This is a genomic window from Ruegeria sp. AD11(2025), from assembly GCF_056542405.1.
Genome location: NZ_JBQFZU010000031.1, coordinates 1 through 46,836, shown reverse-complemented (window position 1 = coordinate 46,836; position 46,836 = coordinate 1). Strand labels below are relative to the sequence as shown.

Here is a 46,836-nt window from a genome sequence, read left to right as displayed (position 1 = left end):
GCGACGCATTGAATTTGAAAGGCATCCCAGCATCCCGCAGTCAATTCGAAGGACCAGCTATGCATCGGAAACGATTTGTGCAACACGCTCGTGGAATTCTTAGCTCAATTGGTACCGGCCTTTGCGCAATACACGTCTTTGGTCAAGGTCCATACGGAAGGACGCCAAAACGCATTCGGTATTCTTCGCAACACGATTGCAATGTTTGCAACTCATCCTTCCCTTGCCAACGGTTACAATTACTTGTGATCTATGGAGCAGACCTATGGAAGTTGATTGGCTGGAAGATTTTCTCGCCTTAGCCACGGCGGGTGTTTTCGCAAAGGCCGCCCATAGCCGCAGAGTCAGCCAATCTGCATTTACAAGACGTATCAAAAATCTGGAACACTGGGTTGGCGCTCCGCTTTTTGACCGCAGTGTTCACCCGGTCGTACTGACATCAGCAGGAGAGTCATTTCGTTCGACGGCGTGTCAAACACTCAACGCGTTGCAACAGGCTCGGGCAGAGCTGACTCAGCTTTCAGGCGTTGCCGGAGAAGTGCTGAAGTTTTCGGTTCTGCACACGATCTCTATATCATTTGTTCCTTCTTGGATCAGGAGAATATCCAAGTCCATCGGCCCGGTCAGGACCAATTTCGTCGTCGATAATTTTTCAGACTGTGTTGAGACACTGACCGCAGGCAACGTTGACTTCATGCTGAGCTATGACCATGCCTCAATGGCGGTACTTACCGAGAATTCGTGGTACCCATCCATCACGGTCTCTGATGATTGTCTGGTTGCTGTCTCCCGCGCCGATACAGACGGCACAGCGCTATTTCACTTTGACCAGAAGGGTCGTCTGCCCTTTTTGTCCTACCCCTCGGAGAGTTTTCTCGGCCGTTTAAGCCGAGACGTGATTGAACGGGCCGATTTGGCTGACAGGCTGGACACGCAAAGCGAAAACTCGGTTGCCGAGGCGCAAAAGGCGGCATGCCTTGAGGGGCTAGGCGTTGCCTGGCTTCCCGAGATGGCCATCAAATCCCAGCTTGACGATGGAACTCTTGTGAGGATCAGCCATCCCGATGCAGAGCATCAGATGCCGATCAAGCTGTTTCGTAACATGCAAACAAGCCGCCCTGCTGTCGAGCGCTTTTGGACATTGGCCAAAAACTCAAGTGTCGATTTTGAGATCGCAGAAGTAGCACTATGAGATCGGAGCTACTGTGGCTTTTGGCTGAGCCTCCAGAACCGTTCCAGTTGCGGTCTGGACCGTTCGATTGAACGATAGAGTTTGACGTATATCTCAACTTCGAAACCTGGCATGCTCACCTTCGTCAGTTTGCCTTCAGCCAGTTCGCGTTGCACGGATACTTCTGGGAGAAACGTAACGCCGTGCCCTTCGAAACACGCCGATTTGAGCGCCTCCGCAACAGAGTTTTCATAGGTCGGAGACAGGGTATCCTGTAAGTTGCCCCGATTCAGGCAGACTTGTGATATGCGCCCTAGGAAAGTGTCGGGTGGGTAAGACAGGTAAGGTACTTCGCCCGGTTCATCCAGGCTGAACACAGGTTCGTTTCTGGAATTCACAGCGCTGACAGCGATAATTTTATCCTTGGCAATTGTCGTTGAGGGGTATCGGGCTTCATCCGATATCGTCGGTACAGAAGGATGTGAATAACACAGCATGAAGTCTGCGCTGCCATTGAGTATAGCCTCGGCGCAACCAGAGAAATTCTCGGCAACCAGCCGTGTTTTTACAGGGCCAAGGTAGCCTGTCATCTTGCCCAGCCAAGCCGGAAAGAATGAGATCGCCAGTGTATGCAGGGCCACAAAGTCCAGTGTATCGGCTTCGCGGCGCGACAGGCTGCGGATGTCATCCTTTGTCAGGGTCAGTGCACTTACCGTATCAATTGCGGTCTGTCGGAACGCCTTGCCCGCAGCGGTGAGTTCTACCGGGTGAACGCTTCTGTCAAACAATGGGGTACCAGCCCAGTGCTCTAGGTTCTTGATGCGCCGGGTGAAGGCGGATTGACTGATGTTGCGGGCATCAGCCGCCCTTGCAAAGACACCGGCGGTCGCAAGGGCCAGAAAATCCTCAAGCCAATCAATCTCCATGTCAGGTTCTTTCTGGTGGCATGGTCATAAGACCATATACTGTTGCAAGTTATGCAATGATGATGCGCCAATAGCGTTGGCGCTGCAACAGTTGAAATCTTAGCTTGCGGAGCAACCCCAATCCACATCGGGGATGTGACCGCTCTTTTTCGGGCACATAAGATTTCAAGCGAAAGGCCGTTGGATGACCACAACTCGAACCGAAACGGACAGCCTGGGTGCAATCAGTATTCCGCAGGCTGCTGCATGGGGGTGTCAGACCCAGCGCGCATTGGAGAACTTCCCGATCACGGGGGTTGCGATCAGTCATTATCCCGAACTGATCACAGGGCTGGCGGCGGTCAAAAAGGCCTGCGCGCTTGCCAACAAGCAGCTTGGAGAGCTTGCCGACCAAAAAGCTGATGCCATCGTCGCGGTTTGTGATGAAATCCTGGAGGGTCAGCATCACGAACACTTCGTTGTCGACGTTATGCAAGGAGGCGCAGGCACATCCACTAATATGAATGCCAACGAAGTTATTGCGAATCTTGCCCTACAGAAATTAGGGCTGGAAATTGGTGAATACCGCCACCTTCATCCAAACGATGATGTAAACCGCTCTCAGTCCACAAATGACGTCTACCCGACTGCGATCCGGCTGGCAGCTCTCGCCCGGATCAGCCCGCTCATTGAAGCGATGCATTCTCTTAGTAAATCTCTGATGGCAAAAGCTGCGGAGTTTGACCACATCATGAAGGTCGGACGGACCCAGCTGCAAGATGCTGTTCCAATGTCTCTAGGGGCCGAATTCCGGGGATTTGCGACGACAATAAACGAAGATGTGGATCGCTTAAGCGACTTGTCGCGCCTGCTGACCGAGGTAAACTTGGGCGGTACAGCGATTGGAACGCGTATTAACGCGCCAGTTAAATTTGGTGAAACAGCCGTCGCCCATCTGCGGGATATTTCGGGTGAGCCCCTGTCACTCGCTGCAGATCTTATTGAAGCGTCCTCTGACCTTGGAGCATTTGTTATGTTCTCAGGCACACTCAAGAGAGTCAGCATCAAACTGTCCAAGGTCTGCAACGACCTGCGCCTGATGTCGTCTGGCCCGCGTGCCGGAATTGGTGAGATTATTCTACCGGCGGTGCAGGCCGGGTCGTCGATCATGCCTGGCAAAGTGAACCCCGTGATCCCGGAAGTCGTAAATCAGGTTTGCTATCAGGCGATCGGAAATGACCTCACCGTTACAATGGCCGCCGAGGCGGGGCAGTTTCAGCTGAACGCCATGGAGCCCGTCATAATCCACAAGGTTCTGGAAACGATGGGATCTTTAACGAACGCAATGAACGTCCTTTCAACCCGGTGCGTGGATGGCATCGTTGCAGATGAAGAGCGTTGCCAGGCCCTGCTGGAAAACAGCCTTGTACACGTCACTGCACTGGCGCCGATCATTGGATATGAGGCGGCAACAAAACTTGCAAAACATGCTCAGGCGAACGGTCTGAGCCTGCAAGCAGCAGCTGAGCCAGTGCTACCTAGCGAACAGGCTGTGATCGCGCTGTCGCATCTGAACTTTGGCGAAGCGAGTATTGTCGAGTGAAACAAGCCGGAACTCTACGCCTTGGTATCGTCGGTGGGCTTGGTGCGCTGTCGGGGGCTGATTTGCTTTATCGGATCGTGGAATCGACCCCGGTCAAATCGGAAGGTGACCATCGCGAGCTGATTTTCGAACAGAAACCGATGCGCGAGCCCGTTGCGCCAATGGAAAGCGCCTATAATCCCACGCATCGAAAGCTGTATGTGTTTGACACCCTAGCTAAAATGGAACGCGAGGGATGTCACGCAGCGTTGCTGCCGTGCTTTATCACCCATTGCTTTCTACAGGAATTGGAGGATGAGCTTGAAATCAGGCTGATCAGCATGACCGATGCCATCAAAGAGGCGATTGATGGATTACCTTCTGCACCATCAAGGATTGGAGTGCTGACAACGCCTTTCGTCCGAAAAAGCGGGCTATTCGAAGCGCTGTTTGGCGACCTCGTTTCGGTCATTTACCCGTCCGCTGAATTGGAAATGAGTGTTATGAAGGCGATCTATGGTGTAGGCGGCTTCAAGTCAGGAAACAGGGGGCCAGAGATTATTTCTCCGATTGATCAGGCCCTTGACGGCCTGTCAAAGCAGGGGGCGGAAGTTTTTGTTCCGGGCATGACGGAGTTGCCGCTGCTGTTGGATCAACTCACGATCCCTGAAGGAATGGCCGCTGTCGATACGGCTGCTGCGTATGCACGGCACGCATTGGACGCAACCAAGGTCGACCGGCACCACAAGTTCAAAGTGGGAATCGTCGGCGGCGTCGGGCCGGCTGCAACTGTAGATTTTATGAGTAAGCTTGTGGGGGCAACCGAAGCGTCGCGAGATCAGGACCACATCAAAGTTCTGGTCGAACAAAACCCGCAAATCCCTGATCGTACCGAGAACCTGGTCAGCAATGGTACAGATCCCACAGTGGCTCTCTATTCCACCTGTAAAAAGCTGGAACGGGGCGGCGCTGATATGATCGCCATCCCTTGCAACACTGCCCATGCCTATGTGGATCGCATTCAGCGGCACTTGGATATTCCGATTGTCAGCATTCTTTCCACAACAGCAGACTACATTACCGAACAATCGCCAGAAACACGCCGCGTGGGCATCCTGGCAACAAACGGAACCATCCACAGCTGCCTGTATCAGCAAGCGCTCTCAAACGCTGGCCTGCAGTCGATTTTGCCAGACGAAACCCATCAGGCTTTGGTCATGGACTCCATCTATGGGCCGCAGGGAGTGAAAGCCGGATACACTGACGGGCTTTGTGTCGAGCAGATTGCGCAGGCATTCGGGCATCTGGTCGAAAATGGGGCAGAAGCAATCATTCTGGGATGCACAGAGCTTCCTTTGATTGTCGATGCCAGTGACCCGAGACTGGCCGCATTACCAGTCGATCCTACTGATGTGCTCGCCCGCAAATGCGCGCAATTAGCGAGTACGTAAATTCAAGCGCTTTTGACGGTTTGGAAATGGCGTTGCAAAATTTGCAACGCCATTTCTCCATTTGGGACCTAAGGTCGATCACTAGGCTGTTAAAGAAAACATGATTGCTCGCAGTTCGACATACCGACTGCCCAGTGGAAAGGGAGGTAATCATGGAAACCGCAAATCAAAAAACAGGGTTTCTCGCGCCCTGGAGAAACCTGCTTCTGTGGAAGCAAATCGTTATCGCCCTTGTTCTTGGGGTCATCGTCGGTGTCATTTTAAACACAACCGGCAACGAACAGTTTGCAACAACAATCAAGTACATCGGGACATTGTTCCTTTCGCTGATCAAAATGCTGATCGTACCGTTGATCTTTGTGTCGCTGGTTTGCGGTATGACCTCGGTCAGCGACATGGCGCGCATGGGCAGGATCGGCCTTAAATCGGTCGTCTTCTATCTCTGCACAACTGCGTTCGCGATTGCCATCGGGCTTGTTCTCGGGACACTTTTCCAGCCTGGTGTAGGCATCGACCTAGGCGCCGCCGCTGCGATGGAAGCAAAAACTGCACCACCATTCATTGATCAGCTTATCGCGATCGTGCCCAAAAACCCAATTGCGGCAGCGGCTGATGGTAAAGTGCTGCAGATCATTTTCTTCGCCATCATGTTCGGCCTGTCTATCAACCTTGTTGGGGACGCGGGAAAACCGATCCGGGATTTCTTTGAAGCCCTGAATTCAGTCATCCTCAAGCTGACGGAAATCGTCATATCGTTTGCACCCTACGGTGTTTTCGCCCTGATGGCTTGGGTTGCAGGCACCTACGGTCTGGATCTTCTTCTTCCTTTGGGTACGATCATTGCGGCACTGTACATTGGCTGCATTCTACACGCATTGTTCGTCTATGGTGGTCTGGTTACATTCCTTGGCCGTCTGAACCCGGTACGCTTCTTCCAGGGCATCGTTGAACCTCAGATCGTGGCCTTTACCAGCACGTCTTCCTCGGGAACGCTGCCGGTCACCATGACCGCAGTTCAGAAAAACCTGGGTGTAAATCGTTCGGTTGCCAGCTTCACGCTTCCTCTTGGTGCGACCATCAACATGGACGGCACGGCGATGTATCAAGGTGTTGCTGCACTCTTTGTCGCGCAGGCGTTCGGCGTTGACTTGGGCATGTCAGAATACATCACGATCATCCTGACATCGACTCTTGCCTCGATCGGAACCGCCGGCGTTCCCGGCGCTGGCCTTGTCATGCTGTCGCTGGTTCTGACATCGGTTGGGCTGCCGCTGGAAGGCGTTGCAATCGTTGCGGGTATCGACCGTATCCTCGACATGGCGCGTACATCGCTCAATGTTACAGGGGACGCGGCGTGCACCGTTCTAATCGCCAAGTCCGAAGATCAACTGGACCTCGAAGCATATAATACGCCGCATGTCTTGGCGGCACCTGATCTTTCTAAAGCATAGATCGCAAATCTCCCCCAACTTCAGTCACCCCAAATAGGGGTGGCTGTTTTTTTATTGTTGATTAGCTGCTTCATGTAAGCTTCGTTTCAATAGCTTGGATTGAGAAGCACGGTTCTAATACCTAAACCAGACAAGCCTTACCTTTGAATTGCGTTGGCGACGGTGCAAGTTGCGCCTCAGTAATACGCGCTCTGCAACTTCAAGAGATTTCTGTTCCAACAATAGCCGCTTGAGCGAGATGGCGGTTTTGTCTGTTCCAGTGTTATCGGATCAAGCAACGGCGCATGTACGGTCAGAGTTCAGGCGAGATCGACGCCTACTAATGGCTGGTTTGGCGACTGCGCCGCGTCACAACGAAATACCTGCTGCGCGTGCGAACAGATGCCGCAACAGCAAAGACTCAAAAACCAAGGTCGAGTTTGTCCGCGTTGCGGTCATTCCCTAAGTCCGTCTCGAACGGCTGCTTCGAGTTCAGAGTGGTCAAAATTTTCTGCTATGGTGTGCCCGACGTCTGAAACTTTAGGTATCGGGACAATTGTATGATTTAGTCCCGACAACAAATTACCAATGAAGGTTTTCGATGGCACGCAGGCTTGCAGCAATTCTCGCCGCTGATATGGTCGGATACTCGCGGTTAATGGCAGCCGACGAACCGGGGACAGTCGAACAACTGAGAATCCGCCGTCGGCTGTATTTCGAACCCGAAATAAGTCGCTTTAGTGGTGAAATTGTCAAACTTACAGGTGATGGTCTACTTGTGATTTTCGACAGTGTCGTGAACGCGGTAGAAGCCGCAGTGGCCATACAAAATTCCCTGACTACAGCGAACGCGGACGTGCCTAGTAAAAGTAGAATTGACTTTCGAATTGGTCTTCACGTCGGCGACGTGATCCTTGGCGAGGATGATATCTATGGCGACGGGATAAATGTCGCCTCTCGACTGGAAGCTCTCGCAGAACCAGGTGGCGTAATAGTGTCCGACGACGTATATCGCCACGCGCGGGGAAAGACTGATCTTTCATTTGTTGACTTAGGCGAACTGGAATTGAAGAACATTCCCGAAGCTTTGCGCTGTTACAAGATCAGTCCGTTTGACAAAGCTGAATCCACTCTGTCGCTAACGGGGAAGTTTTCTTCCGACAAACCTTCGATCGCAGTGCTGCCATTTCAGAATATGTCAGCAGACCCGGAGCAGGAGTATTTTTGCGATGGTGTCGGCGAGGACGTAATTACCGAGCTTTCCAGGTTTCCCGAACTATTCGTGATCGCGCGAAACTCATCTTTTTCGTTTAAGAATAAAACGATAACTCATAACGATATCGCGCGCGAACTTTCGGTCCGCTACATGTTGGAGGGAAGCCTCCGACGTGCTGCGAACCGTGTGCGCATCACAGCTCAGTTAATCGAGTGCGAGACAGGCACACACATTTGGGCAGAACGCTACGACCGTAGCGTTGAAGATATATTTGAATTGCAGGATGAGATCACCAGCAGCGTGGTTGGCGCTATTGCACCGCAAATAACTCAGGCCGAGCTCGAACGGGCCAGTAGAGAGCGAAACATTCAGTTCAGTTCCTACGATCTTGCGCTTAGAGCAATGGCGCTTTTCCATGAAGGCGGTTTTTCGAGTAACGAGGGATACGAAGCTGTTGTGACCACGGCACAGCGAGCCCTGGATATTGACCCTCGCAATGCGCTGGCGCATTGGATTCAGGCTTACGCACACACGATGCGCTATCTCTTTCAGGTCGATGAGAAACCTGAAGACATGCTGAAACTGGCTCAAAAAGCTGCCGATGCTTTGTTCCAGCGCGATCGATTGGATCCTCGCGCCCTTACAATTCGGGGCATGATCAGGCATTTCCAGCAGGCCTATGATGAGGCGACCGCGGATTTTCAACGTGCGTTCGAACTCAATCCGAATTTCGCGCTGAACATTTTTTTTATGGCCTGGCACGAGTCTCTTGTTGGGCGTACCGATGAAGCAAAAATGCATGCAAAGCTAGCGCTGCGCCTGTCCCCGAGAGACGCAGATGTCTGGGTCGGCGATGCATATCTTGCTTTGGCTCAATCTCATTTCGCAGAAGGAGATTTCGAAAAGGTTCAGGAGTGGGGCAAACTTGCTGTACAATTCACCCCGCGAGCTCCAATTCGGCGGGCTTTGCTAATTGCCAGTGCGGCCCATCTTGGTCGGCCAGATGATGGAATTGTCCATGCCGAGGCATTGGCCAGTTTCGCACCAACTTTTTTGGACAGTATCGTTTCTGGGCGCCTCTCTCTTTACCGCCAACCCAAGCACAATGCCCTTCTGATTGATGGGATTGTGAAGTCGGGTTGCAACCTTACTTAGATTCCGCGTTGGTCGGCGGATAATTCTTGAGTGACCGCTTCTTGTTTCTTTACAGAACCAGAGGTTACCCCGCGCAGCCAATGGCTGCTCTGTCCCGCGTTGCGGTCGCACACGTCAACGGCAGCGAAGGGTCGTTTTCCAAAAATCCTGTACGGAAGATTCCATCCCGCCCTGTTTTGCGCCGAGCCTGAATTTAGCCCTGTTGCATCAATAAATACCTTCTGCTCGGCAATTACAGACTGTGTCCATCATACTCATGGACGTGGGTAGCCTGTTCGCGGGTATGGGCAATCTCTTGCACCACGGCGGCAATCTTGCTGGATGAAACTTGATGCAGCTCACCGACAACGGCCTCGGCGCGCTCGTAGCTGTCCGGAACGCCTTGGCTATTAAAATGGGCGGCAGCGGTGGAAATGTCCGCGTCTCGCCAAGTCGCCGTGGTGCCGACTGAAACGCTGTCATGATCGTTATAGCGGGCCAGGAACTTGTTTCCGTCGAGACCGAAGCTGTTGGCGGTCGCCACAATGTCATCACGCACAGCCAGCCACTTTTCGGCTTCTGTCGGGTCCAAGTTGTCCAACTCGGCCGCATTCATGGATGTGGTGTAACTGTCGTCAGCAACAGTGTACGCCTGCAGGTCGGTGTCGTATGGGCGTAGCTCGGCAACATCGCCCTTCAGCTCTCCGATCTGCACGTCCATTGCGGCACGCAGATGCGGATCTTCGACCTCACGTGCAAGAGCCTCCATGTTCTCGATGGAGTTCACAATGTCCTTGGTCTGCTGTTCGTAGTTCTCGAAACCGGCCTGACCCAGAGCGGATTGCATATACTGAACATAGCGATCACCGGGCGACTGGTAGTCGTCGGAATCCTGAAAACCTTTGTCGCCGGACAGGTCAGCAAGGGACGAATAGTAGGGATGATACAGGTCGTATTCCTGAGCATCGTTCATGTGCTGAGAAACCAAAGCCTGCATATCGTTCAGATCAACCGGCTCCCCCGATCGCTCCGCAGCCTCCAATTCGATTTTCAGTTCTTCGACCAAATCTTGTTGCGCCGTATGTTCGTCAACACGGCGGTTGGCCTGGTCCTCGATGTCGAAGCTCTTTGAAGCGATGGCTGCACGATCATAGCCCATCGCCTGCTGCTCTTTCATGATGATGTCGATCTGCTCTGAAACGCGATCCTCGCGCGGGGCGGATTGATCAAATTTGGAATAGGGTGCGAAGTGTTTGACTTCGTTCAAAAGATAGTCTGTACGCGAAACCATAGTTTTTCCTTTGCGAGTTGATGGAAAACTCTGTGTTGGATCTGCCTGGGGCGTTGGCGCGCTCATTAGGCAGACCGGGTGAAAACCTTATAAGCTGTGTCCGTCATCGTCGCCGCGCCCTTGCAAGAGCGGGTGCGTTGCGTGGGCGTGAACGTCCGAGAGTTCTTCTGAGATTGCGATGATCCTGGAAGAAGCAAGCTGGTGCAGCTCGTCAACAACGACCTCCGCGCGGTCGTGGCTGTCCGACAATCCTTGAGCCTGGAAGTGGGCTGCGGCGGTTGAAATGTCGTCGCTGCGCCATCCCATTGTAGTGCCCAAAGTGACGTTGTGATGGTCGCCAAAGCGGGCAACAAATGCCTCGCCATCGAGGCCGTAGCTGCTGGCCGTGTCGGTGACTTCCTTGCGGATCGCCGCCCACTGTTCGGCCTTTGGATAATCCAAGACATCCATTTCGGCGGTGCCCATTCCCATCATCGTTGAATAGCGGCGGTCCTCGAGGATGAAGGCTTGAAGGTCCGGATCGTTGGTGCGCAGATCCGCAACGTCGCCCTTCAGCTCACCAATCTGAATATCCATTGCGACACGCAGATGAGGGTCGTCAACCTCACGGGCCAGCCCTTCCATCTTGTCGATGGATTGCAGCAATTCTTTGGTCTGAGTCTGGAAGTCCTCATAGGCCCCCTCGCCCAAGGTGTCCTGCATATAGACCTCGTAGCGGCGTGCTGCCGGGGCATAATCTGCGGACGCCTGGAACTCTTTGTCATCGACAATATCAGCAAGGGCAGACAGATACGGATGGCTCTGTTCGTTGTCCCGAACGTCGCTGATATGGGCAACAACCTGCGCCTTCAGCTCGGGTGTAATCGTTTCCTCAGAACCGCCTAATTCGATGTGTCGCCGCAAATTGCTCATGACTTCGGGCGACACATAAGACGGGTCTCCAGGCTCGCCATAGTCATCAAAATGATGGGCCTGATCTAGTAGATGTTCCATTCTCGATACCATAGGTTCCTCACTTTCAACGAGTTGGATGGCAAACTCTTCGATCCGGTCTTTGACGGCGTTGGCGCGCTCATCAAACAGATCCGACATTCTTGCGATGGATAGGGTCATCACATCACCGGCCATGTCGCGGGCCGTAACTTCGACTTCCGGGGTGCTTTCAACAACCGACATTCCGGCCTGAACTTTCCACGTATCGGTCTCAACTTCCTGCCGCAAACCGCGCTCAAGGCGGGTCGTCGCGGTCAGCTCAATACCGTATTCCTCTGCAACCTCGACCTGGATAGAGCGCTGGACGTCGATGTTCATTTCGCTGCTCATACCCATAGCCAACCATTGCCCATGCTCGACGCCTCGGTTGTTCACAACGATGTGGACATGGGGGTTGTCAGTGTCGTTATGGAACACTGTCAGGTAGTCCCAGGTATCGCCAAAATCACCGCTGCCAAATAGCCGATCTGCGAACTCTAAACCGGCCTCATGAGCGGCATCCGGATAGGTGCCTTCGGGAAAAGAAACGATCATGTGACGGGTGTAACCGTAGTTGGTTTTCCCATTGAAATCCTCGGCCCAAGTCTCGATCAAATCACTGACCTGATCCGCATCGAGCGGGGTCACGCCATTGTCTCGGATGTCCAACACACCCTCTGCCCGGACGGTCAGATAGTTGATCTGGCGGCGCAGCTCATGCGCGTTTTTTACTCCACCTTTGCGGACGTGTTTCACAACCGCCTCGGGCTTTCCAACCACGGCACCAAGCCGCGCCTTGATGGATGAGGACCGCGAAACCATGAACTTCATGCGCTTTGCGATCTGCAGCTGCTGATTGATCCGCTTGGAACGATCGACACCCTTCTGAGCCTCACGGAAGGCAAGTTCCAGGAAGTCTCCGGCTGTCAGATCACGGGCTGCGGCGTTCATTTTTCTGGTGTCCAATCGTCGTCGCGCAAGATCCGGCGAATGGCGGATTCAGGCTCTCGGCTTCGGCGGGCGGCAGTGATCATCGCCTTCAAGTCTTGCCGGTGCTGGATGATCGCACGATGGAGATTTTCGACGTCGCGGCGGTCGTCATCCGTCCAGATGACCGTGCCGCGCTTGGCCGATTTCGCAAGCTGATTGAGGTTGGTGTATCCACCCTGAACCTGCCGCAAGTGCTTCTGCCAGAGATCCACAACAGCAGGGTCGGGATCGAGATAACCGATCAACCGATAGATCAGACGCTGGATGATCTGATTGCGGCTCTTGGCTCCCAGCACACTTACAGCTGCCTCCAAACGCTCCAGCGCATCCACTGGCAAGCGTACGGAAAAGACAGTGGTATCGGCGGGCTTGCTCAATGCATACCTCTGGTTGTATTTTCAGTTTGTAACACAACTACCTTATCCTGTCATACTCTCCAAGAGGAAACCGGGGGTGATTTTAGAAATCCGCATTTTCTAAAATTGCCCTCGGAACAGTTTTGCTCTTGGAGGCAATCTCCACGCCGGGAAAAGGGTCCCGCCCCTTTTCCAGCCAGCAGGCGTGGGTGCCGGTGGACTGGCGCAGGGCAATCATGCACCGCATGGGCTGCCCGAACGGCGCCCGTCACATACCGGCACGTTCAAGGTCAGTATGGCATTATTCGCGCGCCTCAGCGCGCTCTGTTTCCCGCCGCTCGCGCGGCGGGTGTAGCAGGGGTGCGAACTGCCGCGTTAAGGCAGGGCAGAGTCCCTGCCCGGTCTTTGGACCGCGCGCCACGCATGGCGCATATGTGCTCCGGCCTCTGGCCGGAGCAGAAGAAAGGGCGGCTTGCGCCGCCCTGCCCTCTCGTCATTCGGTGACGGGCTCGTCATCGGTGCGCTTCGGGAAGGCCACCATCTCAACGCCGGGGAACATGCTGTGCTTGACCTGGATCGAGGTGATGTTGCCTGTCTCATCGGTGTTGACGAAGAGAACCCCGCACCGATCCCAGAAAGTCTTGCCTTCTTTTTCACCGGTCTTGACGTTCAGTTTCAGAGTTTGAGTTGCCATTGTTTGATCCTCGCTATGGCGTGTTTCGATGAACATGGGAAAAGCGGGCATCAAGGGGACGTCAGCAGGGAATTTGGTCCGCGCGGAATGCGCCGCAGGCGCAGGGGAAATTCCTTGTTGAAGCGCGGTGCCCGGTCCGGGCACCGCGCGTCTTCCCCGACTACCCGCTTATGTTCATCCCTTCAGAAACACGGCAGCCGAGGATCATCTCCAGCAACGAGGTTGAACCTGTCGGGCCAAGTGAATAGGCAAGACTTTCTGGGATCGCTGCGCGCGGACCATCTGAACAATGCGATGTGGTTTATGGCGGCAACATCGCCTCGGTCCGACACGGGCGCAGTGCTCAATTTGGAGTGCGGGTGGCCTTTGCGGATCGGTATGACCTTCGTGGCAAAAGACGGACGATCACCGGTGGCAAAAGTCGCGCTTTTCAACGGGCGGAGGCCAAAGACAGGACGGTCCGGCCCTGATCCGCGCTTGCGTGGATCAGGTTAACAGACGGACTCAATTTAGCGGGGCGGGTTGGGCAAAAGACGGCAGCAAACACTTGAGTTTGAGCCTCACAGCCCAAGAAGAACCGCCCGAACCTAGGCTTTCGACGCGGTCGAAAGGAACAGCCAACGATCACGAAATATTTCACTTAGCATTCAGCGGCCAAATCTACTATCCGCCGATTCATGGCTTACAATTACGACAAACTCTATGGTGAACAACCAAACGCACTTGGCGAACCCACACAGGTATTCGTCGACTTTTTTGATCAGTTTGATCAAACCGGCGCGCGTGTTCTCGACATTGGCTGCGGTCAAGGCAGAGACGCGCTGTTCATCGCCCGGCTTGGTCACCATGTCGTTGGCGTGGATATTTCTCCAAACGGCATCCAGCAACTGATCAGCGCGGCCAAATCAGAAAAACTTGTGGTGGAGGGCACTGTGGCTGACGTCACCGCATACGTGCCAAAAGGCAAATTTGATGTGGTTTTGATAGACCGAACCTTACATATGCTCTCCGAGGCATTGCAGAAGACCGTATTGGAACGGTTGCTCAATCATGTCGAAGATGGCGGCTGGCTTCTGATCGCTGACGAGGCATCCAACATCAAAGGGTTCAAAGACGTAATCCAGTCTCACCAATCAAACTGGAGTACGGAGCTTTCCCAAAAGGGATACTTGTTCATCCGAAAATCTTGAGCGCACCCGGATTTACAACAATGGCTGGCTAATTGGACGCAATGCTTGTTCACGCATCCAAACACAAGATCATTCCGTATTTCGAACCCCTGCTCCTATCAGAACAGGCATGACCTGCTCCTCAGATTTGAACTCAAATATCTGTTCGACCCGAATTGAACCAAGCGTTGCCGCCTCCAGCGCGGCCTTCATTTGATTCGGCGTCAACCCAAATCCGTCATCATCTGACGCATGCCAATCCCACTGAACGAAATGTCCCCCCTTGTTGAGCAAACCCGCCAGCACCGCCACAGCGCCACTGTAGTCTGGGAGAAAGGCGCACACGGAAGACGCGCAGATCAAATCGAAATCTGAAAACCCGTTCTCGAGCCCCGAAACATCTCCAGCCAGAATATCTCCATGAACTGCTCTAACATTGTGCAGCTGCTTTTCCTGCAGGACGGCAATCATATTCTCCGAGGTATCAACTGCGACAACTTCCTCCACAAAAGGCGCAATTTTTTCCGCCAGCAATCCGGTGCCACATCCAAAGTCGAGCACGCGCTTTGATCGCCAGTACTTCCCGCGAATATCCAAGTGCTCGTCCAGCGTGGTGAAAGCGCGACTCGCGTAGCGTCTGACGTCGTCATTGTCGTCCCAACCATCGGCATAGTCGTTCCAGTCATCGGTCATGTTGCTTGTGTTTCCTTGATGGTTTGCACCGGCTCCAACACATGTGCGCTGGGGCAGACGCATCGATACGAACGCGCGACATTGGCTAGGTCGGCGAGAACAGTCAACATGGATTTGGAACGGCATGTGGAGGGAATAGAGGCGACTTCGGCAAGCCTCTGCTGACAGTCTTTCCCGCAAGAAAGAGGCCCACCGAAGCGGGCCGCAAGTTTAACCAAAGGGAAGTCTCGAGGTATTGAAGACAGGCTAACGCTTGCGCGCGCGATCGACAACACCGTCGGCCGTGATTGTGGCAATGCGATCCTCGGTACGGCGGGTCATTTCCACCCCGTCACCTGTCATATGCGCCTCGGCAAATTCGGTGAACTTGAAGATGCTGCCATCGGCTTCGACATGGGTTTCATCTTCCGCCGAGCGGCGCTTCACCGATCCGTCATGGCGGATTTCAATGATCGTGTTGTCGGCCATGCGGACCGTCACGGAATGCTCATCCACCGCCACGCCTTGCCACCACATATCCGCGTCCCGGCGCACAACAATGCGGTTTGGATGCAGCTTAATCTGCACATCCTGTGCGGCTTCCGGATCAGCGGCTTTCACCACAACAATCGCTTCCTGTGCGCTGGGGTCACCATGGATTGACGCGCTCCCGTTTTTGGGCGGCCAGAGCTTAGGCTGTTCGCGCGGCTTGCCTTTCTGATCCGTATGAAACCCGACAAACATCTGCGCGGATTTCCAAACGCGGCGGGCGGCTTTCTCGAGCTTGTTCGATGAGGTATCCATGGGTCTTACCAAATCCGTTCTGATCAAGTGATCGCTTTAGAAAATGAGCCGGGTGACCGACCTCTGATAGCTATGCGCGACGGGGTGTTTGCGCAATGCCACTTTGAGTTTTCATCATTGAGGCTGACACAGCCAGAGATTGATAGGCAGGGCGCAACGCACCCTGCCCCGTTAGGTTCAGAAGCAATCCGGCACCCAAGCATCGATCCGGGCTTTCTGTGCCTCGGTCACAGCCAATGCGGCCTGATGCGCGTTGTCGTTGAACAGCTTGTGCAGCGCGTCGTTCTTCGCGCCCTTCTTGGATTTCGCGAAGGCTTTGAAGGCGTCGGTGTCCACATGCAGGTCCAGCAGGTGTTTGTAGAGATCATCCAGCTGCCAGCCTTTCAAGCGTTTGAAGCAGTTCTCGGCCGACGGGGTCCAGATCGCGCGCATGTCTGCGCCAATCTCAGCCTCGATCTCGGCCATGAACTCCGGGCGTTGGGTCAGGAACCGCCGGGCCAGAAAACCCGTGATCTCTCCATTACGGGTCTTCTTGCCCAGCTCGCGAAACGCTTTGAACGCCTCCGCGCTGCCTTGTGCGGCCATTTCCTGAAACTGGTCATAGGCTGCCTCTGCCGCTTCATCCCGCTCCCCGCCAAGACGCGGGTCGAGGATGAACTGATCATCGATTTCCGGCGTGTTCCGCTCGGCGCCACCATAGCCAAACCCAAACAGGTTGCTGGTCAGACCGGAGGCCGGGGTTGCGGAGAAGGCAAACAGGCTCAGCACATAATCAGGTTTGTCCAGCAAAGCCGTTTGAATTGCCGCCAGACGGATGGCCACCATGTCATCAATGAACTTCTGCGAATAGGCCGGTTTTGGTGCCTCCTTGGTCTTTGTCTCTTTGACCGGGGCCAGAACGCCGACCTCAATGGCGGCCTGCACATGTTCATCCGCGACATAGGCTGAGGATGTTTTGATCTCGCCGTTGTTGCCGACATAGACAAACACACCGGACAGCTTGCGCTGATCGTCGGAATAGAAGGGTGCTGCATAGTCCTCGAGCGCGACCAGCTCCTTTTCACCATCCGCGTCCAGAGCCTCTGCCTCATAGAGTTCGACAAGTTCGTCATACCGCTCGGCCTGTTCTTTGGTGAACTCCCGGCTCACCATCTCCAGACGGTGCATACCTTCGATGCCCGAAAACCCATACGGAATGTAGCTGTCTTCATGGGTGTCCACTCAGTCCCAGCCTTCTGCTTCGCGTAGCTTTGCTGCTTCTGCCGCCAGTTTCTCAGCAAACAGATGATCCAGTAGCGCGCCTTGATTGAACAGGGTTTCATCAGCGAAGAGATCAGCGGTGACCGTGCCGCCTGCTTCAACATAAGCCTCCTGCCCCACAAACACAGCCTTGCGGTTGGTGCTGCTGACAGCCTCAGATGTCAGGGCCTGTTTGACATCATGCTCACTGAACCACCGACACTCTTTAGCCTGTTCCAGAACCTCCAGAATTTTATCTTCTTCGGTGCTGACGGTCATGGCCTTGGCCAGGCCTATACTGATCTCACCCGCCTTAAGCGCATCCAATACAGCGGCGGGCAAACCTGCCAGTGCGAGGCGACGGCGCACATGCGCCTCGGTCACGCCAAACGCATTGCTGATCTTGGCAACAGACAGGGATTTCTCGGCCATCTTGCCATAGGCGCGGACCTCGTCCACCGGGTCCAGTTCTTCCCGGGCGGTGTTTTCCGCATTGGCCCATTGCTCGGCCACAAACGGATTGTCTGTGACTTTCACGGGAACCTGTGCCAGATCGGCGCGCTCGGTCACGGCGATATTCAGAGCCCGCAGGCGGCGACCACCGGCAACGATGGCAACCTTTCCATCTGCATCACGCAGGCCGCTGAGGTTCTGGATCAGGCCACACATGAGCAGACTGTCGGCCAGCAAGGCAATCCCTTCCTCGGCAACGTCCTGACGCGGGTTCAGATCGGACAGGTAGAGATCGGACAGAGCTATGGTTTCAATGGTTTCCGGTGCGGTGAATGTTTCGACTTTGCTCATGGGGCAAATCCTTGTTTGAGTGTTTCGCTTCGTGTTAAGGGTGCCCTACCCCTTCCGGGGTAGAGCGGGGCCGCCTAGGCGGCTGCGTGTTGTTTCAAGAAGGCGAGGCCGATCTTGGCGGAGAGACCTCCCTTCTTGACCAGCTCAACGGCTTCGCGCCGTCGTCGCTGCAAGGTTTTCTGACTTATTTTCATCACCTCCTTTCCGATGTTTGCGGGCATTGGTTCACCCGCTGCCCGGCAGGGCATGCTTGCATGTCCCGAGAGGGACCTTTCCTGCGCGGGTTGCGCATGCAGACCCTGCCCCGTTGGGACAGGGCTGGTCTCAATATTCGCTGGGGCACATGATGGTCAGGACGCGCCGCGTCACTGACGTGTCAAAGGGACGCTCGGACCCGTATTTGTAATCCGCGTCATAAAGATCGATTTTCCAGAACAGCTTTTGGCCGCTGACCGTCACCGTTCCGAAAGTGTGATCGCCATAAGGATCATTGCCCTCGTCGAACTGGTCATCCGACGCCACTGCAGCCAAAGCCGTAGTCTGAAACTCCACCCCTTCGCCTGACACGCCTGGCGTGACAAAAACCTGACCCTGAATGCCCTTGGAGTGCATCTCAATCGCTGCAGTCGGATCGATCAGGGCTTTCCGAAACAGATCATTCTGGACCGCAATCTCTGCAGCCTGAAGGCTCGTGTCATTCTCGATGTCTTTTGTTGCTTCACTGTTCAAAACCGTCTCTCCTTTTGTGTGCGACCTTCGGGGCTGATCCCTTTTGGTGCTGGTTTTGAGCCGGGCCCTGAAAGGGCGTCGTCTCTAAAACCTGCCCCGTGGCGAACGCGGAGAGGGGCGAGACAGGACAAATCGACAAGAGTGGTGCGGCCCGCAGCGCAACGCGCGAGGACACGGTCTTGTCTATTTGTCTTGTCCGAGGGGGGAGGCCGCGCCTTCCCCCTGCCGGAAGGCGGCGTTTGGCTTGTCCAAATCCCGCCTGACCAACAAAAGAAGCCAGAGGATCTTCGATCCTGAGGGAGTGCAAAAGGGATCGTCACCCGGAGGGCAGATCACCACGGCATGGAGCGACCATGACCCAAAGCCCCTGCGCCGGCTCGCAAGAGACGGTTCAGGGGCTACTGGCTCAGGGAGATCATGCTGGGGTGTTCTGGGTGGAAGCCGGCATGCCGGCTGAAACCTAGAGCCCGCTCACGAGCCAGCAGGCTCGGGATTTGCTACGGAAACAGATTACAACCCGAAGTCACTCACCGACCGGAACATACCCTCGACGGCGCTTTTGCTTTTCGAGGTTTTGGAGCGCTTCACCGGCCTGGGCTTCGTCATCATATGTCACCATCATGGCTTGCCCGTTTGTGCCAATACGCCCCCAGGTACGAAGGACGGACACTTCGCCAAACAGCGTCGCCTGCAATTCTATTCCATAGAACCGCGCCATGTTGACGTCCGGGTCCACATGGATCAGGTGGACAGGTGTGGTTGCCGTCAGTTCCATGACGCGATTGTCGGTGAACTCAGCCATCCTGTCCAATGACTTTGCGAGATCAATTGTAAGGTAAGGATTCTTTACCTTTTTGACACCTGGGAAAAGCCCCACCGATCGACAAGAGATTTTACCCTGCTCGACCGCTGATGTGATAACGAGGTTGTTTCGAAATTGATGACCGAATATCGAGACACTTCATCAACGGTAATGCTCTGAAAACAAACACAACAATTCTCTTTTGACTTCGCGTAAAGATTTTTTTCTTTATACCTCTTGAAACGGTGCTGTTTCTTTCCAAAATCCCGCTTGTTAGCACTCTTCAACAGGGAGCGCTAATAGGATGAATCGCCAATTGAGGAGAATTCAGAATGGCCTTCAAACCTCTACATGACCGTGTGCTGGTTCGTCGCGTTGAGAGCGAAGAAAAAACCGCTGGCGGCCTGCTCATTCCAGACAGCGCAAAAGAAAAGCCCAGCGAAGGCGAAGTTGTTGCAGTCGGCGAAGGCGCACGCAAGGACAACGGCGAGCTGATCGCAATGGCCGTTTCCGTAGGTGACCGGATCCTGTTCGGCAAATGGTCGGGCACCGAAGTCAACATCGGCGGTGAAGAACTGTTGATCATGAAAGAAAGCGACATCATGGGGATCATCGAGGATTCTGCCGCGGCAAAAGCCGCCTGACGCCTCAGGTTCACCAGGTAACAACAAACAACATACTAAGGAGCAAGTCACATGGCTGCTAAAGACGTCAAGTTTACGACCGATGCCCGCAATCGCATGTTGCGCGGTGTAAATATTTTGGCTGATGCCGTTAAAGTGACGCTGGGCCCCAAAGGCCGCAACGTGGTTCTGGACAAATCCTTCGGCGCGCCGCGTATCACCAAGGATGGCGTAACCGTTGCCAAAGACATCGAACTGGAAGACAAGTTCGAAAACATGGGCGCGCAGATGGTGAAAGAAGTCGCCAGCCGCACCAATGACGAAGCCGGTGACGGCACCACCACTGCAACCGTTTTGGCTCAAGCCATCGTTCGCGAAGGTCTGAAGCAGGTTGCTGCTGGTCTGAACCCGATGGACCTGAAGCGCGGCATCGACCTGGCAACTGCCAAGGTTGTCGAAGGCATCAAAGACGCTTCGCGTGAAGTTAAAGACAGCGCTGAAGTTGCTCAGGTTGGCACCATCTCGGCCAACGGCGAAGCCGAAATCGGCCAGCAGATCGCAGACGCGATGCAGAAAGTTGGCAACGAAGGCGTTATCACCGTCGAAGAAAACAAAGGTCTGGAAACCGAGACCGATGTTGTCGAAGGTATGCAGTTCGACCGTGGCTACCTGTCGCCTTACTTCGTCACCAACGCAGACAAGATGATTGCAGAACTCGACGACTGCATGATCCTGCTGCACGAAAAGAAACTGTCTTCGCTGCAGCCGATGGTTCCGCTGCTCGAGCAGGTGATCCAGTCGCAAAAGCCGCTGCTGATCATCGCGGAAGACGTTGAAGGCGAAGCGCTGGCAACTCTGGTTGTCAACAAACTGCGCGGCGGCCTGAAAATTGCTGCTGTCAAAGCACCGGGCTTCGGCGATCGCCGCAAAGCCATGCTGCAGGACATCGCAATCCTGACCGGCGGTCAGGTTATCAGCGAAGATCTGGGCATGAAGCTCGAGTCCGTGACCATGGACATGCTGGGCACCGCCAAGAAAATCGAAATCACCAAAGACGAAACCACCATCGTCGACGGTGCTGGCGAGAAGGCCGAGATCGAAGCACGTGTTGCTCAGATCCGCACCCAGATCGAAGAAACCACCAGCGACTACGACCGTGAGAAGCTGCAGGAGCGCGTTGCCAAACTGGCAGGCGGTGTTGCCGTTATCCGCGTTGGCGGCATGACTGAAGTTGAAGTGAAAGAGCGTAAGGACCGTGTCGACGATGCTCTGAACGCAACCCGCGCTGCTGTTCAGGAAGGCGTGGTCGTTGGCGGCGGTGTTGCTCTGGTTCAGGCCGGTAAAGCTCTGGAGACTCTGAAAGGCGCAAACGCTGATCAGGACGCAGGTATCAACATCGTTCGTAAGGCAATCGAAGCGCCTCTGCGTCAGATCGCCGAGAACGCAGGCGTCGACGGCGCGGTTGTTGCTGGCAAGGTTCGTGAAAGCGACGACGCTGCGTTTGGCTTCAACGCGCAGACCGAAGAATATGGCGACATGTTCTCGTTCGGTGTGATCGATCCAGCCAAAGTTGTCCGTACTGCTCTGGAAGACGCGGCATCGGTTGCAGGTCTGCTGGTCACGACCGAAGCGATGGTTGCAGACAAGCCCGCCAAAGAAGGCGCGCCTGCCGGCGGCGGCATGCCCGACATGGGCGGTATGGGTGGCATGATGTAAGCTGCTGAAGCCTTAGTGCATATGGACGGGGTCGCCTTCGGGCGGCCTCGTTTCGTTTATGGCGCTGCAACCACCGACCAACCCGCTGAAATGCTGACCGCCCTGCCAGCATTCTTTTCCAAATTGATGGTCGCAATGCTCCATTCGAAAATCCAGCCCGAGTTCAAGCAATCCCTTCGCTGTAATCAGCGTTGAAAATTGAACGCCAGCGAAGCGGGTTCCCAAAAAGAAAAAACGAAATTCAGTTATGGAATTTTTGTAACTTACACGATTAGCAAAAACGACATCGGGTCGCTGCCAGGAGAGAAAAAATGAGGAAACAGGTTTGACTGATTCCCAGTCCATTGAGCATTTCTCATGCACGAACGCCGAATACCAGAATGGCTTCGCCATGCGCCAGCACCCAGTGTGCGGGGATTCGCCATTCTGGCGGGTACAGAGGCGATTGCCAGGGGTATTTTGATCTCTGTCTTTCCGGTAGCGATATACAACGCGCTGAAGGATGCGCGATTTGTATCCGAAATTTATTTCGCCATTGGCGCAGTTTCACTTTTGATCGGTCTTCTGGTTCCTTACCTGATCCGGTTTGTCCCAAGGAGATGGGTCTATGTGTTCGGCACTCTTTCGTACGTCGCAGGTGCGGTTGTGACGACCGTTGCGACCCCTGCTGCCGTTATTGCGGGGCTCGCACTCACGACTTTCGCCGTTGTGACGACATTTGTGTGCTTCAACGCCTATGTACTCGACCATGTTGCCAGGATTGAACTGGGACGTTTTGAGACATCTCGGCTTTTCTACAGTGCGCTGGGTTGGACGGCTGGCCCTGCGCTTGGCGCGATATTGTACGAATGGTGGCAACCTGCGCCGTTCCTGATTGCGGCCGGTGCTGCGATTGTCATGCTGCTCATCTTTCTTGTTATGCGCCTCGGAAACGGCAGGCTCATCACCAGAAGCCAATGCGCTCCCGCAAATCCGTTCGCCTATTTCGGTAGGTTTTTTGCGCAACCGCGATTGGTCGCCGGATGGGTATTCGCAGTCGTTCGTTCCTGCGGGTGGTGGATATATGTCGTATACCTGCCCATCTATGCGGTTCAGAACGGGCTTGGTAGCCAGCTAGGAGGGATTGCTTTATCGATTTCCAATGCCGCCCTGTTTTGCACCCCACTGATGCTTCGTTTCATGCAGCGCAGTTCGGTGCGCGCAGCAGTCAGAACGGGATTCCTCATGTCAGGGCTGCTATTTCTTTTTGCTGGAGTTCCATTCGGAATCCCTGAAGTCACAATCGCGTTCTTAATGATGGGCTCGATTTTCCTGATCCTGCTTGATGTTTCCGCAGGTTTGCCGTTCCTTCTCGCAGTCAAACCCTCCGAGCGAACTGAGATGTCAGCAATTTACGCGAGCTTTCGCGATGTTTCGGGTATTATTACACCTGGTGCCGCCTGGCTGGTTCTTCTCGTGGTACCGCTCTCTGGCGTGTTCGCCGCAGGTGGCGCAGGTTTGCTTTGGACGTGGGTTCTGGCTCGTAAGCTGCACCCCCGGTTGGGTCAGACACGCATATCTGTCGAAAGTACTTCAAAGGAAGCTGGCAAAGTTGCTTCTGATATGGTGAGCCTGCCAAACTTAGTCCATGAGAAATCAGTCGCCAGTCACTTACCGACGGATACATAATAGAGGCCAGCCACTGAGTGACCAAAACAACTCAGGCGTCAGTACCGTGCGGATTCCAAGATTTAGCAGAGACGTTGGACTACAAGAATTGCCATTTCAGCGAATATGTTAAAGGCAAGCCTAACTCTTTTGACTCTTGTTCCTATACGAAAGGAATCGTTAGCCATGTAGCCTGGGACTCTTAATCAAACGAGTACGGAAATTATCACCGAAACGCCGGGCCATGCGCCCAGACCGTTAACGAATACCGATCACCATTCTCAACCGGTGTCACCTGATGCAACAAGAAGCTGGGAAAGATGGTCGCGCTGCCCTGATGCCGGCTCGCCGTTACCGCATAAGCGCCCGGCATTATCTCCAAGTCTCCGCCGTCGTACATTCCGGGTTTGCTGAGTTGAACGACCAGCGACAGCTTTCTTTTTCGGGCGACTGGCCCGTCGCCGATATCGGAATGCCACGCAAAATGACCACCATCTGATGCTTTATAGCAGACAATCTGCGGGCTTTCGGCGAACTCGCTCAGATCGAAGCCAAACTTGTCGGTGTTGGAGCGACGGACCAGATTGATCAGGCGTGACATCACCCAATCAGAGTCATCGACGTCGTCCAGCCAAGTCACATCCGCTCTGCGCAGATTGTGATCCTTGTTTTGCCCGACAAGCAGAGCCTCGTTCGTCGGGGCTTTTTGTGATGCAGCAATAATCTGCTCACATTCCCGCGCGGTAAATGCACCGGGAATCGAATGAACTTCCAGCATTCTGTACACCATTTTTGATTGGTACTGAATTTTGCCAAAACGCACAGATGGCGCTGCGCTGTTTTCGACCTAAGAGACTGAAAGCGACGTAATTTTTCTGCAATCTCAATTGTTTTGCGTCCAGGAAACTGGATTTGGAATTCACCCTAGACGTTCTCGGATCCCAAACGGTATGCGTTGCGGGATCAGGGGACGCGAGTTTTGAGTCACCTGTGACTGAAATATCCAATGTTTAGGCCTTGGGTTCCCCTCAGCCTCCTTTGAATCGGTGATTGTGCCCGCGCCAAGTAAGTTCGCCGGTTGCTTCCCATTCGTAATCGCTCGGGCGCAAACGTCGTTCCCGGTTTTCTTTTTCCGGGTCGAATTCGGACGGGTCCCGTATCTCGGCGGCATCGTTCCAATCTTGTGGGCTTTGCAAATCCTGCGGTTTTGCTGCCGAATGCTTCACGATCCCGAACCGTTGTGACGCAATGAAACGCCTTATGTGCTCGGTAACGCGATTAATCCAACGCCTATCCATCGAAACCTCCTTTCCCTCTACTTCGATATTTTAGGGGATCAATCTTCGTTTTCGGAGTGCCAAACCTTATGATCTTTTCTCAACTGTGCTATCGATGATCTGAATAGATGTTTGTTTTCAGTATATTGCCTCTTTAAGGGTCAGTCCCCACGATTTGGCAGATTTCTATCCCTCCTTATACTGTTCTGGTCTCGATGGACGACCGTGGAGAGAAAAATGCGTTTGCACAGGTCTTTTGGTTGGAGGTACTGGGCCATCATGGGCAGCGTTTTGATGGTCAGGATTACTGCAGGTCCAATGTTCGAGTCTGGCAAAATGCAACCCGCAGCAACCGAAGCCCTGGAGGCTTCCGAAAACTGACAATTCGCCTTCTACATGGTAAGCCGCGAGTAGTCCGCCATCTCAGGCCGTGACGGGAAACTGTTCTTTTGCAAAGGCACTCAATAGCTGGGCGGCCTTGCAGGGGAGGCTTTCAGGATCATCGTCTGCAAAAACGGCATAGGCGGCATAAGCAAACCGAGGAGCACCCTCAATCACCCTCAACCAACCGGTTTCGACTTCCTGCGCTACTACCCGCCAGGGGAAAAATCCGGCTCCCGGCTGGGCTTTCAAGTAGTTCAGGCCAAGAGTGCCAATTCCAAGCTGCAACATTGGCGTCGGAATTTCCGGAAAGTTCAGCAGGTGATCGGCACGGAACTCCGGCCCCCAGTCGATTAGAACATAGTTTTCTTCAAATGGGCTTCGCGAGGTATCGAAATCGCTGCTCACGAGTACGAAATCATCTTCGAACAACTGCATTGCGGTCAGCCCGACAGTGTTCCGCGGATCATACATCACAGCCAAATCCAGCGCGCCCGCAGTCGTTTGGCTTAGCAGTGTTTCAGTTGAAACCGTAGACCCGTGAACGGCCACATTCGGAAACGCTTGCATAAACTCTGGCATCGCGTCGATCAGGAACCCGTCCCACAAACTGGGCACAGCACCGATTTCCAGAGCAGCTTCCACCGCATCAGGCAGGGAGGCGTCGATCCGGGCCTGTGTCCAGCACCTGACAAGTGCCTGCGCGTGTTTATGAAAGCGGTGCCCGGCCGGAGTAAGTGTAGCACCCGATTTTCCGCGCTCGAATACTGGTCGTCCAAGCTGTTGTTCGAGCGACCGAATGCGCATGCTCACTGTTGATTGTGTAACGTAAACCTTGTTGGCAGCCTCCAGAAAACTGCCCGTTTCGACAATCGCCAGAAATGTTCGCGCGAGTTCAATATCCATGGAGTATCTATTCGATTTTCAAATATAATGCATGAAGCAATTTCGCTATTCAACTAAAACAGTATGTGGCAGATTTGGCTCGTAGCATGAAACTGCTGCCGCTGTTCGGTTGCGACCCCAGGGTCTCAGAGTCCCCCATCTCGAAGTGAGTGTCGAAGAACGGCTCCCGGCAGCGCGAAGCATCTTTCATGCTACACGACCTGCCTCAGCTGATCGGGAACGTATTGGCCTGCGTTCCCGATCCACACAATGTTTAGACCGTACCTAAGCGCAGAGCTGGTACAGTTCTGAGCTATCTCTCTTGACGGTAACAGCCAGCGAGAGTTTCGCCCCAGTGGCTGCTACCGGATTTCCTCCAGAAGCACTTTGAGGTGCGATACAGGAACACCGATGTTGGAGCCGCCAAATTCCGGTAAGATCGCGGCATTGATAGCAACCACCTCGCCGTTTCGGTTCAAGGCGGGCCCGCCGCTTCCACCGGTTGTGGTTTCAGCATCATAAACGACTGCACCGGGACTGGTCTGGGCGACGATCCCCCGGCTGGCCAGAGGTCTGATCTTGTTCTGCTCTGAAAGGTGTTTTGCAATCATCCAGAAATCGACGGCGCCATCGCTCTCCAGCGTTGTCAGAAAATCCGGCCCGGCCTGCACAATCAAGGCCTTTAGGCCAGTTGGAAATCCAAGCAGGAAAACTTCTTCACCTGCACGCGGCGGGTCAGGTGCCAGTGTAAGCCCAAGCCCTTGAACACGGTTCGCATCAACGGACAGAAGCGCCAGATCGGCCGTTTTGCTTGCCCTAAGCAATACCGCTTCCATTGGCTCGAATTGTTCTGGCAGATAAGCCAGCAGACTAAGTATCTCAGCTTCAAGCCCCGCTGCCTTCAGGGCCTGTGCCCGATCCCCGGTCGTCCAGGGCAAGGCGACATGACGGTTGGTCACCAACAGAGAGGTGTCCTGCAAAAGAAACCCGGTCCCGGTGAACTGAAACTCTGCCGGCGCGCCTGCCGCATCTGGCTCAATCCACGGTTTCCCGAATGGAGTTTTTAGGTTCTCCCCGTCCGGGCCAAGCACATGCCGCAGCAATTTGCCGCTTTCTGTTTGTCGCAATCCATAGGCCCCTTGGATAAAGGCAATGGATCGCGTCGAGCCCGTTATTACCCGCCTGGACGCACCAACGCGCTCTTCCAATGTCCCAAGGCGCTGCTCGGTGGAAATCACCCGGTTGTCAAACGCTTCTCTGAGCGCGACCAGATCATCCGCCGTCAGTGCATCTTCTCGCGTCTGCGTAAGCATGACAGCAACCGCCTCGATCTTGAGAGATTCCTGTTTAAGGCTGTCCGCCAGCTTCCGGTCGTTCTGAAAAAGCAAATAGCCAAAGGCAAAGATTAGAAGAAGCACACCAATAACAGTAACCCGGAACAAAACCGTGGTTTGTGAGGCCAGCCGACGTCCGCCTTCGCGCAGCGCACTGGACATTTTGCTGGCGAAGGGTCGTCGGCTGGAGCGCGCATACACATAAGCGTCACTTATTATGTCTTCGACCGTGTGATGTGCAGGGAATGAGACGTCACATACCCGATAGCGCGACATGGGACCCTTTTCACCGAACTCGATCATGTCGCCATTTCTAAGAGTTACCGAAGCAGTCTTTTGACCATTGACCCAGATTTCCCGGCCTGGCAGCGCCTTTAGCGTGTAACCGCCTTGCGACCATTGAAAGGTCGCCACATCTTCGTCATGTGGGGGTACATCCTCTTTCCGCCCTATCTTCAGGATACGGTCTTGACCTAATGAAGCCGACAAAGCGGTGCCGACAAGCCAGGTCACGGTTCCGCGAGACGGACCGGTCAAGCTTTCCAGAAATGCCCGGACATTGCCCGATCCATATTCCGTATCGCTTTCATCCGGTAACCGCATGGTTCATCTCTGATCTTATGCGTGGCAAGCAGTTTATCACGCGCGGCTATGAAGCCGCCACAGCTACTCTGGTAATCACATGGATCGCGTGACCAGATCGTCAAGTTGTAGATCACAATCTCATTTGTCCGGCTCAACTCCGGCTTGATAGACGTTCCTTCTGCACGAGCAGCAGTGACCATACTTAACGTTTGCAACACTTCTGGTACTGCGGCTGCACCAAGCGAGAAATTCGAATTCACAGGCTAGGCTCACAGTAGACCTCGAGTGCAACACAGTTTCAGCGACAGGGCCAGCAGACGGCCCATACCGGACCTTCGTGGCTTAGTGAGGCGCTGCAGCGCAGCTTCCCCGAACCGGACATTCGCTGCGCCAGCGATATCGACGCGTTTCCAGAGGTCTGAACAGCGGACAAACCGGACTTGTGCAATTGCGGCTATTGCTGACGCAGAAAGCCGGCGCCCGTTTGGCGCGATTTGTTCTGCGGCGTAGCAGGCTTCACCGAACCGGCCATTCACCGGTGTTGACCTCGCCGGGCTCTAAACTGAACTGTACAGATTCACATGATGCGGTTGATGTAAATCCAAGGTTATGTGGGAAGGCAGCAGCTTTGCCATACAGCTTCCGGATATCGATGATGTCGTGCCCTGTAGCTGGGGACATACGCTGCGAGTCACGTATCTACCCTCGATTTTGCAGAAACTACTGAAAGAAGGTTGGCAAAGACCTCATCGACGCTGTCAGCACCATCCAGTGTACTAACTGCGCCTTTCGGCACGTAATACGAAAGCACAGGAAGTGTTTGCTCGTAGTACTCGCTTAGCCTTGTGCGAACTGTCTCGGCGGTGTCGTCTGCCCTGCGCTTGAATCTTGTACCTCCGCAAACATCACACACCCCTTCCAATTTAGGCCTCTTAAAGCGGATATGATACCCTTCACCGCAGTCTGCACATGTGTGCCTTCCTGTGATCCTCTCGACAAGTTCGTCGTCGTTGACTTTGAGTTCGACTACTTTCTCGACTCGCTGGCCTGACTGCTTAAGCAAAAGGTCGAGTGCCTTGGCTTGAGCGACTGTGCGAGGGTACCCGTCGAAGATCACACCCGCTTGAGTGTCTGGCTCCGACAACCTCTCTTTCAACAATGCAAGTACAATGTCATCACTTACCAGCCCACCGGCCTCCATCGTCGCCTTTGCAATCAAACCCAATGTAGATTGTGCTTCTACCGCCGAACGCAGCAGATCTCCTGTTGAAATTTGGATGTATCCCAATTCATCGGCCAGGCGTCGGGCTTGAGTACCTTTGCCGGATCCGGGCGGGCCAAACATGACCACAATCTTGGTTGGCTGATCCGAATCTACTAGCGCCATTACTTGGTCCTTTCATCTTCCGCGCCGTTCGTTTCTTCCTCGAACCAGACGCAATGTGTTGGAGCCGCGTTGTGAGTTACCTGACAACATGGACCGCGCATTTGGCATGCCGAACGACCCTTGCCGCAGTCGATCCAAGCAAATAATCCTGCAGACCCGGCCGATGACTGGCAACGATAATGCAGTCCACATCGTGCGAAGCTGCATAGTCCAGAATGGTACGTCCGGAATGACCCTCCACAATGTCCAGCGATGCCCTCTGGATACCTTCAAGCATTGGATCGAGCTTTTCCGCGATCGCCTGCTTGGCGGCTTCGAAATGGTCTTTTGGAAGCAGATCCTCTGAGTATTGAGGGAGATGCTCCACTACATGCAAGACGGAGATCGTGCCGTCCCCACCACATAGCGTTTGGGCGACATTTAGAGCAGAATTTGCATCTCTGTCGGTGTCAAGTGAGACTGGCACAAGGATATTGCGATACATGGAAACTTCTCCGTTGGCAGACTTGGGGCAACCCCGAACTGAACCGAGGGCTTTAGGAAATTGACCCGCGACGCCAAATTGCAGCGCCACGGGCCCGGGGAGGAAGGTTAGGCTGGCATGAACAAGTCTTTGTATTGTTCACGAAGCTCTTTTTTCTGAACTTTCCCCATGGTGTTTCGGGGCAATTCTGGGAGGACCACCAGCTTTTGGGGATGCTTGAACCGCGCCAACGATCCACCAATGTTCTTTTTAATGGCGTCCAGGTCCAGATCGCCCTGACCCTCTGCGACGAGCACCCCGACAACCGTTTCTCCAAAATCCGGATGTGGAACACCGATGACAGCGCTTTCCAATACGCCTGTTTCCTCGTCGAGGAGAAGTTCAATTTCCTTTGGATAGATGTTGTAGCCGCCTGAGATAATCAGGTCCTTGTTGCGACCAACAATGTGTAGATAGCCGTCTTCATCGATCTGGCCGAGATCACCAGTGATAAAGAAGCCATTTTCACGTAGTTCTTCGGCAGTTTTTTCAGGCATCTGCCAGTAACCTTTGAACACATTCGGCCCACGGACTTCGATCTCACCAATTTCCCCCTGCGGCAGTGTTTCACCGGTATTGCTGTCGGTGATCTTGATCTCTATTCCCGGCAAGGGGAATCCCACAGTGCCAGCGCGACGCTCACCGTCATACGGGTTCGAGGTGTTCATGTTTGTTTCGGTCATGCCATATCGTTCCAAGATACGGTGGCCGGTCCGTTCTTCGAATTGTAGGTGTGTTTCTGCCAGCAATGGTGCACTTCCTGACACAAATAGGCGCATATGCTGCGCCGCCTCGCGTGTGAACCGGTTGTCATCCAAGAGTCTGGTGTAGAAAGTCGGTACACCCATCATTGTTGTTGCCTGCGGCATCAGATCGAGCATGATATCGAGGTCAAACTTCGGCAGAAACAAGATCTTTCCACCCGCCAAGAGCGAGATGTTGGTCGCAACAAAGAGACCATGCGTGTGAAATATGGGTAACGCATGCAAAAGGGAATCTTCCGCCGTGAACCGCCATTCGCTGGCCAAAGCCTGACAGTTCGACAAAAGGTTGCCTTGCGTCAGCATGGCCCCTTTCGAGCGACCAGTGGTACCTGATGTGTACAAGAAGGCAGCAAGATCGTCTTCAGAGCGTTCGACCGTCTGAAAACCGACTGGCATTGTCTCTGCCTGAATTGCAAAGCTACCGCTTCCATCGGCATTCATTGTCTCAAGAATAGCACCACAGGCACTGGTCACAAGTTCAAGTGCCTGAGATGCCTTGCCATCGCTTAGCATTAATCTTGCACCACTGTTTTCGAGGAAATACGCTACTTCGGCAGCAGTATACGCAGTATTCAAAGGCAAGAAGACAACTCCGGCCTGAACACATGCGGCATAGACCGCCAAGGCTTGCGGTGACTTTACAATCTGCGCAGCCAAGCGGTCTCCTGGTTGCAAACCAAGTTGGGTTAGCAAGTTGGCATACTGAGACGCGAGTTGCAGAAAGTCGCTATGGGTCACGACCGAGCCGTCGGCCATCTGTAAAAAGGTGGTGTTCTTGCCTTGGTGCTGCCCAAAAAGCGTGTCGTAGAGAGGATTTGCCATCTTCAATCTCCTAGTCTCTTGGTGTCACCGAAGCGCTCAGTGCTTTTACTGCGTCCGAGGCAACGACTGTCTTTTCGCCCACGAAATGCTCGTGGTTCTGGGAAATCTGATTGAGGTCATACAAGTAGTTGACCATTGTCCCGTTGGATTGCCGCAGCCCGTTCTCCGAAACGTCTGCATCCGCATGAACGGCGTGGACCAAGGCGCCATTTCCGAGATGAAAACGCGCAACCGGGTCAAAGGGCATGCCGTCAGGTCGCTTTGCTTCCAGCAGGTAGTGAGCTGCAAGAGCCTGATTGTCGGCGGACTTCAACGCTTCCAAATCTGAGCCTCCAAGCCAACGATTTAGGCCCGGAATTGGCGAGAGCGTTACGAAGGTTTTGAGCTCAGGCAGCTCCTTCGACAGATCCGATACAACCTGCTTGATTAGTGAATTGCCAAATGAAATGCCTGCCAGCCCGGCTTGGCAGTTCGATATCGAGTAGAAGACCGCCGTGTCAGCATCTTCGGCCTCAATTTCCTCGCGTTCATCTGCCAGAAGGCGCTGAACTGAGTTTGGTATGCCCTTGGTCAAAGCCACCTCGACGAAGATCAAGGGCTCGTCGGCCATCGCCGGATGAAAGAAACCAAAGCACCGCCGGTCACTTGGCTTTAAGCGCCTTCTCAGATCATCCCAACTGTCTATGGCGTGTACCGCTTCATAAGCGATGATCTTCTCAAGTATCTCGGCGGGGCTTTCCCAATTGATCGGGCGAAGGACCAGGAACCCGCGATTGAACCATGACGAAAACAAGTGTTTGAAGTCGACATCTAGCGGTTCAAGATCCGGACGTTCCCTCATCATGCCTAAAAGGTCTTTGCGCATCGCTACGAGCTGACCAGTGGCGCCAGGAACTTGGTTCAGTCGGCGGGCCAGTTCTTGTCGCCTGGGTTCGCAGGCTGCGGCAAAGGCTCGATACGAGCCTTTGCCTGGTTTTTCACCATATGCTTTAAGAGAACTGATCACGGCGTCCGGATCGATTTCCAGCTCATGCATCATGAACGAGAAGAAATCGGATTTCTCTTTCGGATTCATACTCCCATAGCGATCCAGGAGGTTGCGTGCCAAAGTGACCCCCGAGACTTCTCCATGGCTGCTCAGAAGCGCTTCGCAGAGATCGGACGTGGTCCGTCTGTCAACTTCATCCGATCTCACCTTCCGATAGCGACGGTCGAAAACCGTGGATATCAGATCACCAAAGTAGCTCATATCGCCTCTCCCATGATCGCGTCAGGCAACCAAGTTGCCAGACCTGGGAAGAAGCACAGCAGGATGATCGCGATGACCATGCAGGCCACAAAGGGCAGCGATCCCTTTAGGATGGTCTTTAGCGAAATGTCCGGCGCGATGCCATTGATCACATACAAGTTGAGACCCACAGGCGGCGAGATTAGGCCGATCTCCATATTGATAGTCAGCACAACCGCAAACCAGATTGGATCAAAACCGGCTGTCGTGATGATCGGAAGCAAGATTGGCGCCGCCATCAGGATCACCGCAACGGGTGGGAGGAAGAAACCGGCCACCAACAGGAACAACATGACAAATGTCATGAGCACCCAACGGTTCACGTCCAGCGTGCCGATCCATTCCGCAATGGCTTGCGTGATGAAGAGGCTCGACAGCATGTATGAAAAGACACCGGCAGCTGCGATGATGAACATGATCATCACGCTTTCTTTGGTGCTGTCTCGAAGCACGACCCAAAGATCGCCTGGGTTCCACAACTTGTAGATGACCATTGCAATTAGCAGACAAAGCAGAGCGCCCACGGCGGCCGTTTCAGAGGGTGTCGCGATGCCGCCATACATGGCGTAGAGCACACCGATGATGATTGCGAGGAAAGGCAGAACCCGAGGTAGAATCTCGAACTTTTCTTTCCAAGTGTAGTTGCCAGCGTTCAACAGCGCTTTGTCACCCGAGCGCCAAGTCGAATAGAGCGACCAGAGCATAAACAACAGCACCAGCATCAGGCCTGGGATCACACCTGCAAGGAACAAGCGGCCAATCGAGGTCTCGGTCGCGATGCCGTAAACGATCATTGTTACAGATGGCGGTATTAGGATGCCGAGTGTTCCGCCTGCGGCAATCGACCCGGCGGCAACACCGTCAGGGTAGCCTCGCTTGCGCATTTCTGGGATGCCCATCTTGCCAATTGCGGCGCAAGTTGCCGGACTGGAACCCGACATCGCAGCGAACAGGGCGCAAGCGCCGAGGTTGGAGACAACCAGTCCTCCGGGAACTTTGGTCAGCCAGCGTTCCAAGGCTTCATAGAGGTCGGCACCCGCGCGGGTGGACGCAATGGAAGACCCCATGATGATGAACATCGGAATAGAAAGTAGTGCGAAGTTATCCAGCTTGCCGAATAGTATCTCCGGTATCAGCTCCAACGAACGTAAGCCGTCGAAGATCAACAGGAAACCGGTTGATACGATCATCAGCCCTACAGCAACAGAAACTCCGGAAAACAGAACGATAATTGTGGCGATGGCGACTATGGCGCCTAATAAAATCGGGTCCATTACACGTCCTCCAAGCCAAACGGCGCATCGATTTTCAGTATGACAGCGACAAGATCGGCGATCAGTTGAAGCAGAAAGAGACCAAATCCGATTGGAATCGAGAGGTACGGGATCCACAAACGAACACCCCAGACCGTGTCAGACTTCCAGTTCCGCTCGTACGCCAGGTGCCAATGCTCGTAGCCGTAGAAGAGCAAGACTGCGACCATCGCTATCGAGAGCGAAAGCGTCAGGAGGCACATGTAGTAACGTGCCGTTTTTGAAAGTGAGAGAGGGATTAGGTCGACGTTGACGTGACCGCGAAGCCTTTGAACGTAGGGCAATCCAACTAGAGTTGCCCCAATCGCAAGATAGATAACGGCTTCGGTTTGCCAAACAGTCGACTGGTTCAGAACAAACCGAACAAAAATCATCTGGCAAGTAATGGCGACGGCAGCAACGATCATGGCCGCAGAACACCATCCGGCGAGAGTTGAGAGGGCTGCAACTGCGCGTAAGAAGGGGTTGTTCCCCGTGCGCGAAGCGACAGCTGAGCTTTGGCCAGCCATGACAGCTTTCCTTCCTGGAAAAGTCGAAGAATTGTAGAGTTAGCGGCAGCCATTCTTGGCTGCCGCAGTGCAGCGGGTCACTCGACAGCGAGCGCTTTGTCCAGCAGGTCCTGACCATCAGGCACTTCTTCAACAAAGGCCTTGTAGGACGTTTCCTGGGCGAGTGCGCGCCATGCTTCGAAATCTTCAGGCGTCATTTCAGCAATCTCAACACCAGCTTTTTCGAAAACTTCCACCGACGCAGCATCTTGCTTCTTGGCTTCTTCCAGATAGAAGGCTTCGGCCTTTTCAGCAGCGGCTCGAAGTGCGGCCTGTTGTTCTTCCGTTAGCCCTTCAAAAGTTGTCTTGTTCATCAACAGCGGCTGGTACATGAACCACAGCGCGACATCTTCGGTCGCTGGTGTATAACACGCTGCCTGTTCGTAAATTCGGTAAGAAACGAACGACGATGACGACGTGTTTGCTGCGTTGAGAATGCCCGTTTGCATTGCGTTGTAGATTTCGGATGACGCCATCGACGTGATCGATGCGTTGGCGCCAGCCAGCATCTGCTCGAATGCTTTGCCTGCGGCGCGGGTTTGGAGGCCGTCAACATCTTCGGGTTTTGTGATGCAGCCATCCTTGCCTACAAATCCGCCTGCAAGATATCCATGCACCAGCACCATGACATCGTCATCGGCCATTTTTTCTTCCAGCGCCTCCATATAAGGAGAGTCACTGAGACGGGCGGCATGGTCGTGGTTTTTTACCAAGCCAGGCATGAGCGTAAGGTTAAACGCAGGCTGTTGACCACCCGCGTAGCTGAGAGGCAGGACCGTCATATCAAGTTGGCCGCGGCTCAGTGGGCGGTATTGCTCGCGGGGTTTGAACAGCGATTTTGAGCCGAAGATCTTTATCTCAAGATCGACGTCTGCCGCCGCAACTTCATCGGCGACGATCTGGGCGACCTGGTGACGGATGTCTTTGTTTGACCATTGGTGTGACAGGCGTAGCTCGGTTGCATGTACTGCACCGGCTGTTCCCATCGCTGCGATCATCGCGACTGTTGTAAGAAACTTAGATTTCATAGGTTCTCCTCCCTTTGGAAATCCGCCACGAAACGAGTCGGGCTGATAACACATGGTTGTTCATCTCGCATTCAAAGTCAAGATTATTGTATACAAGAATATCTATATTGCGTCCGAATACAGTTCTATAGTATGCTTTTGACATGGAGCTAAAACGCGCTGATCAAATCGCCGAAACGCTGGAAGAAGCTGTATTTAAGGGCGAATATGAGGACGGTCACCGGCTGGATGAAATCAAGCTGGCTGATCAATTTAGTGTTTCGCGCACTCCGATAAGAGAAGCGCTCCAAAAGCTAGTCCTATCTGGAATGGCGGAACAAATACCCCGCCGAGGCGTTTTCGTTCGCCAACCAGGGCCCGTTGAGCTGCTAGAAATGTTCGAGACGATGGCAGAGCTTGAAGCCGCCTGCGGTCGTTTTGCGGCAGCAAGAATGTCTGATGAAGGCTTGGAACATCTCGTTCTCGCCAATGAACGATGTCAGGACGCCGTCGACCGGGGCGACGCTGCAGAATACTATCTTGAGAACGAGGCGTTTCATCAGGAAATCTATCGCGGTGCGACTAATTCCTATTTGGAGAGAGAAGCCCTTCGTCTCCAAAACAGATTGAAGCCATATCGGCGTGTCCAACTTCGCTTTAGAGGACGCATGACCCAGTCACTTGCTGAGCACGAAGCGATTGTTGCAGCGCTCAAAGCTGGCGATGCCGAACTTGCTGCCACGACACTCCGAAACCATGTCACCGTTCAAGGTGAGAAATTTCAGCAGCTCATGGCCGGTCTCAAGCAATGAAACCTATCGTTACTTGATCACACCAACTGTGGCGTCACTCCAATATGAGCCTTCTTTACGGTCGATATGTGAGCGAAGGATTTCCAGTGCGCTCTCAGCATCACGCCTTTCGACGGCGTCCACCATCTGAACATGCTCTATATATGACTTTGCCATATGCTCTTGGTGTCGCCCCAATCGATTTCTGACCGCAGCCATTTTCAGTGCGATCGTCTGATAGGCATCATTCAGAAACCTGTTGTTAGCCCAATCAAACAGACATTGATGGAATACCGTGTCTTGGGCCAGGTATTCGGCGTCGTCTTCAGCCTCTCTAGCAGCGGTCATTCGTTCGGTGCAGTTTTTAAGGGCTTCATGCAACTCTCTGGGTTGTTCCTTGATTGCTTGCGAAAGCGCGGTGCTTTCAAGACAAACGCGCGCATCGCAGAGCTTTGCCAGTTCACTGGACTCAAGACTAAAAACAAACGACCCGCGCTGTGGTTCCACAACCAGTAGTCCCTCCATTTCGAGGCGATTGATGGCCTCGCGAACAGGTGTGCGACTTACGTTCAAATCCTTGGCGATTCGCGCTTCGGAAAGCTGATCACCAAGCTCAAACTCCCCGGTGACAATACGATCTCTCAGGTTCTCGGTCACCAATTCTGTCAATGATTTTGGTCTGTTGAATGAATTCATTGCGCTCTCCTCTGGCTGAAAGATAGCAGCAAAACATCTAGCATACAATGTGGTAGTGTTGACAGCTAGCATACTGTATGCCAGTTATATTGCCCATGACGAGAGCGTTGGGAGGACGCAAGTGGAGAAGCTGGAGACATGGATTGTAGCCACTAACCGGGCTTTGGTTGCGGTCGCATTGGCAGCAGTTTTTACAATCGTCTTTGCCAATGTTGTTGGACGCTACGGGTTCGGAGCGTCCTTCGCATGGGTCGAAGAAGTCGCGCGGCACTTGATGATCCTTGGTGCCTTCTGTGGCGCGGGTCTCGCGTTACGCGAAGGGCGGTTGGTCGCAATTACCACCGTGCCTGATCTTCTTCCCGAATTCATGGCCCGGATTTTGCGCTGGGGCATCGTGATCGTCATGTTCGGCTTTATGGCGACGATGCTTTGGCTGGGCATCCAGTTCGTCGAATTCGGATGGGACAAGGAAACCATGTCCACCGGCATTTCACGCGGCATTCCTTATCTGGCGATCCCAATTGGGTGTGCATTGTTCCTGATCCAACTTACCTTTTTTGCAAAACGCTTCGTCGCACAGGACTTCGAATATGGCGTTAGCGATGAGGCTGAGGGTTAAGCCGTGGCAAAAACGCTTATCATCCTCTTCTTCGCGACGCTCTTTCTGGGTGTCCCGGTGGCCTTCACCATGGGGATCGCTGGAATCTCTGCGATCTTTATCGACGGGTCCTTGAATCCGCTGGTCGCGACTCAACGCATGTTCGCCGGGATCGACAGTTTCCCGCTGATGGCGGTGCCTTTCTTTATCCTCGCGTCCGAGTTGATGACGGCCTGTGGTCTGACGAATGCGTTGCTGCGGTTTGCCAACGCGCTGGTTGGGCATGTGCGCGGTGGGTTGGGTCACGTTAACATACTCGTTTCGATGCTGTTCGCCGGGATCAGCGGGTCCGCGCTAGCGGATGCTGCAGGCCCTTCGGCCATAGTAATGCGGATGATGCGTGAGGCAGGGTACGAAAAAAACTATGCCGGTGCCCTGTCTGCCGCCACGGCCACAATTGGTCCAATCATCCCTCCTTCCATTCTAGCTGTAATATTTGCAATCTCGACCAACGGTGTAACGGTCGCGGGCCTGTTTCTGGCTGGGATCGTGCCCGGTGTTCTGCTGGGCGTCGCACTGGCCATCGCCAATCACGTTGTCTCGACGCGCTATGGCTATCGGGGTCGCGAACATCGCGCGACGATGGGCGAGCTGCGCAGTGCAACCCTTTCGGCTGTCCCAGCGCTTATTATGCCAGCGATCATTTTGGGCGGTATCTTGTTCGGCGTCTTCACTCCGACCGAGGCCGGTGCGGTGGCTTCGGCCTATGCGCTCTTTCTGGGCTTTCTCCTGCGCGCTTTCACCTTACGCACGCTCTATGCTGCTTTTGTGCGGGCTGCGGTGGTGACGTCATCAGTGTTCCTGATTGTCGCAATGGCATCAATCTTCGCCTGGTTGTTGACCTATCTTCAGATCCCACAGGAACTGGCGAAGTTCATCACTCAGATCACCGACAGCCGTCTAGGCATTCTATTCATTCTTGCCGGATTCGCCCTGATCTGCGGGTTCTTTATCGACACGCTGCCCGCACTGATCATTCTGACGCCGATACTTGGGCCCATCGCCTACTCTGCCGGTATCGACCCTCTGCAATTCGGCATGATGCTGGTGCTGAACCTGACCATTGGCATGATCACCCCCCCGGTCGGCCCGGTTCTGTTTGTCATCGCAACGGTCGGACAACTGAAAATCGAACAGCTTTCAAAGGCAGTCCTGCCGCTGCTGTTGGCCGAACTCATCGTGCTGCTTCTGGTCATTCTCGTGCCGGGCGTGAGCACTTTCATCCCCAACTCTTTTGGATTTGCGAACTGACATGAAAGGGAGGTACCTCATGAAAACCATGTCGAAATTGATGACGGCAACTGCTGTTGTCGCAATGACCGCTGCTGGAGCAGCTTCAGCCAAAGAGCTAAAATACGCTCACTTCCAAGCGGCCGATCTCAGTTCTCCAAAGCATGCTGCTGCGCTGGCCTTTGAGGCCTGTGTCGAGGGTAAGACATCGGGCTCAATTGACGTTCAAATCTTCCCAGCATCGCAGCTGGGCGGTGGTTCTGAGATCATGGAAGGTCTTCAACTGGGTACTGTCCAGATGGCCGCAATCCACGACGGTCCGATCTCTGCCGTCTACAAGCCGTTCTCGGTTCTGGCAATGCCCTACCTGTTCGACGATCAAGCCATGGCCTGGTCGGTCATGGATGGTGAATTCGGTGACGCGCTGGCCGAGGACATGCTGGCCCAAACCGGTATCCGCAACTTTGGTGTGGCCGACAATGGCGTGCGCAATTTCACCAACAACGTAAAACCCGTGGCCGAGCCTGCCGATATGGAAGGCCTGAAGATGCGTGTGATGACCGCTCCGGTCTGGGTAACCCTGGTGGAAAGCCTGGGTGCGTCGGCAACGCCCGTTCCGTGGCCTGAGCTGCCAGGTGCCTTGCAGCAAGGCGTAGTGGATGGCCAGGAGAACGGTGTGACCAACATCGTCAACGCCTCACTTTACCAGCACCAGAAATACGTCTCGCTGGATGGACACGTGTTCAGCTGGCACGCCTACCTGATGTCGGACGCGTTCTTCCAGAGCCTGACTGATGACGAGAAAAGCGCCGTTGAGCAGTGCGTGGAAATCTCAAAAACAATCCACCGTGGCATGACCGCTGCCCAAGATGCGAACGCCACGGCGATCCTGTCGGAAAAAGGCATGGAAGTGGTTCCTGTCAGCCCCGAGCAGAAAGCCATGTTCCGTGCCGCCGCTCAGCCTGCTGTGCGCGAATACATCGTGGGTGAGATTGGGGCGGATTGGCCAGATCGCCTCGACGCTGCCGTCGAAGCCTACAAAGCGCAGTAACTCATGCCGAGGGACCGTCACATGACCAGCCAGACCATAGCCATTCTTGAACCAGGCTACGCCGCCTATGACACCGAAGCCTCGGTGTTGGCCAAGCAGGACGTTCAGATCGCACCGGTCGCGCCGGAAACTGAGGCGGTCCCGGCTTTGCAGGCGTTGGATCCGGTTGGCATTCTCGTAAGGGAACGGACTGTGGATGCGACGGTGATTGACGCCTGCCCAAATCTAAAGGTCATCGTCCGCTACGGAGTGGGCGTTGACAATGTTGATCTGGAGCACGCTCGATCACGCGGAATTTTCGTAGCAAATGTACCGGACTACGGCGCCGAAATCGAAGTCAGTGAACACGCAGTTGCGTTGTATCTTTCGGTGCAAAGACGAATTCCGTCGCGCGATGCAGAGGTGCGTCGAGGCGAATGGGGCATTGGGCAGTCTGCAGTAATTCCAAGCCGCGAAAACGGCGTTCTGGGTTTAATCGGCTGCGGCAAAATCGGGCTGGAAGTAGCGCGCAAGTTTCGCGCTCTCGGATTCACCCGTGTATTGGCATCCGACCCGTACATGCCGGAGGAAGCGGCACGGACAGTCGGTGTTGAGCAGGTCCAATTGGACGAATTGTGCGGCATTGCCGACGTCATAAGCCTTCATGCGCCACTGACGTCAGAAACCCGGCACATTCTTAACGCTGAACGCATCGGAATGATGAAACCCACCTCCATCGTAGTGAACGTATCCCGCGGAGGACTAGTGGACGAAACCGCCCTGGCCGCAGCGTTGAGTGAAGGTAGGGTTTTTGGGGCAGGCATTGATGTTTTTGAGGAAGAACCAGTTCGTCAGGACAACCCGCTTCTGCAAGCACCAAATACCATCGTTTCGGACCACGCAGCTTGGTATTCCGAGCGATCCGTCGTGATGCTGCAACGTTGTGCTGCGCGCGAAGTCGCCAAGGTTCTGAGTGATGAACACCCGGAGCATTGGGTGAACAAATGGTAGACGTTGTTGCTACCCTCCGATCAGCGCGGGTTGTTCCAGTCATCCGCCACGACGATCCAGGAATCGCACTGGCAGCCTGCGAGCTTCTCGCAGCTGGAGGCATCAAAGCTCTGGAGATCACGACAACTGTTCCAGATGCCGTAGGGGTCATTTCTGAACTTCGCCAAAGGTATCCGTCGATCTGTGTCGGGGCTGGCACGGTTCTGACGATGGAACAGACGGAGCAAGTTATTACTGCCGAAGCGGAATTTGTCGTTTCGCCCTGTTGGAGCGACGACGTGGCGCGCGCGCTACTGAAAGCAGGTGTTCCATACCTCCCAGGTGCCATGACACCGGGCGAGGTTCAGCATCATGCGCTTAGCGGGGCCACGTTGGTCAAAGTTTTTCCCGCAGAAGCGGCTGGTGGACCGAGATTTTTGAAAGCTCTGAAATCGGTGTTTCCGGACGTGGCTCTGATGCCGACCGGAGGTGTGACACCAGAGAATGCGAAATCGTATCTCGATGCGGGTGCCCTGTGTGTTGGCATGGGCGGCAACCTTCTACCGGCAAAGGCGCTTGAGGTCGGCAACACCACCCTCGCAAGCGAACAGATCAATTCGGCCCTGACAGCCGTTTTCTAACAAAACACCAAGAACTAGAGGATAGCAAAATGGACATCAAAGAACTCGTAGCCGGATTTCGCGAAGTGGCGACCGCTTCTGTTGCCGACGCCGTCGACAAGGTCGCTGGCAAAACCGGGTTTCTTCCCGAAAGCATCAAACCGCGGATCAATGAATCCAAGATCGTTGGTCCCGCTGTCACCGTCCTTGAGGGCCCCAGCGCTGAATTTCTACCACCTGAACATGCCTTGAATGCAATTGACGAAGCAGATGCAGGCTCGGTTATCGTTATTTCCACCAATGGTCAGGCTGAAGTTGCCCTTTGGGGAGGCCTGATGGCAGCCGGAGCAGTTGCCAACAAGCACGAAGCCGCAGTTCTGGATGGCGGCGTGCGGGACCTTGTTGAAATCAAGCGCGATTTCGACTTCCCGGTCTACGCGCGCACCGTTTCGCCCGGCACGACCTTGGGCCGGATAAAAACCATCGCGTCAAATGTCGAGGTGGCGATGGGTGATGTCATCGTTAATCCGGGGGACATCATCGTCGGTGACATCGACGGTGTCGTTTGTGTCCCACGCGAGCACGCTGAATCAGTTTTGGAAATGGCCCGAGACATTGATGCGCGCGAGGCTGAACAGGCCCGTCTGATCATTGAAAGTGGTTCGCTGCGCGAAGGTCTCGCGAAGTACGGACGGATTTAATCCCAATTAATGACGCTCCGCAGGCTGCTCGCAACAGCCTGCGGAACACCAGACCTCAGCAAGGGAGGAATACATGCTGAAAAGAGTGATCAACACGGTGGCCCTTACCGCCGTTCTGGCTACCCCGGCGCTCGCGAATGGGCCCGAGGTTATCGCGGAATGGAACAGTTTGCCCTATGCCGTCAAGGATGAGGCGACAAAATCTGCGTGGGAAGGCAGCGAGATATTTGGCAAGGCGCTGATACAGGGCGCTAAGGTCGACAGTCAGGGTAACATTTACGTCTCTACTGCCCGCTGGGGTGGGGCCGAGATTCCTTCGACTGTGTCGAAGCTGGTCAAGAACGGCGACACGTGGGAGCTGGAGGCGTTTCCGTCCGAAGAATTCAACAACATGTCGAACCCCGATGGTCTGAAAGCCGTGCTGGGTTTTGAGATCGACCGCAACGATGTGATGTGGATACTGGATCAAGGTCATGTGGCGGGCCCTCCGTTCGAAGACGGTGACGCCAAGTTGGTGCTTTGGGACCTGAAAGAAAACAAGGAAATCCAGCGTTACGTTTTCTCTGCACAAGAAGCTGACCGTCAATGCTCCTTCCTGAACGACCTCGCTGTCGATAACGACACGGGCTTTGCCTATATCGCCGACAGCGGCATTTTTTGCGATCCGCTGCACGGAGGTTTGATTGTCTATGACAGCAACACCAACTCGGTACGTCGCATTCTGGACCAACACCGGTTCACCAATGATGAGCCGAATTTCTTTTTCAACATCGACAACCGCCCGGTTTTGAAGAATGGCGGAATGCGCACGGGTGCCGACGGCATCGCGTTGTCGGGCGACAAAGAAACGCTCTACTGGACCAACCTGACCGGCAATCATCTGTACAGCCTACCGACTGAAATCCTGCGCGATTTCGAGACCAACGAGACAGTCATCGAAAACGCGGTTGAAGTCGCAGCTGTTTTGCCCTCGAACACCGACGGAATGACCGCAGACAATACGGGCAACATCTATATGACCGCGCTGTCGCTGGATGGGATCATGAAGTTCGATGAATCCACGCGTAAGGTCAGCCGCTTCGTCTACCACCCGGAAATGAACTGGCCCGACACGCTGGCCTGGGGTCCGGATGGCGAAATGTATGTGGTTTCCAACCATCTGCATATCTGGGTCGATGGCGACATGAATTTCGAAGACCCTGAAATCCCGAACTTCCGCATCTGGAAAATTCCAGGTGTCGGGCAAAGCTACACATCCAAATAACTCTCCCGACCAAACTGACCGCACCTTGATTGGTGCGGTCCCTTTCAAGATGAGAAAACCATGACACCCGATATCCTCTGCTTTGGCGAACCCATGTTGGAGTTCAATCAGCAACCCGATGGAAACTACTTGCCGGGCCATGGCGGAGATACCTCCAACGCTGCCATAGCTGCCGCCCGACAGGGCGCAAGCGTGGGCTATTTCACTCACCTTGGAGACGATACATTCGGCAATTCTTTCATGGATCTCTGGTCCAATGAAGGCGTTGATACGTCTACGGTTCAACAGGTTTCGAACGCGCATACGGGAATTTATTTTGTAACTCATGGTAAGGACGGGCACGAGTTCAGCTATTTCCGCGCAGGCTCGGCTTCCAGCCGCATTGTTCCCGAAGATTTACCGCTCGACACGCTCAGGACAACGAAGGTCCTTCATGTGTCGGGCATCAGTCAGGCCATATCAGACACCGCCGCTGACGCAGTATTTGAAGCCATTCGAGTAGTCAAGGAAGCGGGCGGTATGGTTTCTTACGACACAAATTTACGGCTGAAACTATGGCCAATTGAACGAGCCCGGGCAGTAACGCACGCCGCGATGCTTCATTGTGACATCGCTCTACCCGGAATGGATGACGCAGTGCACCTGACCGGTCTGGACGACCCAATCGCGATAGTCGATTTCTACCAGGGTCTGGGTGCGAAAATTGTCGCTCTTACACTTGGCGCAAAAGGCACACTTGTCGCAACTCAGAATGACAGGCACCTGGTTCCGGTACAGGAAGTAGCGGCGGTTGACGCGACTGCAGCCGGGGATACTTTTGATGGCGCATTCCTGGCCCGCATCGTCGCTGGCGATGACCCTTTTGAAGCCGCGCGCTATGCTAACGGTGCAGCGGCACTGGCAACACTGGGGTATGGGGCCGTTGCACCTATGCCAACTCGCGAAGCCGTTAGCGCATTTCTTGCAAAAGGGAGTTGATCAATGTCGCATGCCGTCGTTGTTGGAGGCACCCGAGGAATTGGCGCAGGCATAGCTGAAATGCTGCACCAAAAAGGTTGGACTGTGACTGTCACAGGCGTCGATGACACTGAAGTTGCGGCTTATGTCGCTCAAAACACCGGGTTACGCGCGGCCCAATTGGATGTGCGCGACACCGAAGCGGTATCTTCCTTCTTTTCCGGTTTCGACCGGCTCGACAGCTTGGTCAACTGCGCGGGCATATTGGCCCGAGCCGCAGAGTACGAGATTGAGATCTTTGAGAAGGTCATCGACGTGAACCTGACCGGCACCATGCGATGCTGTCTTGCGGCCCAACCATTGTTGGCTGACAACAAAGGTGCCATCGTGAACACAGCGTCGATGTTAAGTTATTTCGGCGGACCTTTGGTGCCCGCCTACTCCGCGTCAAAGGGCGGCGTGGCTCAATTGACCAAAGCGCTTGCTGGTAAGTGGGCCAATGACGGGATACGTGTAAACGCTGTTGCTCCGGGGTGGATTGCGACCGAAATGACCTCAGAATTGCGCGCTGATCCTGCCCGAAATGACCCTATCCTGAACAGAACACCACTCGATCGCTGGGGACAGCCTAAGGAAGTTGGTGCACTGGTAGCCTGGCTACTTTCGGAAGAGGCGGCGTTTGTTACTGGGTCCGTTTATCCTGTCGATGGTGGATATTTAGCAATGTAAGGAGGCCGCGCCATGCCGGTTCAAGGTGAAGATCAAGACCCCAAAATGCCATACCAGCTACCTTTTCCAGAGGATGCTCAAGACGAGATTGTCATTCCCGACGCCGTTCCCGACGATGAGCGCGTTTGGGTGCCGCAAACAGAAACCGTTTCATTTCGACCCCTCTGTCTCAATCGCTCGCAAGGCTATTGGATGAACTTGTTGCGGGTTCGTCAGTCAGGGGTGCTGTCACGCCATCGCCATCCTCAACCCGTACATGGCTTTGTTCTCAAGGGCCGTTGGCACTACCTTGAGCACGACTGGGAAGCTCACGAAGGCGGGTACGTCTTTGAGCCTCCAGGCGAGACTCATACGCTGATCGTCCCTGAAGACGTTAGTGAAATGATTACCTACTTTCAGGTCAACGGCGTCATGCTCTACGTCGATCCGTGGGGAAAGACGATGGGATATGAGGACGTTTTCACGAAGATCGAGATGTGCCGAAATCACTATGAAGAGGTAGGCCTTGGATCAGATTTTGTCGAGCAATTCATCCGATAACCCGCTGCGGTTGGCTCTGGTCGCTCATGACGCCAAAAAGGCAGACCTAGTAGACTGGGTTCGACAGAACACATCCCTGCTCCAAGTAGCAGACTTATTCGCAACCGGAACGACCGGGACCAAAATTCTAGAGGCATCACCACAGTTAAAGCTCACTTGCCTCAAAAGTGGTCCTTTGGGAGGGGATCAGCAGCTTGGTGCGATGATTTGTGAAGGCAAGCTCGATGCATTGTTCTTCTTCATCGATCCGATGTCCCCAATGCCTCATGATGTCGACGTTAAAGCCCTCAGCAGGTTGGCGATTGTGTATGACATTCCCTGCGCTCATAGTCCCAGTACGGCAAATTTCGTACTGAAGGGTTTGTTTTCCCAACGCGAAACAGGCGCATGAACGCATGCGGGTGCTCGAGCAACCGTGCGAAGCACTCGCGAGATTCTTAGTAACTTCCAATTAGTCTTTGCATTAAAATTGAGGTATTTTTTTGGATTTGCAGCCGCCATCGTCTTTATTTCAGTGGTCAACAAGTTTCGATGATGACCAATGGCTCATATGACCTCAGAGCGCCGAAACTAGCCATATGATGTCGCTCGGCAAATGCACGTTTTGTTCCGGGACCTTTGAATTGCCTCTCGTATTCTCGCTGCGCCTCGTACCTATGGCAGGTTCCTCCGCTGCATGACAGCACTTGGGTGGTTGCAAATGCAGCGATTTTCCCGCTGCGTGCGCGCGCACCACCAATATCCAAGGTACAGGTCGGGCTCTCTGCAGACCTCGGAGGCAGCGCAGAAATCCTCTGATATGGTGCCTCGTCAACGTCGGGTTGTCGCTTTGGGAGGGCATGGCGGATCGGAGGATCAGTCATGGAAACACCAAATTTACCAGCCATTCGCGCGCTTCGCCCAGCTTGGAACAAAGGACGTATCGTTGGCCAGAAAAGACCGCTGAAGCCAAAGCACGTCTGGGCGATCCGAGTTCGACTTGAACTGGCCGAGAACCATCGCGACCTCGCGCTGTTCAATATGGCAATCGACAGCAAACTTCGCGGCTGTGATCTTGTGAAGATGAAGGTCGTCGACGTGATGGCATCGGGACAGATCAAAGAGCGTGCCTCCGTCCTG

45 protein-coding genes and 1 pseudogene are annotated in these 46,836 nt (G+C 54.2%); 22 read left to right on the top strand and 24 right to left on the bottom strand.

The features are described 5' to 3' along the window. The first annotated feature begins 265 nt into the window (after nt 1-265). Nucleotides 266-1,192 (top strand): LysR substrate-binding domain-containing protein, encoded by a 927-nt coding sequence (locus ACR1XY_RS20840; protein ID WP_480596060.1) that lies wholly within the window; start codon nt 266-268, stop codon nt 1,190-1,192. Between the two features lie 8 nt (nt 1,193-1,200). Here ACR1XY_RS20840 and ACR1XY_RS20835 read toward each other — a convergent pair whose 3' ends face one another. Continuing rightward, the gene (locus tag ACR1XY_RS20835; protein ID WP_480562927.1) at nt 1,201-2,097 is read right to left on the bottom strand and encodes a LysR family transcriptional regulator; all 897 of its coding nucleotides are present in this window, start codon (nt 2,095-2,097) and stop codon (nt 1,201-1,203) included. A 184-nt stretch (nt 2,098-2,281) separates the two neighbouring features. Here ACR1XY_RS20835 and ACR1XY_RS20830 point away from each other — a divergent pair, with 184 nt between their 5' ends. From ACR1XY_RS20830 to ACR1XY_RS20815, 4 genes are all read left to right on the top strand, one after another. Further along, on the top strand, nt 2,282-3,679 hold the full coding sequence (locus ACR1XY_RS20830) for an aspartate ammonia-lyase (RefSeq protein ID WP_480562928.1): 1,398 nt from the start codon (nt 2,282-2,284) through the stop codon (nt 3,677-3,679). After that, nucleotides 3,676-5,109, top strand: a complete 1,434-nt coding sequence (gene cuyB / locus ACR1XY_RS20825) for a cysteate racemase (protein WP_480562929.1) — start codon at nt 3,676-3,678, stop codon at nt 5,107-5,109. Before ACR1XY_RS20830 ends, cuyB begins: the two co-directional genes overlap by 4 nt. 152 nt (nt 5,110-5,261) lie before the next feature. Continuing rightward, complete coding sequence (locus tag ACR1XY_RS20820; protein WP_353010870.1) at nt 5,262-6,560, top strand: dicarboxylate/amino acid:cation symporter; 1,299 nt, start codon at nt 5,262-5,264, stop codon at nt 6,558-6,560. Nucleotides 6,561-7,140: 580 nt separating this feature from the next. After that, the gene (locus tag ACR1XY_RS20815; protein WP_480596057.1) at nt 7,141-8,910 is read left to right on the top strand and encodes an adenylate/guanylate cyclase domain-containing protein; all 1,770 of its coding nucleotides are present in this window, start codon (nt 7,141-7,143) and stop codon (nt 8,908-8,910) included. 232 nt (nt 8,911-9,142) lie between these two features. On the opposite strand, the gene ACR1XY_RS20810 is transcribed toward ACR1XY_RS20815, so the two are convergent. The 4 genes from ACR1XY_RS20810 to ACR1XY_RS20795 form a co-directional block, all read right to left on the bottom strand. Next, entirely contained in the window at nt 9,143-10,180 is a 1,038-nt protein-coding gene (locus ACR1XY_RS20810) for a hypothetical protein (RefSeq protein ID WP_480596054.1), read from the bottom strand. An 87-nt stretch (nt 10,181-10,267) separates the two neighbouring features. Beyond that, nucleotides 10,268-12,103, bottom strand: coding sequence for a relaxase/mobilization nuclease domain-containing protein (locus ACR1XY_RS20805; protein ID WP_480596052.1), 1,836 nt, complete (start codon nt 12,101-12,103; stop codon nt 10,268-10,270). After that, nucleotides 12,100-12,519 carry a ubiquitin-activating E1 family protein gene (locus ACR1XY_RS20800; protein WP_170510945.1) on the bottom strand — a complete coding sequence of 140 codons (420 nt, stop codon included), beginning with the start codon at nt 12,517-12,519 and terminating at the stop codon, nt 12,100-12,102. Before ACR1XY_RS20800 ends, ACR1XY_RS20805 begins: the two co-directional genes overlap by 4 nt. 472 nt (nt 12,520-12,991) lie before the next feature. Continuing rightward, nucleotides 12,992-13,192, bottom strand: coding sequence for a hypothetical protein (locus ACR1XY_RS20795; protein WP_170591530.1), 201 nt, complete (start codon nt 13,190-13,192; stop codon nt 12,992-12,994). Between the two features lie 677 nt (nt 13,193-13,869). On the opposite strand from ACR1XY_RS20795, the gene ACR1XY_RS20790 reads away from it, so the two are divergent. Then, entirely contained in the window at nt 13,870-14,382 is a 513-nt protein-coding gene (locus tag ACR1XY_RS20790; RefSeq protein ID WP_170510954.1) for a class I SAM-dependent methyltransferase, read from the top strand. Nucleotides 14,383-14,451: 69 nt separating this feature from the next. Here ACR1XY_RS20790 and ACR1XY_RS20785 read toward each other — a convergent pair whose 3' ends face one another. From ACR1XY_RS20785 to ACR1XY_RS20755, 7 genes are all read right to left on the bottom strand, one after another. Next, nucleotides 14,452-15,054: a methyltransferase domain-containing protein gene (locus ACR1XY_RS20785; protein ID WP_170591528.1), complete on the bottom strand. Its 603-nt coding sequence runs from the start codon at nt 15,052-15,054 to the stop codon at nt 14,452-14,454. Nucleotides 15,055-15,300: 246 nt separating this feature from the next. Next, nucleotides 15,301-15,837, bottom strand: a complete 537-nt coding sequence (locus ACR1XY_RS20780) for a hypothetical protein (protein ID WP_170591526.1) — start codon at nt 15,835-15,837, stop codon at nt 15,301-15,303. A 177-nt stretch (nt 15,838-16,014) separates the two neighbouring features. After that, nucleotides 16,015-17,058 carry a hypothetical protein gene (locus tag ACR1XY_RS20775; protein ID WP_480596048.1) on the bottom strand — a complete coding sequence of 348 codons (1,044 nt, stop codon included), beginning with the start codon at nt 17,056-17,058 and terminating at the stop codon, nt 16,015-16,017. Continuing rightward, on the bottom strand, nt 17,059-17,880 hold the full coding sequence (locus tag ACR1XY_RS20770; RefSeq protein WP_480596046.1) for a ParB/RepB/Spo0J family partition protein: 822 nt from the start codon (nt 17,878-17,880) through the stop codon (nt 17,059-17,061). 74 nt (nt 17,881-17,954) lie between these two features. After that, nucleotides 17,955-18,101: a hypothetical protein gene (locus ACR1XY_RS20765; protein WP_480596044.1), complete on the bottom strand. Its 147-nt coding sequence runs from the start codon at nt 18,099-18,101 to the stop codon at nt 17,955-17,957. A 103-nt stretch (nt 18,102-18,204) separates the two neighbouring features. Next, entirely contained in the window at nt 18,205-18,609 is a 405-nt protein-coding gene (locus tag ACR1XY_RS20760) for a DUF3768 domain-containing protein (RefSeq protein WP_480596042.1), read from the bottom strand. Nucleotides 18,610-19,132: 523 nt separating this feature from the next. Continuing rightward, nucleotides 19,133-19,411 carry a WGR domain-containing protein gene (locus ACR1XY_RS20755; RefSeq protein ID WP_480596040.1) on the bottom strand — a complete coding sequence of 93 codons (279 nt, stop codon included), beginning with the start codon at nt 19,409-19,411 and terminating at the stop codon, nt 19,133-19,135. Nucleotides 19,412-19,743: 332 nt separating this feature from the next. On the opposite strand from ACR1XY_RS20755, the gene groES reads away from it, so the two are divergent. Both groES and groL read left to right on the top strand, forming a co-directional pair. Beyond that, the gene (gene groES, locus ACR1XY_RS20750) at nt 19,744-20,055 is read left to right on the top strand and encodes a co-chaperone GroES (RefSeq protein ID WP_171127108.1); all 312 of its coding nucleotides are present in this window, start codon (nt 19,744-19,746) and stop codon (nt 20,053-20,055) included. Nucleotides 20,056-20,106: 51 nt separating this feature from the next. Further along, nucleotides 20,107-21,750 (top strand): chaperonin GroEL, encoded by a 1,644-nt coding sequence (groL, locus tag ACR1XY_RS20745; RefSeq protein ID WP_480596038.1) that lies wholly within the window; start codon nt 20,107-20,109, stop codon nt 21,748-21,750. A 12-nt stretch (nt 21,751-21,762) separates the two neighbouring features. On the opposite strand, the gene ACR1XY_RS20740 is transcribed toward groL, so the two are convergent. Next, a complete protein-coding gene (locus ACR1XY_RS20740; RefSeq protein WP_171135011.1) occupies nt 21,763-22,095 on the bottom strand; it encodes a hypothetical protein in 333 nt (110 codons plus the stop codon). A gap of 12 nt (nt 22,096-22,107) precedes the next feature. Between ACR1XY_RS20740 and ACR1XY_RS20735 the strand changes: the two genes are divergently transcribed. Further along, complete coding sequence (locus ACR1XY_RS20735; protein WP_480596036.1) at nt 22,108-23,418, top strand: MFS transporter; 1,311 nt, start codon at nt 22,108-22,110, stop codon at nt 23,416-23,418. A 205-nt stretch (nt 23,419-23,623) separates the two neighbouring features. Here the strand turns inward: ACR1XY_RS20735 and ACR1XY_RS20730 are convergent, their stop codons facing one another. From ACR1XY_RS20730 to dctP, 10 genes are all read right to left on the bottom strand, one after another. Continuing rightward, nucleotides 23,624-24,175 (bottom strand): 2OG-Fe(II) oxygenase, encoded by a 552-nt coding sequence (locus ACR1XY_RS20730; protein ID WP_480596034.1) that lies wholly within the window; start codon nt 24,173-24,175, stop codon nt 23,624-23,626. A 922-nt stretch (nt 24,176-25,097) separates the two neighbouring features. Further along, nucleotides 25,098-25,961, bottom strand: coding sequence for a LysR family transcriptional regulator (locus ACR1XY_RS20725; RefSeq protein ID WP_480596032.1), 864 nt, complete (start codon nt 25,959-25,961; stop codon nt 25,098-25,100). 341 nt (nt 25,962-26,302) lie between these two features. Further along, the gene (locus ACR1XY_RS20720; protein WP_480596030.1) at nt 26,303-27,877 is read right to left on the bottom strand and encodes a trypsin-like peptidase domain-containing protein; all 1,575 of its coding nucleotides are present in this window, start codon (nt 27,875-27,877) and stop codon (nt 26,303-26,305) included. 673 nt (nt 27,878-28,550) lie between these two features. Further along, entirely contained in the window at nt 28,551-29,246 is a 696-nt protein-coding gene (locus tag ACR1XY_RS20715; RefSeq protein ID WP_480596028.1) for an adenylate kinase, read from the bottom strand. Between the two features lie 76 nt (nt 29,247-29,322). After that, nucleotides 29,323-29,730: a universal stress protein gene (locus ACR1XY_RS20710; RefSeq protein ID WP_480596026.1), complete on the bottom strand. Its 408-nt coding sequence runs from the start codon at nt 29,728-29,730 to the stop codon at nt 29,323-29,325. 107 nt (nt 29,731-29,837) lie between these two features. Next, nucleotides 29,838-31,355, bottom strand: coding sequence for a malonate--CoA ligase (locus ACR1XY_RS20705; protein ID WP_480596024.1), 1,518 nt, complete (start codon nt 31,353-31,355; stop codon nt 29,838-29,840). 10 nt (nt 31,356-31,365) lie between these two features. Beyond that, a complete protein-coding gene (locus ACR1XY_RS20700; RefSeq protein ID WP_480596022.1) occupies nt 31,366-32,604 on the bottom strand; it encodes a malonyl-CoA decarboxylase in 1,239 nt (412 codons plus the stop codon). Beyond that, nucleotides 32,601-33,917, bottom strand: coding sequence for a TRAP transporter large permease (locus tag ACR1XY_RS20695; RefSeq protein ID WP_480596020.1), 1,317 nt, complete (start codon nt 33,915-33,917; stop codon nt 32,601-32,603). Before ACR1XY_RS20695 ends, ACR1XY_RS20700 begins: the two co-directional genes overlap by 4 nt. Then, on the bottom strand, nt 33,917-34,465 hold the full coding sequence (locus ACR1XY_RS20690) for a TRAP transporter small permease (protein WP_480596018.1): 549 nt from the start codon (nt 34,463-34,465) through the stop codon (nt 33,917-33,919). The genes ACR1XY_RS20695 and ACR1XY_RS20690 overlap by 1 nt, the downstream gene beginning before the upstream one ends. A 77-nt stretch (nt 34,466-34,542) precedes the next feature. Further along, complete coding sequence (gene dctP, locus ACR1XY_RS20685) at nt 34,543-35,532, bottom strand: TRAP transporter substrate-binding protein DctP (protein WP_480596016.1); 990 nt, start codon at nt 35,530-35,532, stop codon at nt 34,543-34,545. A 143-nt stretch (nt 35,533-35,675) separates the two neighbouring features. On the opposite strand from dctP, the gene ACR1XY_RS20680 reads away from it, so the two are divergent. Beyond that, on the top strand, nt 35,676-36,323 hold the full coding sequence (locus ACR1XY_RS20680; RefSeq protein ID WP_480596014.1) for a GntR family transcriptional regulator: 648 nt from the start codon (nt 35,676-35,678) through the stop codon (nt 36,321-36,323). A 9-nt stretch (nt 36,324-36,332) separates the two neighbouring features. Here ACR1XY_RS20680 and ACR1XY_RS20675 read toward each other — a convergent pair whose 3' ends face one another. Continuing rightward, on the bottom strand, nt 36,333-36,998 hold the full coding sequence (locus ACR1XY_RS20675) for a GntR family transcriptional regulator (RefSeq protein WP_480596012.1): 666 nt from the start codon (nt 36,996-36,998) through the stop codon (nt 36,333-36,335). Between the two features lie 121 nt (nt 36,999-37,119). Between ACR1XY_RS20675 and ACR1XY_RS20670 the strand changes: the two genes are divergently transcribed. The 12 genes and pseudogenes from ACR1XY_RS20670 to ACR1XY_RS20615 form a co-directional block, all read left to right on the top strand. Continuing rightward, on the top strand, nt 37,120-37,617 hold the full coding sequence (locus tag ACR1XY_RS20670) for a TRAP transporter small permease (protein WP_480596010.1): 498 nt from the start codon (nt 37,120-37,122) through the stop codon (nt 37,615-37,617). A 3-nt stretch (nt 37,618-37,620) separates the two neighbouring features. Next, nucleotides 37,621-38,907 carry a TRAP transporter large permease gene (locus ACR1XY_RS20665; protein ID WP_480596008.1) on the top strand — a complete coding sequence of 429 codons (1,287 nt, stop codon included), beginning with the start codon at nt 37,621-37,623 and terminating at the stop codon, nt 38,905-38,907. 19 nt (nt 38,908-38,926) lie between these two features. After that, complete coding sequence (locus ACR1XY_RS20660; protein ID WP_480596006.1) at nt 38,927-39,937, top strand: DctP family TRAP transporter solute-binding subunit; 1,011 nt, start codon at nt 38,927-38,929, stop codon at nt 39,935-39,937. Between the two features lie 21 nt (nt 39,938-39,958). Continuing rightward, nucleotides 39,959-40,927 (top strand): C-terminal binding protein, encoded by a 969-nt coding sequence (locus ACR1XY_RS20655; protein WP_480596004.1) that lies wholly within the window; start codon nt 39,959-39,961, stop codon nt 40,925-40,927. Next, nucleotides 40,921-41,547, top strand: a complete 627-nt coding sequence (locus tag ACR1XY_RS20650) for a bifunctional 4-hydroxy-2-oxoglutarate aldolase/2-dehydro-3-deoxy-phosphogluconate aldolase (protein ID WP_480596002.1) — start codon at nt 40,921-40,923, stop codon at nt 41,545-41,547. The genes ACR1XY_RS20655 and ACR1XY_RS20650 overlap by 7 nt, the downstream gene beginning before the upstream one ends. 29 nt (nt 41,548-41,576) lie before the next feature. Then, on the top strand, nt 41,577-42,227 hold the full coding sequence (locus tag ACR1XY_RS20645) for an RraA family protein (protein ID WP_480596000.1): 651 nt from the start codon (nt 41,577-41,579) through the stop codon (nt 42,225-42,227). Between the two features lie 73 nt (nt 42,228-42,300). Continuing rightward, the gene (locus ACR1XY_RS20640; protein WP_480595998.1) at nt 42,301-43,491 is read left to right on the top strand and encodes an L-dopachrome tautomerase-related protein; all 1,191 of its coding nucleotides are present in this window, start codon (nt 42,301-42,303) and stop codon (nt 43,489-43,491) included. Nucleotides 43,492-43,551: 60 nt separating this feature from the next. Further along, the gene (locus ACR1XY_RS20635) at nt 43,552-44,469 is read left to right on the top strand and encodes a sugar kinase (protein WP_480595996.1); all 918 of its coding nucleotides are present in this window, start codon (nt 43,552-43,554) and stop codon (nt 44,467-44,469) included. Between the two features lie 3 nt (nt 44,470-44,472). Next, nucleotides 44,473-45,177: an SDR family NAD(P)-dependent oxidoreductase gene (locus ACR1XY_RS20630; protein ID WP_480595994.1), complete on the top strand. Its 705-nt coding sequence runs from the start codon at nt 44,473-44,475 to the stop codon at nt 45,175-45,177. Nucleotides 45,178-45,189: 12 nt separating this feature from the next. After that, the gene (locus ACR1XY_RS20625) at nt 45,190-45,717 is read left to right on the top strand and encodes a 2,4'-dihydroxyacetophenone dioxygenase family protein (protein WP_480595992.1); all 528 of its coding nucleotides are present in this window, start codon (nt 45,190-45,192) and stop codon (nt 45,715-45,717) included. Beyond that, nucleotides 45,683-46,108 (top strand): methylglyoxal synthase, encoded by a 426-nt coding sequence (locus tag ACR1XY_RS20620; RefSeq protein ID WP_480595990.1) that lies wholly within the window; start codon nt 45,683-45,685, stop codon nt 46,106-46,108. The genes ACR1XY_RS20625 and ACR1XY_RS20620 overlap by 35 nt, the downstream gene beginning before the upstream one ends. A 470-nt stretch (nt 46,109-46,578) precedes the next feature. Continuing rightward, nucleotides 46,579-46,836: pseudogene (locus tag ACR1XY_RS20615) on the top strand (integrase); the annotation flags it as partial.

Bases quoted from the DNA above. Each gene is read 5' to 3' on its own strand.
- ACR1XY_RS20840 (WP_480596060.1), top strand. From the start codon at position 266: ATGGAAGTTGATTGGCTGGAAGATTTTCTCGCCTTAGCCACGGCGGGT.
- ACR1XY_RS20835 (WP_480562927.1), bottom strand. From the start codon at position 2,097: ATGGAGATTGATTGGCTTGAGGATTTTCTGGCCCTTGCGACCGCCGGT.
- ACR1XY_RS20830 (WP_480562928.1), top strand. From the start codon at position 2,282: ATGACCACAACTCGAACCGAAACGGACAGCCTGGGTGCAATCAGTATT.
- ACR1XY_RS20820 (WP_353010870.1), top strand. From the start codon at position 5,262: ATGGAAACCGCAAATCAAAAAACAGGGTTTCTCGCGCCCTGGAGAAAC.
- ACR1XY_RS20815 (WP_480596057.1), top strand. From the start codon at position 7,141: ATGGCACGCAGGCTTGCAGCAATTCTCGCCGCTGATATGGTCGGATAC.
- ACR1XY_RS20810 (WP_480596054.1), bottom strand. From the start codon at position 10,180: ATGGTTTCGCGTACAGACTATCTTTTGAACGAAGTCAAACACTTCGCA.
- ACR1XY_RS20805 (WP_480596052.1), bottom strand. From the start codon at position 12,103: ATGAACGCCGCAGCCCGTGATCTGACAGCCGGAGACTTCCTGGAACTT.
- ACR1XY_RS20795 (WP_170591530.1), bottom strand. From the start codon at position 13,192: ATGGCAACTCAAACTCTGAAACTGAACGTCAAGACCGGTGAAAAAGAA.
- ACR1XY_RS20790 (WP_170510954.1), top strand. From the start codon at position 13,870: ATGGCTTACAATTACGACAAACTCTATGGTGAACAACCAAACGCACTT.
- ACR1XY_RS20785 (WP_170591528.1), bottom strand. From the start codon at position 15,054: ATGACCGATGACTGGAACGACTATGCCGATGGTTGGGACGACAATGAC.
- ACR1XY_RS20780 (WP_170591526.1), bottom strand. From the start codon at position 15,837: ATGGATACCTCATCGAACAAGCTCGAGAAAGCCGCCCGCCGCGTTTGG.
- ACR1XY_RS20770 (WP_480596046.1), bottom strand. From the start codon at position 17,880: ATGAGCAAAGTCGAAACATTCACCGCACCGGAAACCATTGAAACCATA.
- ACR1XY_RS20765 (WP_480596044.1), bottom strand. From the start codon at position 18,101: ATGCCCGCAAACATCGGAAAGGAGGTGATGAAAATAAGTCAGAAAACC.
- ACR1XY_RS20755 (WP_480596040.1), bottom strand. From the start codon at position 19,411: ATGGCTGAGTTCACCGACAATCGCGTCATGGAACTGACGGCAACCACA.
- groES (WP_171127108.1), top strand. From the start codon at position 19,744: ATGGCCTTCAAACCTCTACATGACCGTGTGCTGGTTCGTCGCGTTGAG.
- groL (WP_480596038.1), top strand. From the start codon at position 20,107: ATGGCTGCTAAAGACGTCAAGTTTACGACCGATGCCCGCAATCGCATG.
- ACR1XY_RS20740 (WP_171135011.1), bottom strand. From the start codon at position 22,095: ATGGACTGGGAATCAGTCAAACCTGTTTCCTCATTTTTTCTCTCCTGG.
- ACR1XY_RS20735 (WP_480596036.1), top strand. From the start codon at position 22,108: ATGCACGAACGCCGAATACCAGAATGGCTTCGCCATGCGCCAGCACCC.
- ACR1XY_RS20730 (WP_480596034.1), bottom strand. From the start codon at position 24,175: ATGCTGGAAGTTCATTCGATTCCCGGTGCATTTACCGCGCGGGAATGT.
- ACR1XY_RS20725 (WP_480596032.1), bottom strand. From the start codon at position 25,961: ATGGATATTGAACTCGCGCGAACATTTCTGGCGATTGTCGAAACGGGC.
- ACR1XY_RS20720 (WP_480596030.1), bottom strand. From the start codon at position 27,877: ATGCGGTTACCGGATGAAAGCGATACGGAATATGGATCGGGCAATGTC.
- ACR1XY_RS20715 (WP_480596028.1), bottom strand. From the start codon at position 29,246: ATGGCGCTAGTAGATTCGGATCAGCCAACCAAGATTGTGGTCATGTTT.
- ACR1XY_RS20710 (WP_480596026.1), bottom strand. From the start codon at position 29,730: ATGTATCGCAATATCCTTGTGCCAGTCTCACTTGACACCGACAGAGAT.
- ACR1XY_RS20705 (WP_480596024.1), bottom strand. From the start codon at position 31,355: ATGGCAAATCCTCTCTACGACACGCTTTTTGGGCAGCACCAAGGCAAG.
- ACR1XY_RS20700 (WP_480596022.1), bottom strand. From the start codon at position 32,604: ATGAGCTACTTTGGTGATCTGATATCCACGGTTTTCGACCGTCGCTAT.
- ACR1XY_RS20695 (WP_480596020.1), bottom strand. From the start codon at position 33,917: ATGGACCCGATTTTATTAGGCGCCATAGTCGCCATCGCCACAATTATC.
- ACR1XY_RS20690 (WP_480596018.1), bottom strand. From the start codon at position 34,465: ATGGCTGGCCAAAGCTCAGCTGTCGCTTCGCGCACGGGGAACAACCCC.
- dctP (WP_480596016.1), bottom strand. From the start codon at position 35,532: ATGAAATCTAAGTTTCTTACAACAGTCGCGATGATCGCAGCGATGGGA.
- ACR1XY_RS20680 (WP_480596014.1), top strand. From the start codon at position 35,676: ATGGAGCTAAAACGCGCTGATCAAATCGCCGAAACGCTGGAAGAAGCT.
- ACR1XY_RS20675 (WP_480596012.1), bottom strand. From the start codon at position 36,998: ATGAATTCATTCAACAGACCAAAATCATTGACAGAATTGGTGACCGAG.
- ACR1XY_RS20660 (WP_480596006.1), top strand. From the start codon at position 38,927: ATGAAAACCATGTCGAAATTGATGACGGCAACTGCTGTTGTCGCAATG.
- ACR1XY_RS20655 (WP_480596004.1), top strand. From the start codon at position 39,959: ATGACCAGCCAGACCATAGCCATTCTTGAACCAGGCTACGCCGCCTAT.
- ACR1XY_RS20650 (WP_480596002.1), top strand. From the start codon at position 40,921: ATGGTAGACGTTGTTGCTACCCTCCGATCAGCGCGGGTTGTTCCAGTC.
- ACR1XY_RS20645 (WP_480596000.1), top strand. From the start codon at position 41,577: ATGGACATCAAAGAACTCGTAGCCGGATTTCGCGAAGTGGCGACCGCT.
- ACR1XY_RS20640 (WP_480595998.1), top strand. From the start codon at position 42,301: ATGCTGAAAAGAGTGATCAACACGGTGGCCCTTACCGCCGTTCTGGCT.
- ACR1XY_RS20635 (WP_480595996.1), top strand. From the start codon at position 43,552: ATGACACCCGATATCCTCTGCTTTGGCGAACCCATGTTGGAGTTCAAT.
- ACR1XY_RS20630 (WP_480595994.1), top strand. From the start codon at position 44,473: ATGTCGCATGCCGTCGTTGTTGGAGGCACCCGAGGAATTGGCGCAGGC.
- ACR1XY_RS20625 (WP_480595992.1), top strand. From the start codon at position 45,190: ATGCCGGTTCAAGGTGAAGATCAAGACCCCAAAATGCCATACCAGCTA.